This is a genomic window from Deltaproteobacteria bacterium (assembly GCA_016875395.1).
GTDB lineage: Bacteria > Myxococcota_A > UBA9160 > UBA9160 > UBA6930 > VGRF01.
The window spans coordinates 1-43,329 of sequence record VGRF01000033.1; the positions used below are offsets into that span (position 1 = coordinate 1).

Annotated in this window: 44 protein-coding genes, 1 tRNA gene and 2 pseudogenes; 16 read left to right on the forward strand and 31 right to left on the reverse strand. The window is 69.4% G+C overall.

Features of this window, described 5'->3' with window-relative positions; all coding sequences use genetic code 11:
* Positions 1-177: 177 nt before the first annotated feature.
* Positions 178-786 (forward strand): TetR family transcriptional regulator C-terminal domain-containing protein, encoded by a 609-nt coding sequence (locus tag FJ091_19140; GenBank protein MBM4385475.1) that lies wholly within the window; start codon positions 178-180, stop codon positions 784-786.
* Positions 783-1,247, forward strand: coding sequence for a nitroreductase family deazaflavin-dependent oxidoreductase (locus FJ091_19145; protein ID MBM4385476.1), 465 nt, complete (start codon positions 783-785; stop codon positions 1,245-1,247). Before FJ091_19140 ends, FJ091_19145 begins: the two co-directional genes overlap by 4 nt.
* Here the strand turns inward: FJ091_19145 and FJ091_19150 are convergent, their stop codons facing one another.
* Entirely contained in the window at positions 1,248-2,945 is a 1,698-nt protein-coding gene (locus tag FJ091_19150; GenBank protein MBM4385477.1) for an NAD(P)/FAD-dependent oxidoreductase, read from the reverse strand.
* A gap of 54 nt (positions 2,946-2,999) precedes the next feature.
* On the opposite strand from FJ091_19150, the gene FJ091_19155 reads away from it, so the two are divergent.
* Together FJ091_19155 and FJ091_19160 are read left to right on the forward strand one after the other, a co-directional pair.
* Complete coding sequence (locus FJ091_19155; GenBank protein ID MBM4385478.1) at positions 3,000-3,803, forward strand: glucose 1-dehydrogenase; 804 nt, start codon at positions 3,000-3,002, stop codon at positions 3,801-3,803.
* Between the two features lie 30 nt (positions 3,804-3,833).
* Positions 3,834-4,343 carry a VOC family protein gene (locus FJ091_19160; protein ID MBM4385479.1) on the forward strand — a complete coding sequence of 170 codons (510 nt, stop codon included), beginning with the start codon at positions 3,834-3,836 and terminating at the stop codon, positions 4,341-4,343.
* Positions 4,344-4,520: 177 nt separating this feature from the next.
* Here FJ091_19160 and FJ091_19165 read toward each other — a convergent pair whose 3' ends face one another.
* A complete protein-coding gene (locus FJ091_19165; GenBank protein ID MBM4385480.1) occupies positions 4,521-5,303 on the reverse strand; it encodes an enoyl-CoA hydratase/isomerase family protein in 783 nt (260 codons plus the stop codon).
* A 56-nt stretch (positions 5,304-5,359) separates the two neighbouring features.
* On the opposite strand from FJ091_19165, the gene FJ091_19170 reads away from it, so the two are divergent.
* Together FJ091_19170 and FJ091_19175 are read left to right on the forward strand one after the other, a co-directional pair.
* Positions 5,360-6,361 (forward strand): M48 family metallopeptidase, encoded by a 1,002-nt coding sequence (locus FJ091_19170; GenBank protein MBM4385481.1) that lies wholly within the window; start codon positions 5,360-5,362, stop codon positions 6,359-6,361.
* Positions 6,358-7,566: a hypothetical protein gene (locus FJ091_19175; protein MBM4385482.1), complete on the forward strand. Its 1,209-nt coding sequence runs from the start codon at positions 6,358-6,360 to the stop codon at positions 7,564-7,566. Before FJ091_19170 ends, FJ091_19175 begins: the two co-directional genes overlap by 4 nt.
* A gap of 74 nt (positions 7,567-7,640) precedes the next feature.
* On the opposite strand, the gene FJ091_19180 is transcribed toward FJ091_19175, so the two are convergent.
* The 6 genes from FJ091_19180 to FJ091_19205 form a co-directional block, all read right to left on the reverse strand.
* Entirely contained in the window at positions 7,641-7,913 is a 273-nt protein-coding gene (locus FJ091_19180; protein MBM4385483.1) for a hypothetical protein, read from the reverse strand.
* A complete protein-coding gene (locus tag FJ091_19185) occupies positions 7,888-8,766 on the reverse strand; it encodes a hypothetical protein (GenBank protein MBM4385484.1) in 879 nt (292 codons plus the stop codon). Before FJ091_19185 ends, FJ091_19180 begins: the two co-directional genes overlap by 26 nt.
* Positions 8,767-8,920: 154 nt before the next feature.
* Positions 8,921-10,318 carry a 4-hydroxyphenylacetate 3-hydroxylase gene (locus FJ091_19190; protein MBM4385485.1) on the reverse strand — a complete coding sequence of 466 codons (1,398 nt, stop codon included), beginning with the start codon at positions 10,316-10,318 and terminating at the stop codon, positions 8,921-8,923.
* 173 nt (positions 10,319-10,491) lie between these two features.
* Positions 10,492-10,848, reverse strand: a complete 357-nt coding sequence (locus FJ091_19195; GenBank protein MBM4385486.1) for a hypothetical protein — start codon at positions 10,846-10,848, stop codon at positions 10,492-10,494.
* Positions 10,849-10,895: 47 nt separating this feature from the next.
* Complete coding sequence (locus FJ091_19200) at positions 10,896-12,074, reverse strand: cytochrome P450 (GenBank protein ID MBM4385487.1); 1,179 nt, start codon at positions 12,072-12,074, stop codon at positions 10,896-10,898.
* A 14-nt stretch (positions 12,075-12,088) separates the two neighbouring features.
* A complete protein-coding gene (locus tag FJ091_19205; GenBank protein ID MBM4385488.1) occupies positions 12,089-13,270 on the reverse strand; it encodes an amidohydrolase in 1,182 nt (393 codons plus the stop codon).
* A 75-nt stretch (positions 13,271-13,345) separates the two neighbouring features.
* On the opposite strand from FJ091_19205, the gene FJ091_19210 reads away from it, so the two are divergent.
* Complete coding sequence (locus FJ091_19210) at positions 13,346-14,158, forward strand: sugar phosphate isomerase/epimerase (GenBank protein MBM4385489.1); 813 nt, start codon at positions 13,346-13,348, stop codon at positions 14,156-14,158.
* A gap of 3 nt (positions 14,159-14,161) precedes the next feature.
* The gene (locus tag FJ091_19215; protein MBM4385490.1) at positions 14,162-15,190 is read left to right on the forward strand and encodes an alpha/beta hydrolase; all 1,029 of its coding nucleotides are present in this window, start codon (positions 14,162-14,164) and stop codon (positions 15,188-15,190) included.
* Positions 15,191-15,215: 25 nt separating this feature from the next.
* Here FJ091_19215 and FJ091_19220 read toward each other — a convergent pair whose 3' ends face one another.
* From FJ091_19220 to FJ091_19230, 3 genes are read right to left on the reverse strand one after another with little or no spacing between them, the layout of a single operon-like run.
* Positions 15,216-16,127 carry an alpha/beta hydrolase gene (locus FJ091_19220; GenBank protein ID MBM4385491.1) on the reverse strand — a complete coding sequence of 304 codons (912 nt, stop codon included), beginning with the start codon at positions 16,125-16,127 and terminating at the stop codon, positions 15,216-15,218.
* The gene (locus tag FJ091_19225; protein ID MBM4385492.1) at positions 16,124-17,614 is read right to left on the reverse strand and encodes a carboxylesterase/lipase family protein; all 1,491 of its coding nucleotides are present in this window, start codon (positions 17,612-17,614) and stop codon (positions 16,124-16,126) included. The genes FJ091_19220 and FJ091_19225 overlap by 4 nt, the downstream gene beginning before the upstream one ends.
* Before the next feature lie 19 nt (positions 17,615-17,633).
* Positions 17,634-18,206, reverse strand: coding sequence for a pyridoxamine 5'-phosphate oxidase family protein (locus FJ091_19230; GenBank protein ID MBM4385493.1), 573 nt, complete (start codon positions 18,204-18,206; stop codon positions 17,634-17,636).
* Positions 18,207-18,338: 132 nt separating this feature from the next.
* On the opposite strand from FJ091_19230, the gene FJ091_19235 reads away from it, so the two are divergent.
* Together FJ091_19235 and FJ091_19240 are read left to right on the forward strand one after the other, a co-directional pair.
* On the forward strand, positions 18,339-18,758 hold the full coding sequence (locus FJ091_19235; GenBank protein MBM4385494.1) for a nuclear transport factor 2 family protein: 420 nt from the start codon (positions 18,339-18,341) through the stop codon (positions 18,756-18,758).
* Between the two features lie 206 nt (positions 18,759-18,964).
* Positions 18,965-19,864: a TIGR03619 family F420-dependent LLM class oxidoreductase gene (locus FJ091_19240; protein ID MBM4385495.1), complete on the forward strand. Its 900-nt coding sequence runs from the start codon at positions 18,965-18,967 to the stop codon at positions 19,862-19,864.
* 3 nt (positions 19,865-19,867) lie between these two features.
* On the opposite strand, the gene FJ091_19245 is transcribed toward FJ091_19240, so the two are convergent.
* The 9 genes from FJ091_19245 to FJ091_19285 form a co-directional block, all read right to left on the reverse strand.
* Positions 19,868-21,313, reverse strand: coding sequence for a hypothetical protein (locus tag FJ091_19245; protein ID MBM4385496.1), 1,446 nt, complete (start codon positions 21,311-21,313; stop codon positions 19,868-19,870).
* A 74-nt stretch (positions 21,314-21,387) separates the two neighbouring features.
* Positions 21,388-22,695: a DUF58 domain-containing protein gene (locus FJ091_19250; protein MBM4385497.1), complete on the reverse strand. Its 1,308-nt coding sequence runs from the start codon at positions 22,693-22,695 to the stop codon at positions 21,388-21,390.
* Entirely contained in the window at positions 22,692-23,564 is an 873-nt protein-coding gene (locus FJ091_19255; GenBank protein MBM4385498.1) for an AAA family ATPase, read from the reverse strand. The genes FJ091_19250 and FJ091_19255 overlap by 4 nt, the downstream gene beginning before the upstream one ends.
* Positions 23,565-23,677: 113 nt before the next feature.
* Entirely contained in the window at positions 23,678-24,988 is a 1,311-nt protein-coding gene (locus FJ091_19260; protein MBM4385499.1) for a DUF4350 domain-containing protein, read from the reverse strand.
* The gene (locus FJ091_19265; protein MBM4385500.1) at positions 24,985-26,436 is read right to left on the reverse strand and encodes a DUF4129 domain-containing protein; all 1,452 of its coding nucleotides are present in this window, start codon (positions 26,434-26,436) and stop codon (positions 24,985-24,987) included. The genes FJ091_19260 and FJ091_19265 overlap by 4 nt, the downstream gene beginning before the upstream one ends.
* On the reverse strand, positions 26,433-27,389 hold the full coding sequence (locus tag FJ091_19270; protein ID MBM4385501.1) for a stage II sporulation protein M: 957 nt from the start codon (positions 27,387-27,389) through the stop codon (positions 26,433-26,435). The genes FJ091_19265 and FJ091_19270 overlap by 4 nt, the downstream gene beginning before the upstream one ends.
* Positions 27,386-28,096, reverse strand: a complete 711-nt coding sequence (locus tag FJ091_19275) for an RDD family protein (GenBank protein ID MBM4385502.1) — start codon at positions 28,094-28,096, stop codon at positions 27,386-27,388. Before FJ091_19275 ends, FJ091_19270 begins: the two co-directional genes overlap by 4 nt.
* Entirely contained in the window at positions 28,093-28,809 is a 717-nt protein-coding gene (locus FJ091_19280; GenBank protein MBM4385503.1) for a hypothetical protein, read from the reverse strand. The genes FJ091_19275 and FJ091_19280 overlap by 4 nt, the downstream gene beginning before the upstream one ends.
* Before the next feature lie 339 nt (positions 28,810-29,148).
* Positions 29,149-30,252, reverse strand: a complete 1,104-nt coding sequence (locus tag FJ091_19285; GenBank protein MBM4385504.1) for an enterochelin esterase — start codon at positions 30,250-30,252, stop codon at positions 29,149-29,151.
* Positions 30,253-30,299: 47 nt separating this feature from the next.
* Here FJ091_19285 and FJ091_19290 point away from each other — a divergent pair, with 47 nt between their 5' ends.
* Complete coding sequence (locus FJ091_19290; GenBank protein MBM4385505.1) at positions 30,300-31,121, forward strand: SDR family NAD(P)-dependent oxidoreductase; 822 nt, start codon at positions 30,300-30,302, stop codon at positions 31,119-31,121.
* 42 nt (positions 31,122-31,163) lie between these two features.
* Here the strand turns inward: FJ091_19290 and FJ091_19295 are convergent, their stop codons facing one another.
* Genes FJ091_19295 through FJ091_19305 form a run of 3 tightly spaced genes read right to left on the reverse strand, consistent with a single transcriptional unit; the run spans position 31,164 to position 33,598 of the window.
* The gene (locus FJ091_19295) at positions 31,164-31,334 is read right to left on the reverse strand and encodes a hypothetical protein (protein MBM4385506.1); all 171 of its coding nucleotides are present in this window, start codon (positions 31,332-31,334) and stop codon (positions 31,164-31,166) included.
* A 21-nt stretch (positions 31,335-31,355) separates the two neighbouring features.
* Positions 31,356-31,877, reverse strand: coding sequence for a HEAT repeat domain-containing protein (locus FJ091_19300; GenBank protein ID MBM4385507.1), 522 nt, complete (start codon positions 31,875-31,877; stop codon positions 31,356-31,358).
* Complete coding sequence (locus FJ091_19305) at positions 31,874-33,598, reverse strand: amidohydrolase family protein (protein MBM4385508.1); 1,725 nt, start codon at positions 33,596-33,598, stop codon at positions 31,874-31,876. Before FJ091_19305 ends, FJ091_19300 begins: the two co-directional genes overlap by 4 nt.
* A gap of 339 nt (positions 33,599-33,937) precedes the next feature.
* Here FJ091_19305 and FJ091_19310 point away from each other — a divergent pair, with 339 nt between their 5' ends.
* The 3 genes from FJ091_19310 (at position 33,938) to FJ091_19320 (ending at position 35,360) form a co-directional block, all read left to right on the forward strand.
* The gene (locus FJ091_19310; protein MBM4385509.1) at positions 33,938-34,183 is read left to right on the forward strand and encodes a helix-turn-helix transcriptional regulator; all 246 of its coding nucleotides are present in this window, start codon (positions 33,938-33,940) and stop codon (positions 34,181-34,183) included.
* A gap of 419 nt (positions 34,184-34,602) precedes the next feature.
* Positions 34,603-35,136 (forward strand): DUF4197 domain-containing protein, encoded by a 534-nt coding sequence (locus FJ091_19315; protein MBM4385510.1) that lies wholly within the window; start codon positions 34,603-34,605, stop codon positions 35,134-35,136.
* Between the two features lie 147 nt (positions 35,137-35,283).
* Positions 35,284-35,360: transfer RNA gene (locus FJ091_19320), tRNA-Arg, on the forward strand.
* A 138-nt stretch (positions 35,361-35,498) separates the two neighbouring features.
* Here FJ091_19320 and FJ091_19325 read toward each other — a convergent pair.
* The 7 genes and pseudogenes from FJ091_19325 to FJ091_19355 all read right to left on the reverse strand — a co-directional run bounded on the left by FJ091_19325 (position 35,499) and on the right by FJ091_19355 (position 38,462).
* Positions 35,499-36,245 (reverse strand): annotated as a pseudogene (locus tag FJ091_19325) (site-specific integrase).
* Positions 36,231-36,581, reverse strand: a pseudogene (locus tag FJ091_19330) (hypothetical protein). Before FJ091_19330 ends, FJ091_19325 begins: the two co-directional pseudogenes overlap by 15 nt.
* 2 nt (positions 36,582-36,583) lie before the next feature.
* Positions 36,584-36,829: a ribbon-helix-helix domain-containing protein gene (locus FJ091_19335; GenBank protein MBM4385511.1), complete on the reverse strand. Its 246-nt coding sequence runs from the start codon at positions 36,827-36,829 to the stop codon at positions 36,584-36,586.
* Between the two features lie 4 nt (positions 36,830-36,833).
* Complete coding sequence (locus FJ091_19340) at positions 36,834-37,133, reverse strand: helix-turn-helix domain-containing protein (GenBank protein MBM4385512.1); 300 nt, start codon at positions 37,131-37,133, stop codon at positions 36,834-36,836.
* Positions 37,130-37,933, reverse strand: coding sequence for a hypothetical protein (locus FJ091_19345; protein ID MBM4385513.1), 804 nt, complete (start codon positions 37,931-37,933; stop codon positions 37,130-37,132). The genes FJ091_19340 and FJ091_19345 overlap by 4 nt, the downstream gene beginning before the upstream one ends.
* On the reverse strand, positions 37,934-38,236 hold the full coding sequence (locus FJ091_19350; GenBank protein MBM4385514.1) for a bifunctional DNA primase/polymerase: 303 nt from the start codon (positions 38,234-38,236) through the stop codon (positions 37,934-37,936).
* The gene (locus tag FJ091_19355; GenBank protein MBM4385515.1) at positions 38,223-38,462 is read right to left on the reverse strand and encodes a helix-turn-helix domain-containing protein; all 240 of its coding nucleotides are present in this window, start codon (positions 38,460-38,462) and stop codon (positions 38,223-38,225) included. Before FJ091_19355 ends, FJ091_19350 begins: the two co-directional genes overlap by 14 nt.
* A gap of 502 nt (positions 38,463-38,964) precedes the next feature.
* On the opposite strand from FJ091_19355, the gene FJ091_19360 reads away from it, so the two are divergent.
* Positions 38,965-39,195, forward strand: coding sequence for a hypothetical protein (locus FJ091_19360; protein MBM4385516.1), 231 nt, complete (start codon positions 38,965-38,967; stop codon positions 39,193-39,195).
* Positions 39,192-40,676 carry a tannase/feruloyl esterase family alpha/beta hydrolase gene (locus FJ091_19365; GenBank protein ID MBM4385517.1) on the forward strand — a complete coding sequence of 495 codons (1,485 nt, stop codon included), beginning with the start codon at positions 39,192-39,194 and terminating at the stop codon, positions 40,674-40,676. The genes FJ091_19360 and FJ091_19365 overlap by 4 nt, the downstream gene beginning before the upstream one ends.
* A gap of 91 nt (positions 40,677-40,767) precedes the next feature.
* Here FJ091_19365 and FJ091_19370 read toward each other — a convergent pair whose 3' ends face one another.
* Positions 40,768-42,897 (reverse strand): S9 family peptidase, encoded by a 2,130-nt coding sequence (locus tag FJ091_19370; GenBank protein ID MBM4385518.1) that lies wholly within the window; start codon positions 42,895-42,897, stop codon positions 40,768-40,770.
* Between the last annotated feature and the right edge of the window lie 432 nt (positions 42,898-43,329).

The following is a 43,329-nucleotide window of genomic DNA, read 5'->3' on the forward strand; positions in this document are numbered from 1 at the left end:
TCCGCCTCGCGCAGAATCTTCACCATCTGCTCTTCCGTAAACCGACTCTTCTTCATGGGGGCTTCCTTTCCGTCGGAAGCCATTCTCTCTCAAGAATCAGTCGGTCCGAGAATCGGCCAGCAGGTCACAAGCACTCCGGCGTTGACTCCGCTCGGGGCGCGGCGTAGATGCTCGGGCGTGCCGAAGATCGTCGACCACGAGCAGAGCCGCGCCGAGTTCGCGCAAGCGGTGTGGCGCGCGATCGTCGAGCTCGGCATCGAGAACGCGACCGTGCGCACGGTCGCGGACTACGCGGGCTGGTCGGTGGGGCGCCTCTCGCACTACTTCGCCACGAAAGACGACCTGCTCGAGTACGCGATGGACTTCATCGGCGGCGAGATGCAGCGCCGGTTCGACGGACATCTCCGAAAGCTCCGCGGACTCGCCGCATTACGAGGGGTGCTCGGCGAGGTGAAGCCGACCACGAAGCACGCGCGCGAGGAGTGGGTGTTCTGGATCGCGTTCTGGGGGCGTGCGACGCGGAACCCTCAGCTCGCCTCCTCGCAGAAGCGCCGGCATCGAGCATTCCGCAGCGTGATCGTGCACTGCCTCGAGCAAGCGCGCGGCGACGGCGAGCTCGCGCCGCGGCTCGATCTCGAGGACGAGGCCGCAGCCATCGCGGCGCTGTCTTGGGGAATCGGCGTGCTCGCGACGTTCGAGGCTCGCGCGCTCACGACGAACGACATCGAGCGCGAGCTCGATGCTAGAATCGATCGCCTGAGAGCGCGCCCAAGGAGAAAGAGATGAAGCGCCTCGGGCTCATCGGATCCGTCGCGCTCGCGCTCGCTTGCGGCGGGCCCATCGGGCCGCTCGCCGGGGGCGAGTTATCAGGGACTGCCGCGACGGCGGCGCTCGAGCCCGCGCTCGTCGAGGACGTGACGCAAGTTCAGCTCGAAACGAACCCCGACGCGCCGCACTCCGTGAACACCTGGATCGGCGCCGCGAGTGGCGCGGTCTACGTGCCGACCTCGATGATCCGCGGCCCGCTCTCGCCCGCGGAACGGGACTGGGTGAAGAACGTGCAGGCCGATCCGCGCGTGCGGCTGCGCGTCGACGGCACGCTCTACGCGCTGCGCGCGACCCGCGTCGAAGACGCTGCCGAGTACGAAGCCGCGCGCGCGGCGCTCGAAGCGAAGTACGAGCTCGGCGCCGACGACATGGACCCCGCGCGCGAGATCTGGCTGTTTCGCCTCGAAGCGCGCGAGTAATCAGGCGAGCGCGAAGCCCACGTAGCCCTGCGCGGCGATCTCGTCGCACTTCGCCTTGTATCGCGGGAAGCCGAGGTACGGCATGAACACGCGCGGCTTCCCGGGGATGTTCGCGCCGAGGTACCAGGAGTTGCAGGTCGGGTAGATCGTGCGGCCGGCGATCTCGTTGACGTGCGCGACCCATTCGTCCTCGGCGGCGCGCTCGGCTTCGATCCGCGCGAGGCCGTGCGCGCGCATGTGCGCGAAGCAGTCCGCGAGCCAGTCCACGTGCTGCTCGATGCCCATGATCATGTTCGCGAGCACCGAGGGGCTGCCGGGGCCGGTGATCGTGAAGAAGTTCGGGAAGCCCTCGGTCGCGAGGCCGAGCAGCGTGCGCGGCCCCTCGGCCCACTTGTTGCGGAGCTCCGCGCCGCCGCGCCCGCGAACGTCGATTCGGAACAGCGCGCCGGTCATCGCGTCGAAGCCGGTCGCGAGCACGAGCACGTCGGCGGCGTACTCGCGCCCGTTCGCGCGCACGCCCGGCGGCGTGATCTCGTCGATCTGCGACTGACTGATGTCCACGAGCGTCACGTTCTCGCGGTTGAACGTCTCGAAGTAGCCCGTATCCGCGCACGGGCGCTTGCAGCCGATGAACGTGTGGGGCGACAGCAGCTCCGCCACGGCGGGGTCGCGCACCGTCTCGCGGATCTTCCCGCGAATGAACTCGCATACGGCGTCGTTCGCTTCGGGGCTCGTGAACACGTCGGCGTAGGAGCCCACGAGCCCGAGCCCGCCGATCTGCCAGCGCTTCTCGAACTCCGTGCGCCGCTCTGCGGGCGTCGCGTTCGCCCAGAGGCTCGCGTTCGGGTCGAAGTCGAGACCGAAATCTCCGCCGGCGTACGGCTTGCGAAACTCGGCGTAGGTCCGCTTCACCTCCGCCTGATAACTCGGCTCGAGCGGCGCATTGCGCGACGGCATCGAGTAGTTCGCGGTGCGCTGGAACACCGTGAGGTGAGCCGCCTGCTCGGCGAGGATCGGGATCGACTGCACCGCCGAAGAGCCGGTGCCGATGATCGAGACGCGCTTGCCCGCGAGGTCGACGCCCTCCTCTGGCCACTGCCCGGTGTGCACGATGCGGCCCGCGAAGGTGTCGAGGCCATGGAACTTCGGCGTGTTCGTCGCCGAAAGGCAGCCCGTCGCCATCACGACGAACTGCGCGCTCACGCGCTCGCCGCTCGAGAGCGCGACGCGCCAGCGTGAGGCCGCTTCGTCCCAGTGCGCCGACTCGACGCGGGTGTTGAACTGGATGTCGCGCCGGAGATCGAAGCGATCGGCGACGTGGTTCGCGTAGCGAAGAATCTCGGGCTGCGTCGCGTAGCGCTCGCTCCAGTCCCACTCGAGCTCGAGCTCGCGCGAGAACGAGTAGGAGTACGCGAGGCTCTCGACGTCGCAGCGCGCGCCTGGGTAGCGATTCCAGAACCACGTACCCCCGACGCCGTGGCCCGCCTCATACACGCGCACCGAGAAGCCGTCGCCCCGCAGCCGATGCAATGCGTAGAGGCCGCCGAAGCCGGCGCCTACGACGACTACGTCGTACGCGTCCGCAAGCTGCGTGCTCGTGCGAAACGAAGCGCTCACTGCCGGTCCTCTGCGGGCAAGGCTACGCCCTGCGCGCGCGCGCTTGCCAGTGCGTGCGGCAATGCGACGCGGAGTTCTCATACATTGCGCCGCGCGGAGCTTCGCAGGGGCTCGCGCTACTACGCGAGGAACGCGATGACAGGCTTGAACGGGAAGGTCGCGCTCGTGACGGGCGCCGCGAGCGGGATCGGCCTCGCCTGCGCGCGAGCACTCGCCGGCGAGGGTGCGCGCGTCTTCGTCGCGGACGTGGACGAGCGCGGTGCGCGCGACGCATGCGCGACGATCGCAGCCGCTGGCGCCGCGGCATCTGCGCTCGCGCTCGACGTCACCGACGAAACGGCGTGGACGGCGGCCATCGCGCGCGTGCGTGCGGAGGCTCGCGCGCTGCACGTCCTCGTGAACAACGCAGGCATCTGCATCGCAGCGCCGTTGCTCGAGCTCTCGTACGCCTCGTGGCGCCGCCAGCTGGCGGTGAACCTCGACGGCGTCTTCCTCGGCACGAAGGCCGCGCTCCCGCTGATGGTCGCGTCGGGCGGCGGCTCGATCATCAACGTCTCGTCGGTCGCGGGCCTTCAGGGAGCGCCGGGGCTCACCGGTTACTGCGCCACCAAGGGTGGCGTGCGGCTCTTCACGAAGGCCGTCGCACTCGAATGCGCGCAGGCGCGCAACGGGGTGCGAGTGAACTCAGTGCACCCCGGCGGAATCGAGACGCCGCTTTGGGCGAAGATGGCGAGCGACGGCCTCGCTCCGCCGGCAGGCGACCCCGTCATTCCCTCGCGCATGGCGAGCACGCGCGAGGCGGCGCTCGCCGCGACACCACTCGGTGTCGTCGGCACGCCCGACGACATCGCCGCGGGCGTCGTCTACCTCGCGAGCGACGGCGCGCGCTTCGTGACCGGCACCGAGCTCGTGATCGACGGGGGCGCGTTCGCGGGCTGAGCGCCCGCTTCGATTCGAAGGGAGACCCGCATGAGCGACTTCACCCTGCAGCACCTCTATCACACGATCATCAACTGCAGGGACATCGAGGAGTCCGTGCAGTTCTACCGCCGGCTCGGCTTCGAGGTCGTCTCGGACCGGCGCGACGCCGTGTGGCCGAATGGCAGCGGCGTGTCGTTCGGCCTCGGCGACACCGCGGGCCGCGGTGTGCTCATGATCCTGCCGAGCGATCCGAACGGACCGATGATCGACTTGATCGAGTGGCTCGAGCCGAAGGCCGACTTCCCCGAGCCTTCTCCTTCGCGCGTGCCGCGCGTGATCGCGTTCCGCACGCGCAACGTGCCGGCCGCGCATCGCGCGCTCGCGGCGCAGGGCGTGAAGTTCACGACGCCCGAGCCCACGTCGATCCCGGCCGCGGGCATCGTCGCCTGCGCGTGTTGTTATGACCCGAACGGCAACATCGTCGAGCTGATCGAGCTCGAGCCGGGCCTGCGTCACTCGCGCATCAAGGAAGTGTTCACTCCGCCCGCGAAGGCCTGAGGACGGATCGCGCGAACACCGCGCCGGCTGCGCCTCGCTGCCCGCGGCGAAGCGCCGCTTGCGCGGGGTGTCGCCTCGGGGATTCGCGAACACCGCACACCGAGGGTCAACGAGACCGAGGCCACTGTTCGATCTCCGCTCGGCTGCGCCTCTCTGCGCGCGGCGACGCGCCGCTTGCTAGGCCCCGCCCTTCACCTTGCTCATGATCTGCTCCGCGCTCTGCCGCACGGCCTGCATGTGCGGGCCCGCTTGGAGATCGCCGCCGGTGCGGACGGTCGCGCGCGCGCCGCGCGCTTCGAGCGCGGTGTGCACGAAGCGTTTGTTCACGCTGAGCACGGCGAGGGGCGTCTGCGCCATCGCGCTCGCGATCTCGAGCACGCGCGCGTCGAGCTCGTCCGGCGCGAACGCGCGATTCACGAGGCCCACGCGCTCGGCTTCTTCGCCCGTGTACACGCGACCCGTGAGATGCAGCTCCATCGCGTGTCGCGGCTGCAGCATCACGGGAAACCACGCGAAGTCCGGCAGGCCGGCAATCTTCAGTACGGGGTGCGAGAGCTTGGCGTCACTCGCCGCGTAGGCGAGGTCGCACGCGCCCACCAGCTCGAGGCCGCCCGCCATCGCGAAGCCGTGGACCTGGGCGATCACCGGCTTCGCGAGGTCCCACAGCGACATCCAGCCCTCGCTCACGTGACGCGCCCACTGCAGGCCCACGTTCGCGGTGAAGTACGGCTGGTTCGCGAGCAGGTCGCTCTTCAGGTCGTAGCCCGACGAGAAGCACGGCCCCGCGCCGCGCACGATCGAGACGCTGATCGCGTCGTCGCGGTCCGCAGCCTGCAGCGCCGCGAGCAGCTCGGCGCGCAGCTCGTTGGAGATCGCGTTGCGCTTGTCAGGGCGATTCAGCGTGATGCGGCGCACGCGGGGCGCGGGGTCGTCGACGAGCAGCGTCTTGTATTCCGTCACGGGAGCCTCCGGGTCGGGCACGCTATCGCCGAAACGTACGGTCGGGAGCGAAGCGCGTGATCGAGCTCGATGGACAGCTGCGCGAGGCGCACGGCGGGCGCACGAAGCCCGTGGTGGTGCACGCGTTCGAGGACGGCGAGCTGCACGTCGAGGGCGCCGGCCCGACGCGCTCGCTCTCGGCGAAGACGCTGCGCATCGGCGCGCGCGCGAAGGACGGCTCGCGCGCAATCGCGCTGCCGGATGGCGCCACGCTCGCGCTGAACGCCGACGACGAGCTCGAGCTCTGGGTGGCGCGCGTGCAAGGCGGCGAGGCAGGCGCAGCCGCCGTGCGCACGCGGCGCGCGCTGCGCGCGGCCGGCTCGATGGCCCTGACAATCGGCCTGATCTTCGCCGTCGTGAAGTTCGGCGTGCCCGCAGCCGCCTCGCTCGTGGCGCGCGGCCTCCCGCACGCGGTAGACGTGAAGCTCGGCGAGAGCGTGGCAGACACGATGGACGCGTCGTTCGGGCCGAGCGAGCTGAGCGAAGCGCGCCGCGCCGAGATCCGCGCGCTGTTCGGGCGGATGCGCAGCTTCGCGCCGCTCGCCGTCGAGCCGCGCCTCGAGTTCCGCGCGGGCGGCGCCGAGGTCGGCGCCAACGCGTTCGCGCTGCCGCACGGCGCGATCGTCGTGACCGATGAGCTCGTCGCGCTCGCAGAGAGCGACGACGAGCTTGCCGCGGTGCTCGCGCACGAGCTCGGCCACGTGCATCACCGCCACGGTGTGCGCGCGCTGCTCCAGGCGCTCGGCATCGGCGCGCTCGCGGCCGGCGCGCTCGGCGACTTCAGCGGCCTCGCTGCCGCCGCGCCCGCGCTGCTGCAGCTCTCCTACTCGCGCGAGTTCGAGCACGAAGCCGACGGCTTCGCGCAGCGCATCCTGGCCGAAGCCCAGCTCGACCCCCGCGCGCTCTCGCGCATGCTCGCGCGCCTCGAAGCCGCGAGCGGCACCGGCGCGATCCCGGCGTACTTGTCGACGCATCCGCCCGCAGAAGAGCGCGGCCTCACGCTGGATGGCCCGCGGTGAGCTCGCCTCTCTCGCGCGCGCTCCTGGTCGCCGCGCCGTTCCTTGCGCTGATGCTCGTGACGAAGCTGCCGAGCTTGCGCTTCGAGCATCGCGAGCCCGACGAAGTGATCTACTGGACCGTCGCGAAGCACCTCGGCGAGCACGGCCGCTACACGCTGCGCGGCGCGCCGTTCCTCTCGAAGCTCTCGCGGCGCATGTACGACAAGCCGCTCTTCCACCACCCGCCGCTCTACCCCGCACTGCTCGCGCCGTTCGCAACGCGCGAGCTGCGCCGCGAAGCCATCGCGATCTCGGTGCTCGGCCACGCGCTCGTGATCTTCGCGGTCGCGCTGATCGGCGTGCACTTGCACGCGCGGGCCGAGAGCGATGAGCCGCCACTGCGAGCGCTTTGGATTCCTTTGCTGGGCGTCACGCTCGACCCGGTGTTCGTGCACGTCGCGCGAAAGCTCTGGATCGACGCGTTGGTGGGCGGCCTCGCGACGCTTGCTGTCGCGCTCGCGATCGTGGGCGCCCCGCGCGAGCGCCGGCGCGTGTGGCTCGCGGCGTCCGGCATCGCGCTCGGCCTCGCCGCACTCGCGAAGCTGCCGGGCCTGCTCGCCGCGGGGCCGATCGCGCTCGCGGTGTTGTTACGGAGCGCGCCGCTGCGCGCGCGCCTCGGCGATCTCGCCTGCGCGGCGGCGCCCGCAACCCTGCTGCTTGCTCCGTGGCTGCTCACGTTCTTCGCGACGTACGGAACCTTCATGCCGTCGTGGGTGCAGGCCGACGCCGAGACGATGCGGCGCTTCCCGATGATTGCCGCAGCCGCCACGAAGCCGTGGCACTTCTATCTCGCGAAGCTCGCGGTCTGTGCGCCGGTCTTCGTCGTCGGAGCCGCAGCTTTCGCGTGGAAGCGCGCGAGCGCGCCGCGCAGCGCCGAGAGCTGGGCGTTGCTCGCTTGGCTCGCGCTCGGCATCGCGGTGTTCACGTTGTTAGGCGTGCGCGGCCACAGCTACCAGCTGCGCTACCTCGCGCCGCTCAGCGCCGCGCTCTACGCGCTACCCCTCGCGCTTCCGCTCTGGTACCGCGCGGGCGATCGCCGCTCGCTCCGAGTCGCCGCGGCGGTGGCGATCGCGTGGGCTGCGGCCGGAGCGGCGCCCTATCTCGTGAATGGCCGTCCCGACGAGTTCGTCGGGCTCGCCGAGAAGCTCCGCTGGCTGACGCTCTAGAACCCTCTCGGAATTCCGGACCGAGCCCGGCGCGCCGATTTGGCCGGCTGGCCAGGCGCGCGTTCGAGATGGGTTCAGTCCAGCCAGCCGCTCACGGTCGCCGGGATTCTCGCGCGCAGCTTTGCCGCATCTTCGGGCAGCAGGAAGCGCCGTTCGATCAGCCGGTTCAACCGGCGCAGGTACGGGCGCCAGAAGCGGCCGTGCGTCGGGTACAGCGCGCGCAGCTGCGCCTGCGAGAACGGCGTGACCGCACCCGAGAGTCGGCACACGAGCCCGCCGATCGGCTGCAGAAAGTCCGGCAGCGTGGGGTCGACCGTGTTGTTAGGCGTGTAGGTCGCCACCGGCACGTCGAGCTCCGGGAGGCGCAGGCCGCCGACCGCGTTGCCGTACGCGTCGCGCACGAGGTCGCCGTTCGCTTCGGCGAGCTTGTCGACGACGGGCAACGGCGTGCCGCGGTCGTGGCGCTGCTCGAGGGCCTCCCACATCGCGTTGTAGCGCCGAAACGAGCGCCGTCGGCAGCATGCCCGCGGGCAGCGCAACGCCGAGCACTTCCTCGCGCGCTTCCCCCGAGGCGCGCAGAGTGATTACGGACGTGAGCCGCGGCGGCACGCCGTCTTCGAGCAGGCGGTGCACCTCGACATCGACGCGATTCTCCGCGGGCCGCGCACTCGGCGCGGCGCCGGCGTCGCGCAGCCAGAGCGAGCCGCCTTCGGCGCGCCGCGGTCGCGCGATGCGCGCGCCGTTCAGCGTGAGGTCGACGATGCCCGTCTCGAGCGGCACCGCGAGCCCGGGCGGCAGCGCGTTCCACGCGAAGCGGCCGCTGAGGCGATGCACGCCGCGCGCGAGGCGAACCGAAGGCGCGCCGCGATCGATCACGCCCATGGCTGCGCCGTCCGCGCGCACGTCTTCAGGCCACGCGCCTGCGCCGCCGGGCAGCGGTACGTCGCTCTCGATCGCGACGAACACCTCCTGCTCGAACGTGCCGCCGCGCGCGTCGAGTGAGAGCGAGAGCCGCCCGGGCCACACGCAGCTGCGCGCGCCGGCGCCCGCGAGCATCGGACACGTCTCCGCCTCGGAGCCGCGCAGCGCCCAGTCGATCCAGGGCCGCAGCGGCTCCGGCACGTCTTCGCGCGCGAGCGGCTCTCCCGCGGCTGCGAGCGAAGTGATTAGGGCGAGCGTGAAGGCGGCGAGCGCGCGCATCGCATCTCCTCGAAAGGACGAGGCGTGCGAACCCCGCGCGCGAGCGCGAGTTCCGCAGGCACGCGCGCACTCTACTCGCGCGCGCAGTCTGCGACGCGCCTCGCAGCCCAGGCCGTGTAAACGCAACGTAAAGGCGAGCGCCGCTCGCCTCGCGTCAGCGCTTCTTCGAGAGATCCGGCGCGTTCTCGATGCGCGCGTGCGCGAGCGCCTTCTTCTTCGCGCCTGCGAGGTCGTAGTACCTGCGCGTCACGATGCGCTGCGCGTAGAGGCCGCCGCCCGCCTGGATGTTCGTCACCGCCTTCCAGCCGCCGAGCGAGTCCGCCGTGAGATCGCGGATCGCGTGGAACAGCCGCATGCGGTACTCGCCGTCGACGCCGGGGCCCGTCGACATGTACTTGCGCACGAGGTGGCCGACCTCGCCGTTCTCGAGATCGGCCATCGCCGGCGTCGTAACGACTGCGCCGCCCGCGATGTCGTGCAGGTGGCGAACCATCAGGTTGTAGTTCGCGGCGCCGTAATACTTCGCCGCGTTCGTGTAGAGCTCGTCGGGCGACGCCGCGCCTTCCGGCGTGATCGAGCAGTTCGCGATCGCCGCCTCGAGTCCGGCGCGCAGGATCGTCGCGTGAATGATCATCTCGGAGATCTTCTCGCGGATGTGCGGCTCGCCCGCGAGGCCGTTCGCCTCCGCCATCAGCTGCGCGAAACCGACCAGCTGATCGCCCTCTTCCACGAATGCGGAGAGCCCGCCGAGGCGCTCCCACAGGCCGAGCGAGTGGGCAAAGATCGCGGCGTGGCGCGTCTCGCCGTCGAGGAACACGCGCTCCTCGGGCACGAACACGTCGTCGAAGATCACGAAACCTTCGGGCATGTGGTGATGCGCCGAGATCGGGAACGTGCGCGCGTCGCCGCCGCGCGGCGCGTAGGTCGTGTTCACGATGCGCACGCCCGGCGAGCTCACCGGCACCACGCACGCGATCGCGTACGCCTCTTCGCCCGCCTTCATCGCCTTGGTCGGAATCGTCATCAGGTCGTGCGCGTACGACGCGCCCGAGATGTGCAGCTTCGCGCCGCGAATCACGACGCCGCCGGGCTTGCGGTCGACCACGCGCACGTAGGCGTCGGGATCGTGCTGCTTGCCGGGCGCGAGCGAGCGGTCGCCCTTCGCGTCGGTGATGCACTCGACGATGCGGATGTCGTCCTTCTGCGCGCGATCGACGTACGCGCCGATGCGCTCCACGTACTTCGGGCAGTCGCTGATCTTCGCCGCAGCGGTCATCAGCGTCATGATCGATTGATAAGTGACGTTCGCGACGAGATCGGCCTGGTGGAGGATCGGGATGCGGTCGCGCAGATCCTGCGCCGAGCGCGCCACGCTCATCAGCGGGCTGCGCGCGTCGGGTCCGGGCGCGTAGAAGCGGTCGTAGGTGGCCGCGATCTCGTTCACCGTGTGGCCGAGCACCGGGTCGCCCTCGATGTCGTCGATGCGCTTGCCTTCGAAGTAGGTCGCGCGTCCGTCGTTCAGCGAAGCCTTGTACTGCGCGCCGGTCATCATGGGCGGAGGTGCTCCTCGTTGTAGGAGCGCGACGTTAATGCGCCGCGCGGACGTTTCGCCGCTGCGCGGGCCAGGTCGCAGGTGGCCTGGGGGGTCCAGGAGCACGGTCGGGACTCCATGAAGTCTCGGAGTCCGAGTCCGTCCGACTCCGAGATTTCGTGGGGCCCCGGTGATCAGTCACTTCGCACGAAGAACTCGCGTCGTTTCACGACAAACACCGCTAGCTGGGCGAGCGCAAGCAGCGTCGCCCAGGGAACTCCCGAGAGGTTGAAGACCGCCAGGCCCAACGAGCACCAAAAGAACCAGCGCGATCGATAGTTCGTGAACAAGACGGTCAGCAAGCTGATCACAGCGCCCAGAGATCCGAACAGGCCGGCGAATAGAACCTGCGGAAGCGCTGCTCCAATCGCGTCTGCGAGCTCCCTCGCGTTGGCCGTACCGGCAGCCGACATCTCTTGAAACGCGCTGAAGACCTCCGCGAGCGCTACGGCAAGGGCGATCGGGGTCGCGACTTGAAGCCCAGTGCCCACGATCGCCGCCGTGCGGGCAATCGGATGGCGAACGCCCAGCTGCTCGCTCAGAACACCACCGGCAACGAGATCGCGGTGCGGAAGCTGCCGCCCGTGATCTTGGGCGCCGGCGCGTCTGGGTCGCGACGCAGGTTCGGGAGGCGTTTCAGTAACAACTCGAGCGCGGTCTCGAGCTCGAGCGTCGCGAGGTGCATGCCGAGGCAGGTGTGCGCGCCCATCGCGAAGGCGATGTGCGGCTTCGCGGGGCGGTGGATGTCGAACGCGTCGGGGTTCTCCCAGCGCTCGGGGTCGCGGTTCGCGGCGCCCACGATCGGCGCGACCGCGCAGCCCGCCTTCACCGGCACGCCGCACAGCTCGGTGTCGCGCGTGGCCCAGCGCGAGAACGCGACGAGCGGCGGCTCCCAGCGCAGGCCCTCCTGCACCGCCTGCGGAATCAGCTTCTTGTCGCGCTGCACGGCGTCGAGCTGCTCGGGGTTGTTCAGCAGCGCGCACATCAGGTTCGAAAACGCGCGCGCGGTCGTCTCGAACGCCGCTGGCGAGAGCAAGCGGATGAACGGGAGGATCTCCTCCACGCTGAGCCGGGCGCCGTCGAGCTCGGCGTTCGCGAGCAGCGTGATGAGATCCTCGCCCGGCTTGCCGCGCGCGGCTTCGATGCGCGGCGCGAAGTAGTCGGCGAGCGCCTTGCTCGCGTGCAGCGCCTTCGTGGCGCCCGCTTCGCCGGAGAGGATCTCGATCGCGAGGCGCATGTACTCGAGCCGATCGCGCTCCGGCACATCGAGCATGCCCGCGATGATCGCGAGCGGGAACGGAAACGCGAACTCCCTTGTTAGGTCCGCACGGCCCTTCGGCGCGATCGCGTCGATGAGTTCGTTCGCGTATGGCACTACGAGCTTGTCGCGCCAGAGCTCGAGCGAGCGGCGCGTGAACGCTTGCTGCACGAGCGCGCGATAGCGGGTGTGCTCGGGCGGATCCATCTCGAGGATGCTGTGCCCGAACACTTTGCCGACGACGTTCGCGTAGCCCGTGGACGAGTAGGTGCGGGAGTCGCGGAACACCTGCGACACCGCGTCGTAGCCGAGCGCGAGCAGGGAGCCGTCGCCCATCGGACTCGGGAGCACGGGGCCTTGCTTCCGCATCGCGCCGAAGAACGCGTACGGATCGGGTGGGCCCAGCGAGCCAATTTTCGAGAACTCATCGAACAGCGGGTCGAGCGCGGCGGCTTCCACGGCAACTCCAGTGACTAAGTGAGACCGAGCAGCGCGCGCCCGTTGTCGCGCATCATGGTGCGGATCGCGGCCTCGCTCGTTCCGGCAGGCAGGTAGCTCGGGTACGCAGCCGGCTCGGGAATGCCCTCCGGGTGAGGCCAGTCCGATCCGAATAACAAGTGCTCGGGCTGCAGGAACTCGAACAGCAGCGCGTGATCCTCTTCGGGGAACGGATTCACGCGCACGTGCGCGCGGAAGATGTCGCTCGCCTTGTCCTTCGGGCGCCCGCCGATCCACGGCGAGTGCGAGGTGGCGGAGCGCTGCGCCTTGTCGAGACGTTTGATCAGGTAGGGAACCCACGCGCTGCCGCACTCGATCGTGGCGACCTTCACGCTGGGGAAGCGCCCGAACACGTTGTCGAAGATCAGCGCGCCGAGCGTGTGCATGATCGGCGCCTCGATGAACGCGAACGCGTTCTGCCAAGCGCTCTGATGGTGCGAGCGCGGGCGCGGCGCGTGCCCCCACTGCGTCGACAAGAGCTCGTTGTAGCCGGACTCGGCGGCGTGGTACGCGACCGGCACGCGCGCCTCGGCGAGCCGCGACCACACGGGATCGAAGTGCGGGTCGCCGGGGCTGCGGCCGTTCACCGGACCCGCGAGCAGATGCACCATGCGCGCGCCTCGCGCGAGCAGCGAGTCGAGCTCGCGCACGGCGAGATCGACGTCGATCAGCGAGAGCAGCGGCACGCCGATGATCCGATTCTGGTACGCGAAGCCCCAGTCTTCTTCGAGCCAGCGATTGAACGCGCGCGCGCTCGCGAAGGTCGTCTCGGCGTCGTCTCGCAGTGCGTGCTCCCAGGTCACGCCGAACGTCGGAAACATCAGGCACGTCTCGACGCCCTGCGCGTCCATCACCGCGAGACGCGCCGCGCGCTCCTGATAAGCGGGCTGCATCGGCTTCAGGAACGACGCTGCGGTCCCCTCCCCGTTCGCTTTCAGCATGTCCGCGAGGCGCCCGGGCGGCGGCACCAAGTCGAACGTGGGCGGCGTGAAGTGATGCTTCACGCCGGCGACGAAGATCGTGTCCTTGCCGCGCGCGTCGGTCTCGACGCGCACCGCGCGCTCGCGGTGCTGCGGCTCGAGGTAGCGCGTGAAGGCGTCGCGCGGCTCGTAGTAGTGATTGTCCGCGTCGAAGATCCCGAAAGACGCCTGCGCCATGTCGGCCCCTTCGCGAGGCGAGCCAGCATACGCCAGGCCGGAGGGGCGCAGACGGGCGGTGATAGGCTGCGCTGCGTGGCCCGCTTCGACCTCATCTACGAGACGATTCAGTACTCGCCCTACTTCGGGACCGACGATCCCGATCTGCCCGCGCAGATTCGCGGCGCGGCGAAGGCGGGCTTCGCGGGCATCGGCGTCGATCATCGCGGCACGCTCTCGCACTTCACGCAGAAGCGCGGCTCGCTGCGCGACATCGCGGAGCTGCTCGGCGAGCACGGCCTGCGTTGCTTCGCGGTGCAGGACCTCACCGTGACCGAGGACGAGCGCGAGACGCTCGAGCTCGCGGAGCGATGCAGCGAAGCTGCCGCCGCGCTGCGCGCGGAGTGGGTGCACTGCTGCTTCACCGCGCCGATCCGCGACGAGACGCTCGCGCTCTTCCGCCGCGCGCTCGAGATCGCGCGGCCCGCCGGCGCGCGCTTCTCGCTCGAGTTCCTCGCGTGGGGCGAGATGAACGACGTGGCGCGCACGCGCGAGGTGATCCGCCGCGCCGCGCAGCCCGACGTCGCGATGCTGGTGGACACGTGGCATGCGCGGTTCGGCCCGACGAGCTGGGAGGATCTCGCGTCCCTGACGACCAGCGAGCTCGCCTACCTCCAGTTCGACGACCACCCGCGGCTCGCGAGCGACGACCTGTTCAGCGAGACGATCGACCGGCGCGCGCTGCCGGGCGAGGGCGAGCTCGACCTCGCGCGCTTCGCGCGAATCTTTCGCGACAAGGGCTATGCCGCGCCGGTGAGCGTCGAGGTGCTGAACCGCGAGATGCGCTCGATGCCGCGCGAAGAGTTCGCGCGCCGCGTGTACGAGAGCGCGATTCGCTACTGGAGCTGAGCGATGCGTCGAGTCGTTCTCGCACTGCTGCTCGTGCTCGCCGCCGCGATCGCGCTGCCGCCGCTGTGGTTCGCGGTGTTTCCCGTGAAGCCTCCCTCGCTTTCCCCGGCGGAGAACTTCGCAACGCTCGCGAGCGGCGCGCGCATGCACTACGTCGAGCGCGGCGAAGGGCCGGCGGTCGTGCTCGTGCACGGGCTGCCGGGCCAAGCGAGCGAGTGGCGCGAGACGACCGAGCTGCTCGCGGCGCACGGCCGCCGCGCGATCGCGCTCGATCGCATCGGCTACGGCCACTCGGACGCGCGCGCGGGCGACGACTTCTCGTACGAAGCGAACGCGCGCGAGCTGCGCGAGCTACTCGCGGCGCTGGACCTAACAGATGCGACGGTCGTGGGCTGGAGCTACGGCGGCGGCACTGCGCTGACGGCGGCGCATCAAGAAGCGATGAGCGCGGGTGAGCAGCGCATCGCGCGGCTCGTGCTGGTCGGCAGCGTGGGGCCCAGCGATGGCCCCTCGGGCCCGCCGCCCGCGTTCGCGGCAGTCTTCTCGGTCGTGATTCGCTGGATGCGTCTCATTCCTCCGGCCGGCCAGTGGCTGCAGCGCACGATCAGCGAGCGCGCCTACAGCGGGCAGCCGCAGCCTGCGTGGTGGCTGCCGGGAGTCGCCGCGAACATGGCGCAGGAGAAGGCTCGCACCGCGTACGTACGCGAGGGCGCGCTCGCCGCGGCTGCGACGCTCGATAGCGCGGGCCTCGATCTCCCCATTCTCGTCATCCACGGAGACGACGATCGCCTCGTCCCGATCGGCGTTGGCCGCGCGCTCGCGAGTAACAACTCGCACGCCGAGCTCGTGGAGGTCGCGGGCGGAAGCCACATGCTGCCCGTGACGCACGCGGAGCTGCTCGCCGATCGCATCGCCGTGTTCAGCGCGCCGCCGCCCGCTGACGAGCCCGTGATGCTGCCCGGTGCCGAGGGCAACGCGCCGCTCGAGGAGCCGGTGGAGTGGATGGACTCGCTGGCCGCGCGCGCACGCTGAGACAATCAGGCCGGGCCGAAATGTCTCAGCGCGCATGCCTCGCGACGAACTCGGCGGCGTGCTTCACGGCCCACGCGGCTTCCGGGCAGAAGCCGTGCAGGCCCACGAACCCGTGGATCATGCCCGGCCAGATCTCGAGCGTGACCGCGACGCCATCGCGGCCCGCGCGCGCAGCGAGGCGCACGCCGTCGTCGCGCACGCTGTCGATCTGCCCGTACTGCAGCAGCAGCGGCGGCAGGCCGCGCAGGTCCGCGTGAATCGGCGACACGTGCGGATGGCGCGCGTCGCCGTGGGGGCCGAGGTAGTCGCGCCAGCGCTCGCGCATCCACTCGGCGTTCACGAACACGTCCTCGGCCACGGGATTCGTCGCCGAGTCCCCTGATACCTCGGCGTCGAGCCAGCCGCCGAGCGAGACGGCGCACGCGGGCAGCGGTGCACCGAGGTCGCGCAGCTTCACGAGCGTCGTCACGACGAAGCCGCCGCCGCACGAGTCGCCGAGCAGCGCGATGCGCTCCGGCGCGATGCCGCTCGCGACCAGCCCCTGATGACTCGCGACGCAGTCGTCGAGCGCCGCGGGGAAACGGTGCTCGGGTGCGAGGCGGTAGTCGACGACGAACGCGCGCGCACCGGTCGCGCGCACGAACCACGCGGCGTAGAACGTGTACTCGGCTGCCGTGCACGAGACGAGCGCGCCGCCGTGGAGGAACAGGAGCACCGGCTCGTCGTCGCGATGTCGCTTCGTCTTCAGCGAGACCCACACGCCGCCGACTCCGCCATAGCTCGCGGGCTCGACCGCGATGTCCGGTCCCGGATCGTGTCCGTGCGCTGGCTTGAACTTCGCGCGCACGACTTCGTGCGAGTCGCCGGGAACCGCGATGCCCTTGGGAAAGTTCGCGAGCGCCGCCCTGAACTCCGCGCTCGGAACTGCCCGCTTCATCTCACGCCGTCCCACACCGCGCGCGACTTCGCGGCTGGATCGCGCAGCACGCCGACGCGATCGCCGAGCTCCATCACCGAGCGCTCTCCGCCATAACAAGGCCACGCGCCGGTTGCGCCGCACGCGGGGTCGCCCGTCTTCACGAACGCCGTCCACGCGGCGTGCATCACGCGCGCAAGCGCGTCGGGCCGCTCGCCGGGCCCGAGCATCGCGTCAACACCGGGCCGATCGAGCGTGTTGAACGCGAACGGAATCTCGAGCGCGTGCGTCGCGCCGAGCCGTCCGCCGAACGCGCGCGACTTCCACGTGAACAGGTACTTCCACGTGCGCCCGCCGCTCGCTTGGTGCGCCTCCGCGAGGCGCACCGCGGGAATGCGGAACACGTGATCCGTCGACATCGCGAGCGCGAGCTCGCGCGGCGAAGCGGCGGGATGATCCGCGCGATACGCCGCGAGCGCGCGCTCCGCGTCGGCGAAGTAGCGGCCCGCGAAGCGCGAGAGCTTCGCGTCGTCGACTTCCGGCACGCCGAACAGCGTCATCTCGTCCGCGTTCGTGCCGACCAGCACGTTCACGCCGCGCGCGTCGCCCGCGCGCACCGCGTCGAGAGGCGCGCGCGGGATCGCTGCGCCGTCGATCACGGGCATGAACGGCATGCCGCCGATGCCTGCCGCGTCCGCGATCACGCGCTCGCGCGAGAGCTTCTCCACCTCGGTCTGCGCGGCGAGGATGCGCTCCGGCGATGCCGCGAGCATCTCGGTGATCGAGCCTGCGCCGAGCGCGCGCGCGAAGTGCTCCGCGACGACCGCGCCGGCCGCCTTGTCGCTCACGTGCTGCGCGGCGCCGCTCTGCGGGATCGCGCCGCGGAAGAGCCCGCCCGCACCGGCGACTCCGAGCAGAATGCCCACGCTCATGCCGCCCGCGGATTCGCCCGCGATCGTGACGCGCGCGGGATCGCCGCCGAAGAACGCGATGTTGTCTCGCACCCAGCGCAGCGCGGCGAGCTGGTCCTGAATGCCGAGGGAGCCGCTCGTTCCATAATCACTGCCGCCGATCGCTTCGAGCTGCGCGAAGCCGAGCGCGCCGAGGCGGTAGTTGATCGAGACGACGACCACGCCGTCTCGCGCGAACGAGCTGCCGTCGTACCAAGGGATCGCGCCCTGCCCGCTGCGGAAGCCGCCGCCGTGGATCCACACCAGCACGGGCCGCCGCGCGTCGTCGCACGCGGGCGTCGTCACGTTGAGGGTGAGGCACCCGGCTTCGTCCCAGCGCACGTTGGGGTTGCCGACGAGGCCGTCACCGGGGGGCTGCGGCGCGGCCGGGCCGAAACGCGTTGCGTCGCGGACTCCACTCCAGCGATCGGGCGCTTCGGGCGGCCGGAAGCGCCGCTCGCCCACTGGCGGCGCCGCGTACGGGATCCCCGCGAACAGCAGCACACCGTTCTTCTCGCGACCGCGAACTTCACCCGAGCGCGTGTTGGCTTGCGTCATGCGCGCGAGGGTGCAGCGCTCACATGCGCCCCGCCATCGAGGCCTTGAAGCGCTCCAGCCAGTGCTTGTTCGGATTCGTCGCGCGCGTCTCCGCGATGCGCTCGGTGTCCCACAGCTTCGAGAACGTGAAAGCGCGCGGACACTGCGCGTAGGCCTCGTCCACCTCGATGAGCAGGCCCTGCAGGATCTTCGTGTTGTCGTCGCTTGCGAACACCTCGGGCGAGATCCCTGATAACCGTCCGTCCGTCTTCTCGACGACCGACTCGCGGCCGTTCACGCGCACGCTCCAGTCGCAGCCCGGGATGAAGAACAGCAGCGCCGCCTTCGCGTTCGTCTCGAGGTTCTCGTAGGACTGAAAGAGGTTGTTGCCCGCGACGTCCGGCAACAGCAAGCGCCTCTCGTCGAGCACCTTCACGAAGCCGGGCAGGCCGCCCTTCGGCGAGGCGTCGCAGTTGCCGCGCGCGTCCGCGGTCGAGAGCACTGCGAACGGCGCCGCTGCCACGAACTCACGGATCATCTCGTTCATCACGGGAAAGATCTTCTTCACGACGAGCGGGATCGGTTCGCCGAACTTTTCTTGTGCGCGGTTCACGAATGCCTCCGAGTAGGCCCCATCTTATGATGCCTGCGGCGCTGGCAGCAGGCGCTGCCGGCGGACCCTCGGAGTGCGCCGATCGCGCATCCCGGGTCGGTCTCCTAGCGTGCGCGCCTTCGGGGAGTCGCCATGCCTGCGTCGATCGAAGACCGCCTCGCGCTGCAAGAGCTCGCCGCCCGTTACGCGCGCGCCGTCGACCGCCGCGACTTCGTCGGCTTCTCCGCGCTGTTCACGCGGGACGGCGTGCTGTGCGGCCCTGGCTACTCGATGCGCGCGCACGGCGAGATCGAGAAGGGCATACGCCTGATCGAGCAGTACGAATCGACGCACCACTGCGTCCATCAACAACTCGTCGACGTGCGCGGCGAATCCGCCAGCGGCGAGACCTACTGCGTCGCGCGCCACGTCTACGAGAAAAAGGGCGTGAAGCGCAAGCTCGACATGGGAATCCGCTACCAGGACGAGTACCGACGAGAACAGGGGACGTGGCTGTTCGCTCGCCGTGAGCTCGTGCTCGACTGGACGCAGGATCTTCCACTGCTCGCATGAGACGCGAAGCGAAACCTCAAAACAACCGCACCAACACCTGACGACGAAACGCGGGCTCGATGTCTGCAGCAAGCCGCGAGCGCCCAAGCAGGGACGTGCTTGATGCGTGGCGCGGCGCGCAGCGAGCCGGAGTCCGCGGAGGCGAGCGAAGCACAAGGAAGAACGAGGCGAGGCAAGCCACAGTCGCCGGCACAAGGAGACGCACCGTGACCATCCGAACCGCCGTTGGCCTCTACGGCCTCGAGAACGTACTCGGCGGCGACTTCCGCAGAGTCACCGAGATCGTGAAGAGAGCCGACGCCGAAGGCATCGGCCAAGTCGTGATGACGGACCACGTCGTCATGGGCACGCGCACCGATCGCTACCCGTACGGCCCGTTCCCGAGCCCGCCCGAGTACCCGTGGTTCGAGCCGATCGTCGCGATGTCGGTGTTCGCGGGCGTGACGACTCGCGTGCGGCTCTCGATGAGCGTGCTGATCGCGCCGCTGCGCCCCGCGGTGCTGCTCGCGAAGCAGGCAGCCACGCTCGATCTGCTCTCGAACGGGCGCCTCGATCTCGGCGTCGGCACGGGCTGGCAGCGCGAGGAGTACGACGCGTCCGGCATTCCCTTCGAAGGCCGCGGCGTGCGGCTCGCGGAGCAGATGCGCGCCTGCCGCGACTTGTGGACGAACGCGCCCGGCACTTATCAGGGTGAGACGGTCGACGTGCGCGGCCTGTACTCGAAGCCGTTCCCCGTCCAGCCCGGCGGCCCGCCGCTCTGGTTCGGGCTCGCGCCGACCGAGATCAACTGCAAGCGAATCGCCGAGCTCGGCGTGGGCTGGATCCCGATCGTGCAGGATCCCGCCGCGATCGCGGAAGGCGTGAAGTCGCTGCGCGCCGCGTTCTCGCGCGCCGGCCGCGACCCGAGCGAGCTGCAGGTGCGCGCCCACGTCCCGCCGCGCCCGAACACCGCGGCCCGGCTCGACCTCGAGGCCACGCTCGCCGCCGGCCTCGAGCCCGCGCTCGCCGCAGGCGTGACGGTGATCGAGATCCTGCCGTTCCTGTTCGCACGCAACGAGAGCGAGATCAACGCGGTGGTGGAGCGGGTGGCGAGGCTGGGGCGGTAAAACTCAACCCACTGCAAGCTTCTCGAGCGGAATCGACTCCTCCTTCACGCCATCGGGATCGCGGAAGCTGATTGTTGCCAGCTTTGCGGCGGCGTCGAGAGACAGGACGACTCCAACGCTTCCAGCCGCCCGCTGGTCGTGATCCGCAATGAGTCGCACCAGGCGACCGGGAATCAGGGCGGCGCCGTCGACGAGCGGCACTTTCTTTGCGGTCACGCCAGAAATGCGTTCGACGTACTCCCTGACCATCAGTAGGAACGGTTCGGACGAAAACCCAGCGCCGAACGCGAGCACGACAGTCGCCGTCGCCGAGGCCGGCTCGACAATCGAGAACGCGACGACGGCGATGATCGGCGCGGCGAGCAGCTGAATCAGCTGGAACAAGAGGAAGTCGCGCGCTTGATTCGGCGTGAGCTTCGTAGGTTCCCCCGATGCCGGTGCGTACCCATCCTCAGAGCGGAACTGGATCTCTGGGAGCTTCCTAAGCAAGCCGATCGAGCCGCCGAGCATGGCGATCAATACGAAGTACAAAGGAACGACCACGCCGCCTGAGATCGGGTGGACATGAGATTGCGCGCAGCTCTCGCTGCCACATGCTCGGGGGATGGGCCCCGACCGCCCGTTTTGGTCGTCCTCAGCGGCCGGCGCCAGCCGAACGTCGACCGCGATCCCCGGCGCCAGAATCCAACCCCCGACGCTCACGACCCACTGCGGCTCGAGCACACCGCATGGCGCGCCGAGGCCGCGCACGTCGGTTTGCGAGTCGTCTTCGCCTTCCGCGTAGTCGCAGCCGATCAGAATCGCGATCGGCTCCCACGCCCATGGGTCGTGCGACCCGTTGTGAACACGCGAGCTCTCCTGTCGATCGTCGTCCCTCCCGTTGGGCGACGACTCATTCCCGGAAACCCCGGCCGGAGGATCTTGCGCCACGTTCTCGTCCGCTGCGGTCGTCTCGGCGGCCTCATCCGAAGCGATGTCGGGCACCTCTGCCGGGAGTGCTGCGTCTGCCTCCGCCTCGGCCGCCCTCGAATCTCGACCGACCTGCCCACCGATCGGTGTCGTGGCGCCGCAATTCTCGACGAAACACAGGCTGCGCGAGCCGAGAGGACCCACGTCCGGCAGGAACATGAGAACCGCGGGCATCACGAATGCGATCAAACCGTAGGTGTAAGCCGTGCGGAAAAGGGGCGGGAACGTCTTCTCGTTCGCCTTGATCGATCCCGACACGCCCGACTGGATCGGGCGCGTGAACAGCAGGATCGTTCCGAGCAGCGCGACTGCGAAGCCAATGCCCTGAACGATGCTTCGCTGTTCTTGTGTCTCGCCCGCAAGTCCGATCGCGGCGGCTGCGAGGCCCGACGCAACGAGGTTCCCTGCGTTGTCGACGAAAGCGCTCGACCACTTGGAACCACCCGGCTTGGAGCCTTCGGACGGAGGCAACTCGGGCATGGCGCATCTCCCGCGACGGACCTTCCCACGCCGTCAAGAGAGAACGCTGTGAACTCGTTCACTCGCCGCCCGGCTCATAACAACCCCGCCCGCTTCACCTCCAGGTACGCGTTCACCATCGCGATGCCGAGCTTCTCGGGCTCGGTGTCGAGGCGCACGGCGCTGCGGCGCGGCAGGCTGTCGAGCGCGCGGCGGCGCTCGCTGCGGTACGCGTGGATCGAGGCGACGCGCAGCGCGTCGTCGAGCGTCTCGATCGGCGCGCGCAGCGCGTCGCTCATCGCGCTCTCGCTGAGGCTCGCGAGCAGCACGAAGTGGCGGCGCGAGAGCAGCTCGAGCGCAGGCGCGAGCTCGTGCGCGTCTTCGTCGCGGATGTTCGAGACGACGACGACGAGCGCGCGCTTGGTGAGCCGCGCCGCGAGCGTACGCGCAGCCTCGAGGAAGTCGGACGCGCGCGGGCTCGTGTCGAGGTCGACCAGCGCGGCGAGCAGCGCGTTCACCTGCGCCACGCCCTTGCGCGGCGCGAGCCAGCGCGCGGGGCCGCTGAACGTCATCAGGCCCACGGCGTCGCCCTGCTTCGTCGCGACGTGGCTCGCGAGCAGCACGGCGTCGACGGCGGCGTCGAAGTGCGAGCGCCCGCCGTCGACGGCGCGCAGCCGCTGGCTGCAATCGAGCAGGAACACGACGCGCTGGTCGCGTTCGTCTTGGTACTCGCGCGAGATGGGCTTGGTCGTGCGCGCGGTCGCCTTCCAGTCGATCTGGCGCAGCGCGTCGCCGGCGCGGTACTCGCGCAGCTGGTGGAAGTCGAGGCCATCGCCGCGGCGCGGGCGCTTCTTCACGCCGAGCTGTGCCGTGCGCGTCTCGGCGGCGAGCAGCTGGTAGCGCGCGATCGCGCGCACGTTCGGGTAGACGCGGATGCGCTGCGCCGCGGCGATGCGCACGCGGCGCTCGAACAGGCGCAGCGGCGAAGCGAGGCGCAGCTCGATCGGCCCGAACTCGTGGGGCCCGCGCACTTCCGGCCGCATGCGGTACTCGAGCTCGGCGCGCTGCTTGGGCGGCACGCGCAGCGCGAGCGGCACGCCCTGCACCTCCGCGCGCGGCGGGTGGTGATCGTGCACGCGCCCGGCGAGCGAGAGGCGCCCCGCGTTCTCGACGTGCAGCTTCACGCGCGTCCACTCCGCGCGCGAGATCGCGAGGGACACTTCGCGCGTGGCCGTCGGCTTCGCTGCGAAGAGCGCGAGCGCAGCGTCCGCGGCGAGCGCGACCCCGAGCGCTGCGCCTGACAGCTGCCACGCGAGCGCGAGGCGCGGCTCGAACGCGGCGGCGAGGCCGACGGCCAGCCACGCGCCGCCGAGCGCGAGCGCGCTGCGCGAGGGGACGATCACGTGCGCGGAGCCGGGACGTCGGCGAGCACCGCGTCGATCAGCTGGTCGACGCTGCGCGCCTCGAGCTCGGCCTCGGGCGCGAGATGGATGCGGTGGCGCAGCACGGCGTGAGCGCATGCCTTGACGTCATCGGGCACGACGAACGTGCGTCTCTCGAGCAGCGCCGTCGCGCGCGCCACGCGGATCAGCGCGATCGCTCCGCGCGGACCCGCGCCGATCGCGGCGCCGGCGGCATCGCGCGTCGCTCGCGCGATGCGCACCGCGTACTCGCGCACGCGCTCGTCCACCACGAGCGAAGCGGCCACGCGCTGAAGCGCGAGGACGTCCTCGGGCGTCGCGACGACTTGCACGGCATCCAGCGGCAGCGCGTCGCCGACGCGCCCCTCCGTGACGTGGCGCGTGAGCTCCACCTCGTCCGCTTCGCTCGGGTACGCGATGCGCACCTTCATCAGGAAGCGGTCGAGCTGCGCCTCGGGCAGCGGATACGTCCCCTCCATCTCGATCGGGTTCTGCGTCGCGATCGTCATGAACGGATCGGGCACGCGCAGCGACTCGCCCTCGATCGTCACCTGCCGCTCCTGCATCACCTCGAGCAGCGCGGCCTGAGTCTTCGCGGGCGCGCGGTTGATCTCGTCGGCCAATAACAAGTTCGTGAAGACGGGGCCTTTGCGCAGCTTCATCGTGCCGCTCGGCGCGTCGTAGAGCACGTGGCCCACCACGTCGGCCGGCATCAGGTCGGGCGTGAACTGCACGCGCGCGGTGTGGCCGCCGAAGCTGCGCGTGAGCGCGCGCGCCACGAGGGTCTTGCCGACGCCGGGCACGCCTTCGAGCAGCACGTGCCCCGCAGCGATCAGGCTCGCGAGGATCATGTCCACCGCTTCGCGCTGGCCGACCACCGCCTTCGCGATCTCCGCGCGAATCCGCGCCGCCAACTCTGCAGCCTGAGCATTCTCCACGTGAGATTCTCCTAACGAGCGTTGATTCAGAGCACGGCGCGAATTCGCGCGAGCGCGCGCACCGCCGCTACGTAGAGCCGCACTGCGACGGCAGTGCCGTCCAGTGCGTGCGCCACCTCGGCTTCCGGCAGCCCACTCGCCTTCGCGAGCCACGCGTTGCGCTCGCGCTCGGGCAAGCGCGCGAGGCCCGGCCTGTGCAGCGCGAGCTCGCGCCGCAGCGCATCGCGCAGACCCGCGAGCAGCCCCTGCGCGCGGTCGTGCCGCCAGTGGAAGGCGCCGGCGGCTTCCAGGTGCTCGAGCCAGCTGCGCCGTGCGAGGTCGGGCTCGGGCAGCACCGGACCGAAGCGCACGAGCGAGCGCCACAGCCATGCGGCGATCAGCGCGGCGAGCGCGATCAGCGCAGGCGTGCCGTGCTCCGTGAGCAGCTCCCAGAACGTGGGCCACTCGGTGGACGTGAAGATGAGCACCGGCGCGAGCTCGTCGCGGCCGTGCCGCAGCCAGCGCACGACGAACTCGGCGTTCTGCACGTTGCCGATCGTGTCGTTCACGAGCGGCTCGTCGCTTGTTATGGCGCTGATCACGCCGTCGCCGTGCTCGACCTCGACCAGATGCGCGCCGCGCTTGCCGGCCACGACCCACGTGGCGACCTCGGAGGTGTCCTCCCACCAGAAGACCGAGTGGAACTCGACTTCGAGCGGCTCGTCGCCGTCCTCGACCGTCACCCACACCGACTCGCGCGCGCCTGGCAACCACCTCCCCTGGAGCACGTCGTCGACACTCGTGGGAACGGCGCGGGGCGGCGTCGCCTCGCCTGCGTCCGACGCCTCCGCGTCGCCCTCGCCCTCGACGGCGGAACGCGCGATCGCTTCGGCGTTGTCCTGCGCGAGCTCCTCCTGCGGCGCCACCCGCTGGCGCAGCCCGAAGCGATCGAGGATCGCGTCGGGGCGGCCGCTCTCGATCTCTTCTTCATCGCCAGCGCTCGCCGGCGGCTTCCACACGGTGTACGTGACGACCACGAGGTGACCGCCGCGTTCGACCCAGTCCAGCAGCTGCTGGCTGCGCTCCGCGCCGAGCGTCGACCGGTTGTGCGCGAAGAACACCGTCGCAGGCGGCTCAGGCAAGCGGTCGAGTGCGCTGAGATCCTCCGCGACCGATACGCCGTGTCCCATGCGCTCGAGCAGGCGGCCGAGCGCGAGATAGTTGTTGCGGCGCGCTTCGGCCGAAGCGGGCGCGCGGGAGGTCACCTCGCGCTGCTCGAAGCAGGCGAAGAAGCCGGCGGTACAGAGCGCGACGAGGACGCCCACGATCGCGGCGCGCTGCAAGAGCGACTGGTTCACGCGCGCACCTCGAAGGCGCGGAAGTCTTCGCAGAGCGCGCCGAACTCGGCGGCCGCGGGCGCGCTGTGCCCATAGCGCGCGCGCACCCAAGCACCGGTAAGCGCCCCGAACGCGCCCGCGATGCCGTCCGTCTCCATGCGCCGGACAGCGCGCAGACACTCGTTCTCGGTCGCGCTCTCGGGAATCTCGAGCGCGCCGCGCTTCGCGAGGCGCACGAGCGCGCCGCGATAGAGCAAGCTGAGCGCGAGCGTCGCGTCGCCTCGTTCCCAAGCCGCGCGCGCCGCTGCGACGACGTCTTCGGGCAGCGACTCGGGGCGCAGATCGAGGCCCATCAGCGTGACGGGCATGCGCTCGGCCCGCGGCGCGCGCGAGAGGTCGAAGCGCTTGCCGCGCAGCGCGAAGAGGATCGCGACGACGGCCACCACCAGCCCGCCATAGAGGAGCACGCGCGCGAACTGCACGAAGAAGTCGACGAGGCTCGCGAGCCACGAGGGATCGTCCTGGGGCGCATCCGGCTCGGACTCCTTCGGCATCCAGCGCAGCTCGGTTCGCTCGGATCCGAAGTCGGGGTCGCGCAGCACGTCGGCGATGCAATCGCCGGCCGACGCCGCCTCGCTCGGGACACAGTCGCTCGCCCGCGCCGGCGACGCCGAAGCGTTGAGCAGTGCGAGCGCGAGCGCCGCCGCGATGCCGACGCGCGCCGCCGGCTTCGCCGCTCGCGCCGCGAGGCGGCGGAAGGCAAGCTCGATCTCCCAGCCCTCGAGGAAGATGCGGCGATTCACGTACAGCGCGAAGCCGCCCGCCACGAGCAGCGGCTCACACACGCTGATGCCCACGAGATAGAGCGCCGGCACGACTCGCGGAATCGCTTCGTCGCCGAACACCATCTCCATCGGATCCCAGCCCGTCTCCGGCGGCGCGAAGAGCCAGGCAAGCGAGAGCAGTCCCAGCCCGATCATTCCGTTCAGGTGCGCGACGACGGTGGTGAGCGCGAGCGCGCCGCCGCTGTCGCCGCGCGCGAGGATGCGCGAGCGCTCGCGCCGCGCGGTGCCGCGCAGGCCTTCGAGCTGAAGAACGGGTTGGAGGAACGTGCGCGCCGTCGCGAAGCGGCCGAGCGTGAGCGCGTGCAGGAGACCCGTCGCGAGCAGGAGGCGCGGCAGCGCGCGCGCAGTAGCGGCGACGGACGCGCGCTCGCCGAACAGCTCGCGCGAGAGCACGTCGAGGGGAATGCGCGCGAACGCTGGCCGCAGAAACCAGAGCGCGAGCACGGCCCAGCCGGGCTCGTCCCCTAACAACCAAACCACCGCGCAGCCCATCGGCAGCGCGAGCGCGAACCAAGTCGCGGCGAGCGGGCGCCACCACGCGCGCGCCATCGCGAAGCCGAGGTCGAGCGCCTCGAGCCCGCTGCGAATGCGCAGTGCGACGCGCGCTCCCGTCGCGGCGCTCACGCGCGCCTCCAGCGCCGGCCGCCGAGCGCGAGCCACACGATCACGAGCAGCCACAGCCCCGCGCCGACCGCGTAACGCACCTGCGCGGGAATCACGGGCTGCCCCGACCAGAGCGCCTCGATCACCGCGGCGATCACGGTGATCGCGATCGTCCCGTAAAGGATGGGCACCGAGCGCAGCGTGGCGGCGCGCAGCATCGCTCCGCGCGAGCGCGGCCCAGTCACGAGCAGCGCGAGGCCCATGCGCATCCCAGCGACGCCCGAGAGCACCACGGCCGTGAGCTCGAACGAGCCGTGCCCGATCACGAAGGGGTAGAAGGTCTCGCCGTAGCCGACGTTCGAGATGTGGCCGGCGACTGCGCCGATCAAGACACCGTTGATGCCGATGATGAAGAGGCTGCCGATGCCGAACAGGATTCCACCGGCGAAGGTGCGGAAGTCGACGCCGACGTTGTTGCCGACGTAGAAGAAGAACATCCCCACGCCTTCCGCGGCGCCGCGCGGCTCGTCGAAGTGATCCGAAGCGGGGTCGTACATCGCCTCGAAACTCGCGACCTGCGCTTCGTCGACGATCGAGTAGACGAGATCCGGCTTGCTTCGCACGCCGAGGAACGTGGCCGCGAAGGAGCCGTAGAAGAACACGCTGAGGAGCAGTGCGAGGCGCCACTCGCGGCGTACTGCGCGCGGAAAGCGGCGCAGGAATAAATCGAGGAAACCGCCCTGCGCGAGGCCGGCGCCGTAGAGCACTTGATGCCCGCGCAGCGCGAGCGCGTTCAGGCGCTGCACGAGCGCGGCGTCGAAGCGGCGGTCGCGCGCGAGCACGAGGTCCTGGCACAACACGCGATACAGGCGCGGGAAGTCTGCGACGACTTTGCGCAGCGCGATCGAGGCGAGCGCGCGCTCGAAGCGCTCCCACTCGGCCGCACGCGCGCGCTCGAACGCCTCCTGCCTCACCGCGCGCGCCCCGCGCCGCGCAGGTGGGCGGCCACCGCCTCGAGCTGCGGAGTCGCGGGCGCACCCGCGCGCAGGAGCGGCGTCGCGAGGGCCGCCAGCTCTTCTCGGCGCGCCGCCGAGAACGCCGCACTGCGCGCGCCGAACGCGAGCACCGCGGCCTGCTCGTCGAGCGCGAGCGGGAGCGCGGGCGGCGCGGGGTCGCTCGCGGCAGTGCGCGGCTGCGGCTGTGCCTTCGCCTCTGTGTAGATCACGAGCGTGCCGGCGGCGTGATCGCCGAGCCGCCGGAAGCCGCGCGAGGCGAGCATCGACGCGAGCGCGAACATGTACGTGCCGGGCAGCATGTCCGCGAACAGCAGCAGGTTGCGCAGCAGCGAGGCCCCCCAGCGAATGCGCGTGCCATCGGCGTGCACCACGCGAATGCCGACCATGCGCTTGCCGAGCGTCTGCCCGTCGCCGAGCAGCTCGAACGCGACGGGGTAGATCACCTCGCCGAGCGCGAAGATCATGAAGATGAGGCCGCCGGCCGCCGCGCCGAACCCAATTCCGATGGGGATCGCCGCGACGGTGTAGAAGACCGAGCGAACGAAGATGTCCGCCGCGAACGCGAGCGCGCGCGCAGGCAAGCCGGCCACGCGCAGCGACAGCTCGACGCCTTCGGGAGTCTCGACGTGGTGCAGCGTGTCGAGCGCCGGCTGCGATTCGTTCACGCGCTGGCCGCTGCCTCGCGGCCGAAGATCTGGCGGTAGGCGGAGGCGAACATCAGGTAGCCGACGACGATCGCGGGGATCATGCCGACGAGGAGCGCCAGAGCGCCGGCGAACATCACGACCGTCGACAGGAGCTGCAGCCCCACGAGCTTCCACATGACGGGACCCGTGCGCTCCCACGAGAGTGAGAAGGCCTCGCCCACCGGGAGCTCGCGATCGGCCATCAGGAACATCGCGGGAAGCGTGCGCGCGGTGACGAGAAAGCTCACGAGTATCCCGAGCGCGTAGCCACCGATCATGCCGGGCACAGACTCGGCGGCAGTCGCGATGAGGTAGGGAATCTGCCCGACCATGCTCGCCACGAACACGACCAGCCACCATGCGAGGCTGCCGGCGAGCGCGACTCCGTAGCGGCTGAAGCCCGCGAACAGATCGCCAATCGCGGCGCCGCCGTCGTACATGCGCACGAAGAAGCGGAACGCGCCCCAGGACAGCACCGGCAGCGCGAGCACGATGCCGATGATCGAGATCATCGAGCCGGCCGACGCGAGCACGAAGAGCAGGCCGGCGCCGAGCCAGAGCGGAAAGTTCGCCCACGTGCGCGCCCACGCCTCCGACAAGCAGCGCCCGATGTCGAAGTCGCCCGTGCCCAGGTCGCCGTCGTGGCCCGACCCGAGATCAGCCCGCGGCGGCGCGTAGAGGTTCTCGCTCATGACGTCCTCCTCGCGGCGATCCTATCAGGGTGAGTGAGTGCCGCGGCGCACAAAGCTCTCAGACACTCACTGCGCGCCGCGCGAGGAGCGCATCCCCTGCCGCGTGATCCGTGAGGCGCGCCGCGAGCTCGTCCACGGGATGCTCGGCGAAAGTGCGAGCGAGCCCGGCAGTCGATGGAGACGAGCGCGGCGGCGCGGCTTGCGACCTGTGCAAGCGCGCCCACGTAGTCGCGAATCGCGATCGCCTTCGGGCGATGCCCGTCCGCCACGAGCGCCTCGCTGATCGCGCGGCCTGCGAAGTACGAGCCGCCGAGCACGAGGACTCGGGACGCGGGGGACCTAATCACTCAGCACTCTCGCGAGGAATGGCAAGCTCACGTCCATGCGGTAGTCGACGTCGCTGTGGTCGTCGTCGAACTCCTCGTAGCGGTGGCGAATGCCGTGCTCCGCGAGGCGACGCGACAGGATGCGCGTGCCGTAGTGGATGTGGAACTGATCGCGCCAGCCGCAGTCGATGTAGATGCCGCGCAGCGACTTCAGCGCGCGCGCGTGCTTCGCGACGAGGTTCACCGGGTCGTGCGTGCGCCAGCGTGCCCAGTTCGCGGCGATGAGCTCTCCGCTCTCGAGGTTGAACGGGAGCCGGAAGCCGAGCGGCGCGCGCGGATCGGGGTCGTAGCTCGCCGCCATGCACACGTTCATGATCGCCATGCTCTCGGCGTGCGAGAGCTTCGGCTTCTTCCACACCGCCGCGAGGAAGCGCTTCACGCGCCCGTCGTCGAAGCCGCGCTGGAGGCCCCGCGCGCTCGCGCGCTTCGCCGCGTCGTAGGCGCCGGGCTTCTGCTTCTGCGGGCGGTGCTTGGCGAGCTCGTTCAAGGTGTTAGGCCAATCTGCCCAGTACACGAAGTCGAAGTACGCATCGCCCGAGTGATTCGCGAGCGCGCCCCAGGTCTCGGGGTACTTCATGCCGTGAATGATCGAGCCGTAACCGCCGCTCGACTTGCCGAAGCAGCCGCGGTGGTCGCGCGACGCGAGCGTGCGGAACTCGCGATCGACGAACGGCACGATCTCGCGCGTGAGGTAGTCCGCGTAGCGGCCGATCGCGGAGGAGTTCACGTACTGGTTGCCGCCGAGCGCGCTGAAGCAATCCGGCAGCACGAGGATCACGGGCGGCATCTTGCGCTCAGTGATCAGCCGCGCCGCGCGCTCGCCGAGGTTCTCGCTGAACGGCTTCCAGTTGAGGTGCGACATGCCAGAGCCCGTGAAGCCGACGAGGTCGTAGAGCACGGGGAAGCGGCGGCCGGCGGCGCCGTCGTACTGCGGCGGCAGCCACACCGCGAGCTTGCGCACGTGCGGATCGCCGAGCGCGTTGCCCTTCAGCGCGCGCGAGACGTGCTCGAGCACGACGACGGTGCCTTCGGACTTGGGTGCGTGTTTGCGTGCCATCGCGTTGCCTCCTCCGGCGCGCGCGGATTCTGCGCTACTCCGCGTGCGTGACCCAGACACTTTCTCGCGCGGAGTTCCGGGCGCGCTACGGACCGTGGGCGCTCGTCGCGGGCGCCTCGGAAGGCTTCGGCGCGGCGTGGGCTCGCGAGCTCGCCGCGCGCGGCTGCGACGTCGTGCTGGTCGCGCGCCGCGAAGAGCAGCTCGCCGCGCTCGCGCGCGAAATCGAGCTCACGCACGGCGTCGCAACGCACGCAGTCGTCGCGGACCTCGCTTCGCACGACATCGCAGGTGCGCTCGCGCGCGCAGTCGGCGCGCGGGAGATCGGCCTGCTCGTCTACAACGCCGCGCAGCCGAGCCCCGGCGCGTTCGCGGCGCAACGCGCGGAGGATCTCTCCCGCGCACTCGACGTGAACTGCCGCGCGCCGCTGCTGCTCGCGCACCACTTCGGTGCGCAGATGCTCGCGCGGAGGCGCGGTGGCGTGATCCTGATGACTTCGCTGTCGGGCGTTGCAGGCTCGAGCTGGGTCGCGACCTACGCAGCCACGAAGGCCTTCGACTGGGTGCTCGCCGAGGGCCTTCACCACGAGTGGAAGCCGCACGGCGTCGACGTGCTCGCCGCCGTCGCCGGCCTCACCGATACGCCGCACGCCCGCTCAACCGGCGTGCAGGTCGACGCGATGCCCGCGATGCGGCCCGAGGACGCAGTGCGCGACCTGTTGGGCGCGCTCGGCACCGCGCCCTACGCCGTCGCCGGCGACGCCAACCGCGCCGCGCTCACGATGCTCGAATCGCTCCCTCGCTCCCAGCGCAGCGCCGGCCTCTCCACCTCGACGCTCTCTCTCTACGCGGATGCGCCCAAGCGCGCGTAGGCGAACACGCCCAACTGCCCGGCGCACCTCGCTCGCGGGCGACTACGACCTCGCGATCGCGGACGGCGGCAGCTGCACCGGCTCGGCGATACTCGAGTACGACGAGGCGCCGAGCGGAACCGAGCTGCCGATGCCGGCAGGCGTCGCGGCGAGCGCCACGATCGTGGCCCAGGAGAAGATGCCGCTCGGCACGGACGTCGTGCTCAGCGTCACTCCGCCCTAACAACAGCCGCCTCACTCCATCAGCGCTTCTTCCGCTGCCTCCGCAATCTCGGTATCGCTCGACTCGGCGAGGCGTTCGAGCGCATCGCGCGCGGGGCGCTCGTCGAACCACGAGAGCTGGTCGATCGCGGCGAGCACGACGCGCTTGTCGGAGTCCTCGGTCGCCGCGACCAGCGCGTCGACGGCGCGCGGCTCCTCGCTGTCGCCGAGTGCGACCACCGCCGCTTCGCGCACCGCCGGGTCCGCGTCTTCGCGCGCGCGGCGCATCAGCTCCTCGAGCCCAGCGCCCTCCGCGTCCAGGTCGAGCACTTCGTTCACGCGCTGCTCGGACTCGCTGAGCTCAGGCCGCGGTTCCGCACCCGCAACGGGCGCATACGCGTCCGGCACTTCGCTCGCGCTCGGAGCAGCGGCCTCCGCTCGCGCAGCAGGCGCCGAAGCGGATTCCGGCGCCGCCGCTTCGTCGTCACCGCACGCGAGGGCCGCGAGTGCCGCGCCGCAAGCGAGCGCTCGTAACCACTGCGCTCGCGCGCTCATCGCGCGCACTCCTGCGCGCGCAGGAGGCGCCCTGGCAGCGCGCCGGTCGGCGCATCGTTCTGCGCCACGATCTCACCCGCGACGATCGTCGCCTCGTAGCCGCGCGCGCCCTGCAGGAAGCGCGCGCCGCCGGCGGGAAGGTCGTGCTCCATGCGCGGCGGCAGCAGCTCGAGATTGGCGAGGTCGATCAAGTTGAGGTCGGCCTTCTTGCCGGGCGCAATCACGCCGCGGTCGCCGATCCCATAGAGATCGGCGGTGTCCTGCGTCATGCGCTTCACCACGAGCTCGAGCGGCAGTCGCGGCCCGCGCACGCGGCCCTTCACCCAGTGCGTGAGCATGAACGTCTGAATGCTCGCGTCGCAGATGATCCCGCAGTGCGCGCCGCCGTCGCCGAGGCCGAGCGCCGCGCGCGGGTGAAGCACCATCTCGCGAATCGGGTCGCACGAGAGCCCCGCGTAGTTGAGCACCGGCATGAGTAACAACTCGCGCCCATCGTTCTCGAGCAGCTTGTCGTACAGGAACTCCTCGGGCTCGCGGCCGACGCGCTTCGCGAGCGCCTCGATCGAATCCTCGTAGCTCGGCTCGTAGTTCGGCGGCGTCCCGATCGGGAAGGTGCGGCCATACTGCGTCGCGAGCATCGAAGGCTGCGCGGGATTCGCTTCGGCGAGGATGCGCCGCTTGATCTCGGGATCGCGCAGCTTGCGAACGCGCTCCTCGAACGGGAGCCCGAGCAGCGCCACGAACGTCGGCCGGTCGTTGAACGGATGGATCTTCGTCTGGTGGCCGATCATCAGCCCGAACGGGCGGCCGGCGACCTGCGGATAGATCTGCGCGCCTTCCTCGAGCGCCGCGACCGAGAGCTCGAACTGCTCGCGCCACAAGTCGGGCGCCGCGTTCACCTGCAGCAGCGTGAACGTCACCGGACGGCGGATCTCGCGCGAGAGGCGGCGCATCCAGTCAATCTCGCGCTTCGGCGCCGCGATGTCCTCGCCGGCCGCGCCGGCACCCGCGAGCTCGAAGATGCCGCGGCCGAGCTCGCCGAGGACGCGGCCGATGCCGAACAGCTCGTCCTCGGCTGCGAAGGTGCCCGGCACCGGCTTTCCGTCGATCGCGCGGTGGGCGATGGTGCGCGACATCGAGAAACCGAACGCCCCGGCAGTCAGACCCTCCTTAACAAGTGCTGCCATCGCCGCGATGTCTGCGGGCGTGGCGGGTTGGTTCTTCGCACCGCGCTCGCCCATCACGTAGGCGCGCACCGCGCCGTGCGGCACCTGCGTGCCCACGTCCATCGTCCAGCGCCGCTTCGCGAGCGCATCGAGGTACTGCGGGAACGTCTCCCACTCCCACGCGATGCCCTCGTGCAGCGCCGTGCCGGGGATGTCCTCGACGCCTTCCATGAGGCGAATCAAGAAGTCGTGCTGATCCGGCCGCACCGGCGCAAAGCCGACGCCGCAGTTGCCCATCACCACCGTGGTCACGCCGTGCTGGCTCGAGGGCGCGAGCTGCGCGTCCCACGTGACCTGCCCGTCGTAGTGCGTGTGGATGTCGACGAAGCCGGGCGTGACGGTGAGGCCGTCGGCGTCGAGTGTGCGCCGCGCGCTGCCGAGGGCGCGGCCGACCTCGACGATGCGACCGCCGGCGATCGCGACATCCGCGGTGCGCGCCGGCGCGCCCGTCCCATCGACCACCGTGCCGCCGCGAATCAAGAGATCGAAGGCCATCGCGCGCTCCTCCTGCGAAGCGCGCGCAGCTTAGGCGCGTGCGCTGGCCGCCGCGCCAGGAGAGGCGCGCCGATTCGGGCGAGCCCGAACGGCTGAGACGATTCGGCCCGGCCGGAATGTCTTACCCGCTCCCAACCCCCCGCCCTGGCAGTGATTTTCTCTCGCTCCGCGCCTCATCTCGCGCTGCATCCGGATGCAGGGATGCTCTGTGCACGAGGCCCCGTTGGTGCTCGCAGCTCGCTGGCCAAGCTCGCGGAAGCACGGTGACATCGGCTGCGACCCGGACTCGCGGCGCTACCTTGCTTTCCCTTCACCCCATCCCGAGCTCGAGGCAACGCCATGAACCGCATTCGCGCCGCGCGGCAAGCGCGCGGGTGGACCCAAGCCGATCTCGCAACGCGCGCGCGTGTGTCGGCGCGCACGATTCACGCGGTCGAGAAAGGTGAGGACTGCCGGCAAGCGACGAAGCGGCGAATTCTGATCGCGCTCGGCGTGCCTTGGGATGAGCGGTACGACTACTTCCCGCGCATGCAGAGCGTCAGGCCCATCGCAGCGCCGCGAATCGCGGAGCGCGAGAGCGCTTAACGCGAAAGCTCGAGGCCCGTAGCGCGCGGCGCGCTCCTCACTCGAGCTCGACGCCGACTCCTGCCGGCTGCTCGAAACCGCCGCTCACCTCGCCCGGCCGCGAGTGCACGACTTTGCAGAAGAGCCGCGCGCGAGTGGGCGACAGCTCGTGCTCGACCCGGCGACCGCAGCACGCGGTGAAGGGCCGACGTGCACAGTGCTTCACGCTGCGCGGCCGGAGGCTCGGCACCCACGACCACGCCGATTCGACAGTTTGCTCGCGTTCCGCAGCTTTCCCTTGCAGCGGACCGCTCGCCGTAACGAACCTGCGCGAAGACGACTTCGAAGGAGCAGCCGTGACTCGCGCTGCAATCGCCTGCGCACTTGCCTTGAGCCTGGCTTCGCAAGCGCTTGCGGCCGGCGATCGGAGCGCCGCGGGCGTGCGCGAGGCGCTGAGCGTCGCGACCGAACGCGCGGTCGCCGCCGCCTCGAAGCCCGGCGGTTTCCTCGACAACCCGCTGATCCACATCAAGCCGCCGAAGACCGTGCGCAAGATCGGCAAGGCGCTGCACACGATCGGCATGGGCCAGCAGGTCGACGAGCTGGAGGTGGGGATGAACCGCGCCGCGGAGCGCGCTTCGAAGGAAGCGAAGCCTGTCTTCGTCGACGCGATCAAGGGCATGACGCTCGAAGATGCGCTCGGCATCGTGCGCGGCGGCGACACCGCTGCGACCGACTACTTCCGCACCGCGACGGAGGAGAAGCTGCGCGCGCGCTTCAAGCCGATCGTCGCGACGTCGCTCTCGCACGTCGGGGCGCGCAATCAGTACAACGCGCTCGTCGAGCGCTATCGCGCGCTGCCACTCGCCGAGCCCACGACGCTCGACCTCGACGACTACACGACGAAGAAGACGCTCGACGGCTCTTCACGCTGCTCGCCGACGAGGAGCGCAAGATCCGCAAGGATCCGCTGAAGCGCACGACACGGTTGTTGCGGAGCGTGTTCGGGCGGTGAAAGTACGCGCGCTCTTGCTCGCGGTGGCTGCGCTGCTCGCGCTCGCGAGCGCACCCTGAACCACCCGCGGCGCTCGAAGCTCGCGTGGGTACACTGCGCGCCGCTCGCGCCGGTAGCTCAGCTGGATAGAGCACCAGGCTTCGAACCTGGGGGTCGGGGGTTCGAGCCCCTCCCGGCGCGCCATGCAACCTCGGCGAGATTGTTGGGGATTTCGTCGCTACGGCCTTCGGTCTCCCGGATGTTCTCAGCGCGGGGGGCCGTCTGGGGCCGTCCAGGAGCGCCGAAATCGAGGAAGCCGAGGTCGTGCTCCTCGTCTCCGAGTGCGTGTGCATAGACCCTGAGCGTCAACGCGGGGTCAGCGTGACCGAGCACGTCGGCGACCCAGCGCACGCTTTTCCCGGCGCGCAGCGCGAGCGTTGCCCACGTGTGGCGCGTGCAATGCAGCTTGAGGGCGCGCACGAAGCGCCCGCGCTTCTGGCAGTGGCGCAGAAGGCGATACCACGAGCGTTCAACGTTCCGGGGCTCCAATGCGCCGCCGACCTCGGAACAGAACACCCACGCGGGAACCTCACCCTTCCAGCGGGCGAGTGCTTCGCTCTTGCGAGTCGCGAGCACGTCGAAGAGTTGCTCCGCGAGCGCGTGCGTCATCGGGACCTTCCGCGCGCGACCGCTCTTCGGCGTCGTCACACCTTCCTTCGTTACTGCACGCCGTACCGTGAGCGTACGCGCTTCGAGGTTGACGTCCGCCCACTGCAGGCCGAGCGCCTCACCGCGGCGCATGCCCGTCGCAAAGAGCAGCGCGAGCAGGGGCGCAAATCGCGGGTCCGTCTCGCGGGCTGTTTCGAGCAGCGTCGCCACTTCGTCGCGACTCCACGTCTCGACCTCCTCGGTTTCGACCGCGGAGGCTTGGTGCACTCGTCGCAGCATCTCACCCATGCCAGAGGCGGGGTTGCGTTGAAGCTGGCCTTCTCGCACGAGGAGCGTGAGCACACGGCGAAGAATCGAGAGATCATTGCGAACGGTACGCGGATGGCGTCCCGCTTCGACCTTCGCGCTGACGTAGGCCATCAGATCAGCCTCGCGAAGTTCGCGAAGATCCTTGGACCCAAAGAACGGGATCAGATGCCTCTTTAGGATCCCCTCGGCGAGTTCGCGCGTGGACGGTTTGAGCGTCGCCTCGTACGCCGTCAACCACGACCGCAAGGCTTCGTCAGTCGGAAGAGGCTTCTCCGCGCCGCGTGGGCGGAACGTGCCCAGCGCAAGTGCCGCATTAATCTTCTCGGCGATCTTCTCCGCGCGAGCGTTGTCTTTCTTCGCCGACCCGACACGCTTCTTCGTCCGCTTACCGTCGTAGTGCGTGAAAACCCACCACGCGCCGCGTTCGAACTTCACCTTCGCAGCCATCGCTATCTCCTCGCGCTTCCTCGAAGCAGCCGACGCACGGCTTCGCGAATCAGTGCCGCGGCGGGAACTTGAACACGCTCCGAAAGCGTTCGCAGCGCGTCCAGGTCCCTTCGCGGGATGTCGAACGTGAAACGCACGGCATCGTCGAGTTCGGGCGGTCTCCCGGCACCCTCCCGCGCTCCGCCCCAGGTCCCCTTCCGCTTCGCCGCCACGCCCGGAGCATACGCCCATTCGATTCGAATATCCATGAATTCATTCAAGGTATTCGAGTACGTCACGAACTGCCCTGTCGGTCGCCGCGCCTTCCTCCGTGGCCCTCTCCTCTTGCCATCGCTCGAAGGGGCGGACGGGGAAGAGCAAGACGTTGCCGACGTGGTAGTGCGGAATCTCCGGCGTCATTCGGCGCAGCGTGGCAATCGAGACGCCCAGCGCCGCCGCCATCTCCCCCGCGCGTAATGCGAGGCGGCACGAGAGAACGGGAGCAGCGACCGCTCCCTTTTCGCCGTGGGGGGAGGGGGCGGATTCAACAGAGCGTTTCCCCTCGTCCTTCACGACGGGGTTCCCCACTTCCGCCTGGAGAAGTCTCGAAGCTGACGTGTCACGCGCGAAGCAAGGTCACCCGAGTTCAAAGCCCACTCTGCCTGGTCTCCGGCTTCGGAGCGCGCGACCGCTTCAAGCGCGGCCCGACCCTCTAGATCGGAGACGCCACGAGCCTGGCGCGCGGCGCGAAACTCGGCGTTGACCTCCTTCACTGGGGTCAGCACGACCATCATCTCGACCCTCTCCCGCTCTCGCTCATCAGCCGCCGCCTGCGCGCGCTGCGCGCTTGCGGCGGAAGAGCGGCTTCGCCGCGCAGAGCCCTGGAAGCGGGAAGGTGAGGGTCGGTCTCTGTAGCCGGTCGCTTCACTTCCTCCGATCTCCTCACCCTTAAGAAACCTTTCTTTTATTAGGTGAGTCTGAGGAAGAGTCTGAGTAGGAGTCTGAGTCTGCGGAGGGGGAAGATCGGAGGCAGCTCCTGCCCCGCGGTCGGGTGCGAGGTCTTGGAGTTCTGCGTACTTAGGCCAGTCGATCGCGATGACATCGCCGCGGTGTTCGCAAGAGAACCCCGCCGCGTCGCCAGCTTCTCGGAGCACGGCGAGTGCCGCATCGAGCCGACGCCTCCCGGTGATCTGGAACGCGATCGGTGCAGTCAGGCAAGGCTTACATGCGGCCTCGCGAGATAACCCATTGCGCGCCCACTTCGTGTTCATGTGGCACTGGAGACGAACGAAGGTTGCGAGCACATCGTTCGACCAAGGGTGGTCGGCGACTTCGTCGTAGACACGGAGCCACTTCTTGCGAGCCGTCGCCATCTACGGCGTCTCCGCGCGCTCGCGAACCGGCACCACGAGCCGCAACTCCAAGCCGATCGCGATGGCCACATCCGCGAGCGGCCAACTTGTCCACCACGACTCGCCGCGCTTCCCGTCTGTCGTTGCATTGGTGCATCCGCCAGGAGCAGCGAGCCCAAGCGGGTGCTTCCCTAGATGGCTGCATTCCCGACTGACGCAGGCGCAGACTCCACGATCCCGAATCCACCAGCATGGGAACAGAGGCCAGCCTTGCTCCGAATAGGAGAGAGCGGCGACATGTAAACCGGATTCAGGCTGGGCCACGTCGCACCTCCGCGTTGGGGTCCGACGTGCTCGTTCTCCTGCTCTGCTCACTCCATTCGATCAGGTCCGCGAGGCAGTAGCGGACACGCCCGCCGTGCTTCCGAAACGGCGGACCTCCACCACGGACGCGGAGGCCCTCTAGCGTCCGCGGCGAGATCCTGAGCAATTCGCCAGCGTTCGCCGTGTCAAGAAAGACGCTCCCCTCGTCGCGATTGCGTCTGTCCACGCCGTGTTACCCCCACGTACTCGACTGTGCGTGAGTACGGAGAACAACATCATAAGACGAAATCGGGGCGAAACAAGTGGCGGGGGAATAGAAGCGCCCGAGCCGATAGTCATCCTTTGAGAGAGCGGCTTGAGGGGTACGGACGTTCTCGGAAGTGAGATTCTACGAGAACACATATCAACATAATGTCAACATAATGTAAGGCAATGATGTGCACGATGGCACAAAACACTCCATCCAGCATGCCATTGTAGGACTTGATCGTGCCGCGTCTGGTAACCGCGGATTTCCTGTTCACGAAAGCAACAGCGTTTATCTGCACAAAACTTCAATTGGGCTGACCTGATCCAGGTTTCTCGGACCAGCTGATTCCTGGGAGAATGGCTTCCGACGAAAGGAAGCCCCCCGTGAAGAAGAGCCGGTTTTCGGAAGAGCAAATGGTGAAGATCCTGCGCGAGGCGGACTTGTTACGGGCGCGCTCGCGTGTCTCCTGCCGCAGGTGATGGACGGCGAGTACCGCATGATCCAGAACGCGCTCTCGGGATCGCTGTGTGCGGGCTCCGAGAGCTCGCGTGGCGCGATCGGCTGGGCGGCGCTGCTCGCGGCGATCGTGGTCGCGACGTGCGTCGCGACGAGCTTCACGGTTGGCAGCGGCGACGAGCGGCGTAACCATGTGTGGAGCTGGGACGTCGTGCTGGACCGGACCGATGATGGTCGGCCGAATAGCCAATGAGATACAAAACCAACAGCTCGATCCGAATCAGCCTCGCAGGTGTGTTTTGTCTCGCCGAACTGATGACAAACCCCGTCGTCGCCAGCGAGTCAACAGCCCGCTTGGCAGCGTCCTGCGTCGCGACTGCCGCGCCGCAGGGCGTGACTTTTGAGGGCACACCGACATGGCGTACCGGGGATGGTCTGCCGCCCCACTGTGAGGTACGCGGGTTTGCGGCCAGCAAAATCCGCTTCGTGATACGCCTGCCCGCAGAGTGGAAGGAACGACTCCTGCTGGCCGGCTGTGGCGGGTTCTGCGGCGAGTTGCTGGCTGACAAGTCGGGGCGTAGCAATTCGATCAACGCATCCTTGCGCCGTGGCTACGCCGCCATCAGTCATGATGGCGGACATCAAGGGGCCTCTTGGGACACGGACTGGGCGAGTGACAGCGAGGCGCTTGAGATCTGGGCGCACAAACTATTGCCCATCATGACGAACGTCGGCATCGCCATCGCCGAGTCGGTCTATGGCACTGCGCCCCGCTACAAGTATTTCTCAGGATGCTCGAACGGCGGGCGTCTCGGCATGATGGCTGCGCAGCGCTACCCCGGACTCTTCGACGGTATCGCCGCCGGCGCCAGTATCTTCGATCTGAGCGGCACCGCCGGGCTTTGGGGTGCGTGGATGACCCGACAGACGCTTGTCGATGGCAAACCCGTCATCGCACCCGAGCGCTGGGCATTGGTACACCGCAAGATCCTGCAGCGCTGCGACGCACTCGATGGACAGCGCGATGAGCGAATCGACGCGCCTCGTGACTGCAAGATCGATTTTGCAAACTTCACGATGGGCGATGATCCTTTGACCGTCGCCGAGGTAGAGGCGCTACGCGCGCTCTATGGCGGGGTACGCGACACCCGCGGCAAGGTCATCTATCCCACACTCGAGTTTGGCGCGGAATTCTTTGCTGATATTTGGCTCGGCGGGGCGCCCGATCGCCCGGCTTGGGGCGTGCTGGCCTCGCAGGGATATCGTCAAATGCTCGCGGCCAGTCTGGGCATGGCCGACGCCGCCCTCGCCGGCAAGACCGCGGGGGCGACGAGTGCGTCCGCTGAAGTCGAGGCCGTGCAAGCGATGATCGCGCGCTCGCCGGTGCCCGCAATCACCGATGCAGTCGATACCGACCTGCAGGCACACGCCCGCTCTGGCAGCAAGCTGCTGCTCTATCACGGCCTCGCCGATCCGCTGATCATCCCGCAACCGCTCGAGGCGTATTACGCCGATGCGGCCGAGCAAGCGGGCGGCCTGGCTGCGCTGCGCGAACACACGCGGCTCTTCATGATCCCGGGCTGGGGTCATTGCTGGGAACGGCCGGTGAGCGCGGGCGATGACTTCGATCCGCTCGCCGCGGTAGAAGGCTGGGTCGAGCGGGGCGAAGCGCCGAACTCCCTGCCCCTGCGGCTACGTGATGGGCAGCGTATCTTGCAGGTGCCGATGCGCTGAGATCGCCGCGCTAGCTCACCGGTCGTCGCGACTGCGTGATGCGAAAGCGCGCCGCCGAGTCTACTGCCCCGGTCCGGTCCCCGGTACGACCCTATCGGGCGTCGCGGCCTTCGAGCATCTGCAGCACGAAAGCGCAGTCGCGGGCGTGCTCGCGGTAGCGCTGGTAGCGCCCAGACTTGCCGCCGTGTCCCGCCTCCATGTTGACCACGAACAGCAGTGGGTTGCGGTCGGTCTTGTGGGCCCGCAGCTTGGCCACCCACTTGGCGGGCTCGTAATACTGGACCTGGCTGTCGTGCAGACCGGCGGTGACCAGCATCGCGGGGTAGGCCTGGGCCCGGATGTTGTCGTACGGCGAATAGGACGCCATGTAATCGTAAAAAGCCTTGTCTTTGGGGTTGCCCCACTCGTCGAACTCGTTGGTGGTCAGAGGGATGCTTTCGTCGAGCATGGTGGTCACCACGTCGACGAAGGGCACGTGCGCGATGACGCCGCGGTAGAGCTCGGGCCGCTGGTTGATCACCGCCCCCATCAACAGGCCACCGGCGCTGCCGCCCCGCGCGAACACCTTGCCGGGGGCGGCGATGCCTTGGGCCAGGAGGAACTCGGTGACGTCGACGAAGTCGGTGAAGGTGTTCTTCTTGCTGAGCAGCTTGCCGTTCTCGTACCAGCGCCGGCCGAGCTCCTGGCCGCCACGGACGTGGGCGACGGCGACCGCCACACCACGGTCGAGCAGGCTCAGCAACGTCGAGTCGAACTCCGGGTCGTTGGCGTAGCCGTACGAGCCGTAGCCCTCGATGAGCAGGGGGTTGCCCCCCGGCTGGCGCCGGTCCTTGCGGTAGACGAGCGACACGGGGACAGTGGCGCCGTCGCCGGCGGGCGCCTGGAGGTATTCGCTGGCGTAGGCCGCCGGGTCGAAGGGGCCGAGCACCGGCTCGCGTTTGAGCTGCTTGCGCTCGCCGCTGACCAGGTCGAGCTCGTAGGTGGTGTCCGGCGTCGACAGCGAGGTGTAAACGTAGCGGACCTTGGTGCTGTCGGGGTCGGGCAGGTCGATCAGCGACATGGTGTAGGTCGGCTCTTCGGCCGCCACCAAGGAGGGCTCCCCCTTCTTGGGCAGCAAGCGCACCTTGCGCAGCCCGCCCGAGCGCTCGTCGACCGCGACGAAGGTGTTGTAGAGGCCGAAGCCTTCGACGAAGGCGTCGTCGCGGTGGGGCACCAGATCCTTCCAGGCGGTGCGCTTGGCGGACGAGGCCTCGGGCACCTCCAGGAGGCGGAAGTTCGTCGCCTGCCAGTTGCTGCGGATGACGAAGCGCCCGTCGAGGTGGTCGACCGAGTATTCGTGGTCCTTTTCGCGCGCCGCGAACACCTTGGGGGCGCCCTCGGGGCGGGCGGCCTCGATCAGGCGCACCTCGCTCGCCAGCGTGCTCCATAGGAAGATCCCGACGTACTTGCGCGACTTGGTGGTGTAGATCGAGGTGTAATAGGCCGTGTCCGGCTCCTCGTAGACGAGGGTGTCGGCGCCGGTGGCGCCGAGGCGGTGGCGGTACACCCGGTAGGTGCGCAGCGTCACCGCTTCCTTGGTGACGTAGAAGAACGTGCGGTCGTCCGCCCACTCGACGTTGCCCGCCAGATCGGTGGCGGTGTCCGGCAACAGCTGCCCGGTCTGGAGGTCCTTGAGGCGCAGGACGTAGAGGCGCCGCCCGGTGGTGTCCTCGGTGTAGGCGAGGGTCCGCCCGTTGGGGCTCACCTGGATGGCGCCCACCTGGTAGAAGCCGTGTCCTTCGGCGAGGGCGTTGGCGTCGAGCAGCACCTCTTCGGGCGCCTCGAGGGTTCGCTTGCGCCGGGCGTAGATCGGATACTCGCGCCCCGTCTCGTAGCGGACGTAGTACCAGTAGCCGCGGTCGAAGACGGGCACCGTCGAGTCGTCCTGCTGGATGCGCGCGACGATCTCCTCGTAGAGCGGCTCGATGACGCTCGGGCGCAGCATGGCCTCGGCGTAGAGGTTCTCCGACCTTAGGTACGACAGCACGTCTTCCTTGGAGCGCGTGTCGTCGCGCAGCCAGTAGTAGGGGTCGACTCGGACCCCGTGGGGAGAGGTCACGTCGAACGGTCGTGCCTCCGCCACCGGGGCGTTGGGCTCGACCACCTCGGCGCCGCCGCGCGGCACCGGCGCCGGTTGGGACCCGCCGCAGGCGAGCGAGAGGGACAGGAGGAGGGTTTGCAGCAGGCCTAGGCGACGGAGACGCAGGAGCATGGCGCGTGCACATAGCCGGCCGGGGAAGCGAGGGCCAGAGCCCCCACGTCCTACTCCAACATCACCCGATCCGGCAGCTCATTGGGGTCGTCGCCGCGCCGTGGGAAGTGCTGCGCCTGAGCCCGCAGCACATGCCCGTTCACCCGGATTCAGGGCCCCTGATCACGAACCCGGCCCGCTCGGAAAGGACATTGGCCTTCATTACGCGGCCCACCGCCCGCCTCGCGGCCTTCTCGAGGGCGGAGCCTGACCTGATCCAGGTTTCTCGGTCCAGTTGATTCCTGGGAGAATGGCTTCCGACGAAAGGAAGCCCCCCGTGAAGAAGAGCCGGTTCAGCGAAGAGCAGATGGTGAAGATCCTGCGCGAGGCGGATCGCGTCCCGGTGCCCGAGGTCGCGAAGCG

Bases quoted from the DNA above. Each gene is read 5' to 3' on its own strand.
- FJ091_19145 (MBM4385476.1), top strand. From the start codon at position 783: ATGAAGCGCCTCGGGCTCATCGGATCCGTCGCGCTCGCGCTCGCTTGC.
- FJ091_19150 (MBM4385477.1), bottom strand. From the start codon at position 2,945: ATGAGAACTCCGCGTCGCATTGCCGCACGCACTGGCAAGCGCGCGCGC.
- FJ091_19155 (MBM4385478.1), top strand. From the start codon at position 3,000: ATGACAGGCTTGAACGGGAAGGTCGCGCTCGTGACGGGCGCCGCGAGC.
- FJ091_19160 (MBM4385479.1), top strand. From the start codon at position 3,834: ATGAGCGACTTCACCCTGCAGCACCTCTATCACACGATCATCAACTGC.
- FJ091_19185 (MBM4385484.1), bottom strand. From the start codon at position 8,766: ATGCGCGCGCTCGCCGCCTTCACGCTCGCCCTAATCACTTCGCTCGCA.
- FJ091_19190 (MBM4385485.1), bottom strand. From the start codon at position 10,318: ATGATGACCGGCGCGCAGTACAAGGCTTCGCTGAACGACGGACGCGCG.
- FJ091_19205 (MBM4385488.1), bottom strand. From the start codon at position 13,270: ATGGCGCAGGCGTCTTTCGGGATCTTCGACGCGGACAATCACTACTAC.
- FJ091_19215 (MBM4385490.1), top strand. From the start codon at position 14,162: ATGCGTCGAGTCGTTCTCGCACTGCTGCTCGTGCTCGCCGCCGCGATC.
- FJ091_19220 (MBM4385491.1), bottom strand. From the start codon at position 16,127: ATGAAGCGGGCAGTTCCGAGCGCGGAGTTCAGGGCGGCGCTCGCGAAC.
- FJ091_19225 (MBM4385492.1), bottom strand. From the start codon at position 17,614: ATGACGCAAGCCAACACGCGCTCGGGTGAAGTTCGCGGTCGCGAGAAG.
- FJ091_19235 (MBM4385494.1), top strand. From the start codon at position 18,339: ATGCCTGCGTCGATCGAAGACCGCCTCGCGCTGCAAGAGCTCGCCGCC.
- FJ091_19245 (MBM4385496.1), bottom strand. From the start codon at position 21,313: ATGCCCGAGTTGCCTCCGTCCGAAGGCTCCAAGCCGGGTGGTTCCAAG.
- FJ091_19255 (MBM4385498.1), bottom strand. From the start codon at position 23,564: ATGATCCTCGCGAGCCTGATCGCTGCGGGGCACGTGCTGCTCGAAGGC.
- FJ091_19280 (MBM4385503.1), bottom strand. From the start codon at position 28,809: ATGAGCGAGAACCTCTACGCGCCGCCGCGGGCTGATCTCGGGTCGGGC.
- FJ091_19285 (MBM4385504.1), bottom strand. From the start codon at position 30,252: ATGGCACGCAAACACGCACCCAAGTCCGAAGGCACCGTCGTCGTGCTC.
- FJ091_19300 (MBM4385507.1), bottom strand. From the start codon at position 31,877: ATGAGCGCGCGAGCGCAGTGGTTACGAGCGCTCGCTTGCGGCGCGGCA.
- FJ091_19305 (MBM4385508.1), bottom strand. From the start codon at position 33,598: ATGGCCTTCGATCTCTTGATTCGCGGCGGCACGGTGGTCGATGGGACG.
- FJ091_19310 (MBM4385509.1), top strand. From the start codon at position 33,938: ATGAACCGCATTCGCGCCGCGCGGCAAGCGCGCGGGTGGACCCAAGCC.
- FJ091_19335 (MBM4385511.1), bottom strand. From the start codon at position 36,829: ATGGATATTCGAATCGAATGGGCGTATGCTCCGGGCGTGGCGGCGAAG.
- FJ091_19345 (MBM4385513.1), bottom strand. From the start codon at position 37,933: ATGGCGACGGCTCGCAAGAAGTGGCTCCGTGTCTACGACGAAGTCGCC.
- FJ091_19360 (MBM4385516.1), top strand. From the start codon at position 38,965: ATGGACGGCGAGTACCGCATGATCCAGAACGCGCTCTCGGGATCGCTG.
- FJ091_19365 (MBM4385517.1), top strand. From the start codon at position 39,192: ATGAGATACAAAACCAACAGCTCGATCCGAATCAGCCTCGCAGGTGTG.